The organism is Zoogloea sp. (assembly GCF_023150065.1).
In the GTDB taxonomy this organism is placed as follows: domain Bacteria; phylum Pseudomonadota; class Gammaproteobacteria; order Burkholderiales; family Rhodocyclaceae; genus Zoogloea.
Window position 1 is genome coordinate 243 of sequence record NZ_JAKLLN010000031.1, and the last position, 41,893, is coordinate 42,135.

42 protein-coding genes, 1 tRNA gene and 1 pseudogene are annotated in these 41,893 nt (G+C 65.4%); 19 read left to right on the forward strand and 25 right to left on the reverse strand.

The features are described from left to right. From L6Q67_RS21785 to L6Q67_RS21800, 4 genes and pseudogenes are all read right to left on the reverse strand, one after another. Positions 1-118: pseudogene (locus tag L6Q67_RS21785) on the reverse strand (F0F1 ATP synthase subunit B); the annotation flags it as partial. 35 nt (positions 119-153) lie between these two features. After that, entirely contained in the window at positions 154-399 is a 246-nt protein-coding gene (atpE, locus tag L6Q67_RS21790; RefSeq protein WP_079434620.1) for a F0F1 ATP synthase subunit C, read from the reverse strand. Between the two features lie 64 nt (positions 400-463). Continuing rightward, the gene (gene atpB, locus L6Q67_RS21795; protein ID WP_296574901.1) at positions 464-1,306 is read right to left on the reverse strand and encodes a F0F1 ATP synthase subunit A; all 843 of its coding nucleotides are present in this window, start codon (positions 1,304-1,306) and stop codon (positions 464-466) included. Between the two features lie 2 nt (positions 1,307-1,308). After that, positions 1,309-1,743: an ATP synthase subunit I gene (locus tag L6Q67_RS21800; protein ID WP_367171663.1), complete on the reverse strand. Its 435-nt coding sequence runs from the start codon at positions 1,741-1,743 to the stop codon at positions 1,309-1,311. Between the two features lie 94 nt (positions 1,744-1,837). Between L6Q67_RS21800 and L6Q67_RS21805 the strand changes: the two genes are divergently transcribed. The 6 genes from L6Q67_RS21805 to L6Q67_RS21830 are packed head-to-tail and all read left to right on the forward strand — an operon-like array spanning position 1,838 to position 8,833. Beyond that, positions 1,838-2,149: a helix-turn-helix transcriptional regulator gene (locus L6Q67_RS21805; protein WP_296574904.1), complete on the forward strand. Its 312-nt coding sequence runs from the start codon at positions 1,838-1,840 to the stop codon at positions 2,147-2,149. A 13-nt stretch (positions 2,150-2,162) separates the two neighbouring features. Next, a complete protein-coding gene (gene aas / locus L6Q67_RS21810; RefSeq protein ID WP_296574906.1) occupies positions 2,163-4,301 on the forward strand; it encodes a bifunctional acyl-ACP--phospholipid O-acyltransferase/long-chain-fatty-acid--ACP ligase in 2,139 nt (712 codons plus the stop codon). 21 nt (positions 4,302-4,322) lie between these two features. Continuing rightward, entirely contained in the window at positions 4,323-5,153 is an 831-nt protein-coding gene (gene rhlP / locus L6Q67_RS21815) for a rhombotarget lipoprotein (RefSeq protein WP_296574909.1), read from the forward strand. Next, positions 5,143-5,691, forward strand: a complete 549-nt coding sequence (rrtA, locus tag L6Q67_RS21820; protein ID WP_296574912.1) for a rhombosortase — start codon at positions 5,143-5,145, stop codon at positions 5,689-5,691. Before rhlP ends, rrtA begins: the two co-directional genes overlap by 11 nt. After that, entirely contained in the window at positions 5,688-6,923 is a 1,236-nt protein-coding gene (locus L6Q67_RS21825; protein ID WP_296574914.1) for an amidohydrolase family protein, read from the forward strand. Before rrtA ends, L6Q67_RS21825 begins: the two co-directional genes overlap by 4 nt. Further along, entirely contained in the window at positions 6,920-8,833 is a 1,914-nt protein-coding gene (locus tag L6Q67_RS21830) for an MFS transporter (protein ID WP_296574916.1), read from the forward strand. The genes L6Q67_RS21825 and L6Q67_RS21830 overlap by 4 nt, the downstream gene beginning before the upstream one ends. A 15-nt stretch (positions 8,834-8,848) precedes the next feature. Here the strand turns inward: L6Q67_RS21830 and L6Q67_RS21835 are convergent, their stop codons facing one another. The 5 genes from L6Q67_RS21835 to earP all read right to left on the reverse strand — a co-directional run bounded on the left by L6Q67_RS21835 (position 8,849) and on the right by earP (position 12,718). Beyond that, complete coding sequence (locus L6Q67_RS21835; protein ID WP_296574919.1) at positions 8,849-9,565, reverse strand: superoxide dismutase; 717 nt, start codon at positions 9,563-9,565, stop codon at positions 8,849-8,851. Between the two features lie 108 nt (positions 9,566-9,673). Further along, positions 9,674-10,219 carry a YaeQ family protein gene (locus L6Q67_RS21840; protein ID WP_296574922.1) on the reverse strand — a complete coding sequence of 182 codons (546 nt, stop codon included), beginning with the start codon at positions 10,217-10,219 and terminating at the stop codon, positions 9,674-9,676. A 69-nt stretch (positions 10,220-10,288) separates the two neighbouring features. Continuing rightward, a complete protein-coding gene (locus tag L6Q67_RS21845) occupies positions 10,289-10,681 on the reverse strand; it encodes a hypothetical protein (protein ID WP_296574925.1) in 393 nt (130 codons plus the stop codon). A 165-nt stretch (positions 10,682-10,846) separates the two neighbouring features. Next, positions 10,847-11,407 carry an elongation factor P gene (efp, locus tag L6Q67_RS21850; protein ID WP_296574929.1) on the reverse strand — a complete coding sequence of 187 codons (561 nt, stop codon included), beginning with the start codon at positions 11,405-11,407 and terminating at the stop codon, positions 10,847-10,849. Between the two features lie 57 nt (positions 11,408-11,464). Continuing rightward, positions 11,465-12,718: an elongation factor P maturation arginine rhamnosyltransferase EarP gene (earP, locus tag L6Q67_RS21855; protein ID WP_296574932.1), complete on the reverse strand. Its 1,254-nt coding sequence runs from the start codon at positions 12,716-12,718 to the stop codon at positions 11,465-11,467. A 632-nt stretch (positions 12,719-13,350) separates the two neighbouring features. On the opposite strand from earP, the gene L6Q67_RS21860 reads away from it, so the two are divergent. From L6Q67_RS21860 to L6Q67_RS21870, 3 genes are read left to right on the forward strand one after another with little or no spacing between them, the layout of a single operon-like run. After that, positions 13,351-14,256, forward strand: coding sequence for a DMT family transporter (locus tag L6Q67_RS21860; RefSeq protein ID WP_296574935.1), 906 nt, complete (start codon positions 13,351-13,353; stop codon positions 14,254-14,256). A 28-nt stretch (positions 14,257-14,284) separates the two neighbouring features. Then, positions 14,285-14,758 (forward strand): SRPBCC family protein, encoded by a 474-nt coding sequence (locus L6Q67_RS21865; protein ID WP_296574938.1) that lies wholly within the window; start codon positions 14,285-14,287, stop codon positions 14,756-14,758. Positions 14,759-14,801: 43 nt separating this feature from the next. Then, a complete protein-coding gene (locus L6Q67_RS21870) occupies positions 14,802-15,935 on the forward strand; it encodes an alanine--glyoxylate aminotransferase family protein (RefSeq protein ID WP_296574940.1) in 1,134 nt (377 codons plus the stop codon). Positions 15,936-16,041: 106 nt separating this feature from the next. On the opposite strand, the gene L6Q67_RS21875 is transcribed toward L6Q67_RS21870, so the two are convergent. Further along, positions 16,042-16,311 carry a helix-hairpin-helix domain-containing protein gene (locus L6Q67_RS21875; protein ID WP_296574943.1) on the reverse strand — a complete coding sequence of 90 codons (270 nt, stop codon included), beginning with the start codon at positions 16,309-16,311 and terminating at the stop codon, positions 16,042-16,044. Positions 16,312-16,468: 157 nt separating this feature from the next. On the opposite strand from L6Q67_RS21875, the gene L6Q67_RS21880 reads away from it, so the two are divergent. The 4 genes from L6Q67_RS21880 (at position 16,469) to L6Q67_RS21895 (ending at position 21,223) form a co-directional block, all read left to right on the forward strand. Continuing rightward, the gene (locus L6Q67_RS21880) at positions 16,469-16,651 is read left to right on the forward strand and encodes a hypothetical protein (RefSeq protein WP_296574946.1); all 183 of its coding nucleotides are present in this window, start codon (positions 16,469-16,471) and stop codon (positions 16,649-16,651) included. A gap of 123 nt (positions 16,652-16,774) precedes the next feature. Continuing rightward, complete coding sequence (locus L6Q67_RS21885) at positions 16,775-18,571, forward strand: GspE/PulE family protein (protein ID WP_296574948.1); 1,797 nt, start codon at positions 16,775-16,777, stop codon at positions 18,569-18,571. Between the two features lie 91 nt (positions 18,572-18,662). Then, positions 18,663-20,189 carry an NYN domain-containing protein gene (locus L6Q67_RS21890; protein WP_296574951.1) on the forward strand — a complete coding sequence of 509 codons (1,527 nt, stop codon included), beginning with the start codon at positions 18,663-18,665 and terminating at the stop codon, positions 20,187-20,189. Positions 20,190-20,311: 122 nt separating this feature from the next. After that, on the forward strand, positions 20,312-21,223 hold the full coding sequence (locus L6Q67_RS21895; RefSeq protein WP_296574954.1) for an EamA family transporter: 912 nt from the start codon (positions 20,312-20,314) through the stop codon (positions 21,221-21,223). Here the strand turns inward: L6Q67_RS21895 and mobA are convergent. The 10 genes from mobA to fdnG form a co-directional block, all read right to left on the reverse strand. Continuing rightward, complete coding sequence (mobA, locus tag L6Q67_RS21900; protein ID WP_296574957.1) at positions 21,220-21,813, reverse strand: molybdenum cofactor guanylyltransferase MobA; 594 nt, start codon at positions 21,811-21,813, stop codon at positions 21,220-21,222. The genes L6Q67_RS21895 and mobA overlap by 4 nt on opposite strands. 17 nt (positions 21,814-21,830) lie before the next feature. After that, positions 21,831-22,223 (reverse strand): DsrE family protein, encoded by a 393-nt coding sequence (locus L6Q67_RS21905; RefSeq protein WP_296574960.1) that lies wholly within the window; start codon positions 22,221-22,223, stop codon positions 21,831-21,833. Continuing rightward, positions 22,213-22,689 carry a glycine cleavage system protein H gene (locus L6Q67_RS21910; protein WP_296574963.1) on the reverse strand — a complete coding sequence of 159 codons (477 nt, stop codon included), beginning with the start codon at positions 22,687-22,689 and terminating at the stop codon, positions 22,213-22,215. Before L6Q67_RS21910 ends, L6Q67_RS21905 begins: the two co-directional genes overlap by 11 nt. Before the next feature lie 25 nt (positions 22,690-22,714). Beyond that, positions 22,715-22,811: transfer RNA gene (locus L6Q67_RS21915), tRNA-Sec, on the reverse strand. A gap of 43 nt (positions 22,812-22,854) precedes the next feature. Next, entirely contained in the window at positions 22,855-24,783 is a 1,929-nt protein-coding gene (selB, locus tag L6Q67_RS21920; RefSeq protein WP_296574966.1) for a selenocysteine-specific translation elongation factor, read from the reverse strand. Further along, positions 24,777-26,204 carry an L-seryl-tRNA(Sec) selenium transferase gene (gene selA / locus L6Q67_RS21925; protein WP_296574970.1) on the reverse strand — a complete coding sequence of 476 codons (1,428 nt, stop codon included), beginning with the start codon at positions 26,202-26,204 and terminating at the stop codon, positions 24,777-24,779. The genes selB and selA overlap by 7 nt, the downstream gene beginning before the upstream one ends. A gap of 13 nt (positions 26,205-26,217) precedes the next feature. Continuing rightward, positions 26,218-27,150 carry a formate dehydrogenase accessory protein FdhE gene (gene fdhE / locus L6Q67_RS21930; protein WP_296574973.1) on the reverse strand — a complete coding sequence of 311 codons (933 nt, stop codon included), beginning with the start codon at positions 27,148-27,150 and terminating at the stop codon, positions 26,218-26,220. Between the two features lie 109 nt (positions 27,151-27,259). Beyond that, positions 27,260-27,886 carry a formate dehydrogenase subunit gamma gene (locus L6Q67_RS21935; RefSeq protein ID WP_296574976.1) on the reverse strand — a complete coding sequence of 209 codons (627 nt, stop codon included), beginning with the start codon at positions 27,884-27,886 and terminating at the stop codon, positions 27,260-27,262. Then, positions 27,883-28,779, reverse strand: a complete 897-nt coding sequence (fdxH, locus tag L6Q67_RS21940) for a formate dehydrogenase subunit beta (RefSeq protein WP_296574981.1) — start codon at positions 28,777-28,779, stop codon at positions 27,883-27,885. Before fdxH ends, L6Q67_RS21935 begins: the two co-directional genes overlap by 4 nt. 10 nt (positions 28,780-28,789) lie before the next feature. Then, entirely contained in the window at positions 28,790-31,861 is a 3,072-nt protein-coding gene (fdnG, locus tag L6Q67_RS21945; RefSeq protein ID WP_296574983.1) for a formate dehydrogenase-N subunit alpha, read from the reverse strand. A gap of 144 nt (positions 31,862-32,005) precedes the next feature. Between fdnG and L6Q67_RS21950 the strand changes: the two genes are divergently transcribed. Next, a complete protein-coding gene (locus tag L6Q67_RS21950) occupies positions 32,006-32,311 on the forward strand; it encodes a PhnD/SsuA/transferrin family substrate-binding protein (protein WP_296574986.1) in 306 nt (101 codons plus the stop codon). On the opposite strand, the gene L6Q67_RS21955 is transcribed toward L6Q67_RS21950, so the two are convergent. The 3 genes from L6Q67_RS21955 to L6Q67_RS21965 form a co-directional block, all read right to left on the reverse strand. Beyond that, entirely contained in the window at positions 32,280-34,397 is a 2,118-nt protein-coding gene (locus L6Q67_RS21955; RefSeq protein WP_367171664.1) for a cache domain-containing protein, read from the reverse strand. The genes L6Q67_RS21950 and L6Q67_RS21955 overlap by 32 nt on opposite strands. A gap of 22 nt (positions 34,398-34,419) precedes the next feature. Next, positions 34,420-35,796, reverse strand: a complete 1,377-nt coding sequence (locus L6Q67_RS21960; protein ID WP_296574989.1) for a sigma-54 dependent transcriptional regulator — start codon at positions 35,794-35,796, stop codon at positions 34,420-34,422. A gap of 75 nt (positions 35,797-35,871) precedes the next feature. Then, the gene (locus L6Q67_RS21965) at positions 35,872-36,414 is read right to left on the reverse strand and encodes a DUF2058 domain-containing protein (protein WP_296574998.1); all 543 of its coding nucleotides are present in this window, start codon (positions 36,412-36,414) and stop codon (positions 35,872-35,874) included. A 168-nt stretch (positions 36,415-36,582) separates the two neighbouring features. Between L6Q67_RS21965 and L6Q67_RS21970 the strand changes: the two genes are divergently transcribed. The 5 genes from L6Q67_RS21970 to L6Q67_RS21990 all read left to right on the forward strand — a co-directional run bounded on the left by L6Q67_RS21970 (position 36,583) and on the right by L6Q67_RS21990 (position 40,469). Further along, entirely contained in the window at positions 36,583-37,653 is a 1,071-nt protein-coding gene (locus tag L6Q67_RS21970) for a DUF1176 domain-containing protein (protein ID WP_296575006.1), read from the forward strand. Between the two features lie 200 nt (positions 37,654-37,853). Beyond that, a complete protein-coding gene (locus L6Q67_RS21975; RefSeq protein ID WP_296575010.1) occupies positions 37,854-38,138 on the forward strand; it encodes a helix-turn-helix domain-containing protein in 285 nt (94 codons plus the stop codon). Beyond that, entirely contained in the window at positions 38,131-39,414 is a 1,284-nt protein-coding gene (locus L6Q67_RS21980) for a HipA domain-containing protein (RefSeq protein WP_296575013.1), read from the forward strand. The genes L6Q67_RS21975 and L6Q67_RS21980 overlap by 8 nt, the downstream gene beginning before the upstream one ends. 37 nt (positions 39,415-39,451) lie before the next feature. Further along, positions 39,452-39,820: a helix-turn-helix transcriptional regulator gene (locus L6Q67_RS21985; protein ID WP_296575015.1), complete on the forward strand. Its 369-nt coding sequence runs from the start codon at positions 39,452-39,454 to the stop codon at positions 39,818-39,820. Continuing rightward, the gene (locus tag L6Q67_RS21990) at positions 39,714-40,469 is read left to right on the forward strand and encodes a type II toxin-antitoxin system HipA family toxin (protein ID WP_296575019.1); all 756 of its coding nucleotides are present in this window, start codon (positions 39,714-39,716) and stop codon (positions 40,467-40,469) included. The genes L6Q67_RS21985 and L6Q67_RS21990 overlap by 107 nt, the downstream gene beginning before the upstream one ends. A 35-nt stretch (positions 40,470-40,504) precedes the next feature. Here L6Q67_RS21990 and L6Q67_RS21995 read toward each other — a convergent pair whose 3' ends face one another. Next, complete coding sequence (locus L6Q67_RS21995; protein WP_296575021.1) at positions 40,505-41,086, reverse strand: PIN domain-containing protein; 582 nt, start codon at positions 41,084-41,086, stop codon at positions 40,505-40,507. 1 nt (position 41,087) lies between these two features. Continuing rightward, positions 41,088-41,555 (reverse strand): helix-turn-helix domain-containing protein, encoded by a 468-nt coding sequence (locus L6Q67_RS22000; RefSeq protein WP_296575024.1) that lies wholly within the window; start codon positions 41,553-41,555, stop codon positions 41,088-41,090. Between the last annotated feature and the right edge of the window lie 338 nt (positions 41,556-41,893).

Here is a 41,893-nt window from a genome sequence, read left to right on the forward strand (position 1 = left end):
TCTTCTTCGCACGCTCGTCGAGTGCCTTCACAATGGGGGGCCACACGAACTTCATCGTGACCCACGCCAGAATGAAGAACACAACGAGCTGGGCTACCAGGGTTGCGTTCAGATTCACGGTTGTCTTCCTTTAGTCAGGTTGGACCGCGAAACTCAGATCTTGAACGGGTTGGCGAACGCGAACATCATGGCGATACCGACGCCGATCAGGAACGCAGCGTCGATCAGACCGGCCAGCAGGAACATCTTGGTCTGCAGGGCGTTCATGAGTTCGGGCTGACGGGCGGATGCTTCCAGGTACTTGCTACCCATGATGCCGATACCGATACAGGCGCCGATAGCACCCAGACCGATGATCAGACCGGCGGCCAGAGCAACAAAACCGAGAACGTGTTCCATGACTACTCCTTTAGTTGAGATGATTTAAATTGAAACCGAAACGACTGCTTAAACCTGAAACTTCTTAGTGGCTTTCGTGGGCCTGCCCGATGTACACCAGGGTCAACATCATGAAGATGAAGGCCTGCAGGGCGACGATCAGGATGTGGAAGACCGCCCAGATGGAGCCTGCAACGATGTGACCGAGGAAACCGAACACGGTGGCGGTACCGCCCATCAGCGCGATCAGCATGAAGACCAGCTCGCCAGCATACATGTTGCCGAACAGTCGCATGCCGTGGGACACGGTCTTGGCCAGGAACTCGATCATCTGCATGAGGAAGTTGATCGGGTACAGCAGCGGATGAGAGCCGAAGGGAGCGGTGAAGAGTTCGTGAATCCAGCCACCGAAACCCTTGATCTTGATGTTGTAGTAGAGACAGATCAGCAGAACACCGATGGACATGCCGAGGGTGCCGTTGAGGTCGGCGGTGGGCACGACGCGCAGATAGGCATGCTCGTCACCGGAAATCAGCGCCCAGATCTTGGGCAGCAGATCAACCGGGAGGAAGTCCATGGAGTTCATCAGGAAGATCCAGAAGAACACGGTCAGCGCCACCGGCGCCACGAACTTGCGGGATTCGGCGCTATGCACGATACCCTTGGCCTGGTCGGCAACCATCTCGACGAGGATCTCGACGGCGGCCTGGAAACGGCCGGGAACGCCGGAAGTGGCCTTGCTGGCAGCCTTGGTCAGCAGCAGCAGGGTGACAATGCCCAGGGCGATCGAGAAAAAGAGGGTATCGAGGTTCCAGACACTCCAGTCAATGATCGCGGTTTGCGCATGACCGGTGGAGTTCAGGTGGGTAAGGTGGTGGACAATGTATTCGCCCGCGGTCGGGCCGTGTGCTTCGGTGCCAGTGCTCATGGTTAGGTCTTCACCAAAAATGCAAATAAATTCGCCTTCAGCGCCACGACCAACCCGATAAACAACGCCAACCAATGGACGTCTGGATACACGAGCTGAACGGTCGCCAACAATCCTACGGTTGACGCGATCTTGAAGAACTCGCCAACAAAAAACTCAAGCGGGTACGACGCGGCCGGGCGCTTGGAGACCAAGCTGAGGCGCAGGGCGAACAACAAATTGGGAAGAACACAGGCTGCGCCTCCCAACGCCGCCGACAACGCACCGCGCGTCCCTGAAATCAATCCTGCAGCCAATGCCACCAGGATCGTCGCGCCTATCTGCAGGAATACCGCTTTTAACATTGGCTCTCTGCGTGGCACGTCGGGTAATGCGCCGTCCGCCGTACGAAAAACGTGCGGATAGTAGGGGTTAACCGCAGCAAAGTCAATCGCCACCGCACCGCAGCATTATTGGACAGGTCGTCGGCATGGGCCCAATTGCCACGCCTGGCGCTTGACAGATACCGGAAACATATCGATCATTATCGACATGAATAACGACTACTCCCGGGCCATCCCCGAAACCTGGCGTGACATTTCAGCCATCTTCGCAGCCCTCGGCGACGAGCACCGGCAGCGCATTCTGCTGACCTTCGAGGCCGGCGAAAGGCTCAACGTCGGTCAGATCGCCGAGGTCTCCACCCTCGCCCGCTCAACAGTCTCCCATCACCTGAAGGTATTGCGTGAAGCCGGCGTGCTCGTCTCCGAGCGGGAAGGCAAGGAAATCTACTTTCAGGTGAATAAGGCCTTCCTGCAGGAAGCTTTCGCCAAAGTCTCCGCCTATCTCGACGCTTACCTCTGACCGGACCATCCCCATGCGATCAATCATCAAGGCGCTGCTGCGCGCCCTCAGCTCCCTCCTGTTCCGGGTCAGGGTCAAGGGCCGTCCGCCAGCAGACGCCGGACGACTGCTGGTCGTGGCCAATCACGAATCCTTTCTTGACGGCCTTCTGCTCGGTCTCTTCCTGCCTCTCGATCCGGTGTTCGTCGTCCATACGGGAGTCGTCCGCAACCCGGCTTTCCGGCTGCTTCTCGCCCTGGTGGATTACCTGGCGGTCGACCCCACCAGTCCGATGGCCATGAAGAAGGTGATCCGGCTGCTGGAGAGCGGTCGCCCGGTCGTCATCTTTCCCGAGGGCCGCATCACCACCACGGGCAGCCTGATGAAGACCTACGATGGCCCGGCCTTCGTGGCGGCCAAGACCGGTGCGACGATTCTTCCGGTGAGGATCGACGGCGCCGCCCGCACCTATTTTTCCCGTCTCGCCGCCCACGTCCCGCGTCGTCTCTTTCCGCAGATCAGCCTGTCCATCCTGCCCACCACCCATATTCCGATGCCCGAGGCGCCCACAGCCCGTGATCGGCGACGCCGGGCCGGTGAGGCCATGCGGCGCCTGATGCAGGAGATGATCTTCGCCACGCGGCCGGACCAGACGCTCTTCACCACCCTGCTCGACGCCGCCGACATCCAGGGGCATGGCCACGCCCTCGTCGAGGACCTCAAGCAGATCGAGTACACCTATCGTGACCTGATCAAGATGGCCCTGGCCCTCGGACGGCTGGTCGCCCGGGAAAGCCAGCCCGGCGAGCGGGTCGGGCTGTTGCTGCCCAATCTGGCTCCGACGCTGGGGCTCGTCTTCGGCCTGTCGGCACACCGACGCACGGCTGCCATGCTCAATTACACGGCTGGCGTGGAAGGCATGCAGGCAGCGATCACCGCTGCGCAGATCCGCTGCATCGTCACCTCCCGGGCCTTTGTGGAACAGGCCAAACTCGGTGACAAGCTCCCCGCCCTGCAGGGCGTGCGAGTGATCTACCTGGAAGACCTGCGGGCTGCAATGGGCCTGGCCGACAAGCTGTGGCTGCTGCTGTGGGCGCTGCCCTTTCCGAGGCTCGCAGTCCCGGCCGGCTCGCCGGAAGATGCGGCGGTCGTGCTGTTCACGTCGGGTTCCGAAGGCAAGCCGAAGGGCGTCGTGCTGTCTCATCGGGCATTGCTTGCCAACGTGGCGCAGATCCGCGCGGTGGTGGACTTCTCCATCGATGACAAGATTCTCAACGCCTTGCCCCTGTTCCACTCCTTCGGCCTGACAGCCGGCGGACTGCTACCGGTGCTGGCCGGGGCACGGGTCTTTCTCTACCCCTCGCCGCTCCACTACCGGGTGATTCCCGAACTGGCCTACGACCGCAACTGCACAGTGCTGCTCGGCACCAGCACTTTTCTCGGCAATTACGCCAAGTTTGCCCATCCCTATGACTTCTATCGCCTGCGCTATGTGATCGCCGGTGCCGAAAAGCTCGCCACGCCCGTGCGCGATCTGTGGTTCGAGAAGTTCGGGATCCGGATCTTCGAGGGGTACGGCGCCACGGAAACCGCCCCTGTGCTTGCAGTAAATACCCCCATGGCCTTCCGCAGCGGAACGGTCGGCCAGTTTCTCCCGGGCATCCAGTACCAGCTGGTGTCAGTTCCAGGAATTGCGGCTGGTGGCATGTTGCATGTGAAGGGCCCCAACCTGATGTCGGGCTACCTTCGCTTCGAGAACCCCGGCGTTCTCCAACCGCCCGCGTCCCCGGCTGGTGATGGCTGGTACGAGACCGGCGATGTGGTGGAGGTGAGTGAGGAGGGCTTCGTGAAGATCGTCGGGCGGGTCAAGCGCTTTGCCAAGGTGGCAGGGGAAATGGTTTCCCTCGAAGCCGTGGAGAAGCTGGCGGCATCGGCATCCCCGGCCGCGGCGCATGCAGCCTCCACCCAACCCGATCCGGCCCGGGGCGAGACCATCCTGCTGTTTTCCACCGACCCCGCACTGAGCCGCGAGCAGCTCCAGGGCGCAGCCCGCACCGGCGGCTGGCCCGAGATCGCAGTCCCTCGCCGGATCATCACCGTCGACGCCCTGCCCCTGCTGGGTACCGGCAAGATCGACTACGTCACCCTCAAGCAGTGGGCCGAGAAGGCCTGAACCATCCCGGAAAGGACCGCCATGCGCAAAAAAGCCCTCACCGCCATTCTTATCGCATCGTCCCTGCTGGCCGGCTGCGCCATGTGGTCGGAACGGGGCAACCACGCCCAGCGCGGCATGGTGGTTGACTACCTCTACCCGAAGAATCCGCAACCCGAACTCACACCGACCCTGCCGGAACTGAGCCTTCCGCTGCGGGTCGGCATCGCCTTTGTCCCGGGCGACCGCTATGCCGATCTGCCGGAGGCGGAACGTGATCGTCTGCTGCGCCGGGTCAAGGACGCCTTTTCCAACCGGCCCTACATCTCCGCCATCGAGGTCATCCCCACGGCTTACCTGCGTCCAAAGGGCGGCTTCGAGAACCTGGAGCAGGCGGCCCGGATGTTCAACGTGGACGTGGTGACCCTGATTTCCTACGATCAGGTCCAGTTCAGTGACAGCAATCGCTTGTCCCTGCTGTACTGGACCATCGTCGGCGCCTACGTGATCAACGGCAGCCAGTACGACGTGAGCACCCTGGTGGATGCCACCGTCTTCGATGTGAAGAGCCGCAACATGCTCTTCCGCGCCCCTGGAACCAGCCAGATCAAGGGTAGTTCGGCGCTGGTCAAATTGTCCGAGGCCTCCAGGGAGGCGCGCACAGAAGGCTATCGGCAAGCCATCGACGAGATGATTCCACGCCTCGATGCCCAACTCGAAGCCTTCAGGACAAGGGTCAGGGAAGAGAAGAGTGCAAAGATCGTCCATAAGCCCGGATACAGCGGCGGTGGCGGCAGCATGGACTTTGCCGCTGTCGGACTGTTCGGGCTGGCCGCGGTGCTCACCGCAGCCCAGAGGCGCCGTGCCGGCTGAACGACCACTCCTGGCCCTGCTGGTCAGCCTGTTTGCGCTCTCCAATCTGATGCCGGGAGAGAGCATGCAATTGGACCGGGACGCCATCGCAGACGGCGAAATCTGGCGGCTATGGACCGGGCAGTTGTGCCACTGGTCGAGTCTGCATCGGGTCGGCAACCTGGCGGCCATCGCCGCCTTGGCGGTGATGGCCGGAAGGCCGCTGCTGCGCTGGCTCGCGCTGCTGCCCCTCGCCGCCCCGCTGTTGTCGCTGGCCCTGCTGGGCCTGCTGCCCGAGCTGCAGACTTACCGCGGGCTTTCCGGACTTGTCGCCATGCTGGTAGTTGGCGTAGCGGTGGATGGTGGCACGATCGGCCGTGTCGCCGCATTGGCCTGGGGAGCAAAACTGGCATTCGACGCCATTTCCGGAACGCCATCACCGCTCCTGCCCGCAGGCATCGCCACCACCTGGCAGGCCCACCTCGCCGGGTTTGTTCTCGGACTGGCTGCCGCCATGGGCTTTCTCCACCTTGACCGGAAGACTGCCTCGCCATCATGAATCGCCGCCCTTTCATCCTCGGTGCCGCTGCAGCGGCAATGCTGCTCGGTGCCGGCGGTACCGCCCTTGCCCGACGCACCCTGTGGAACCCCTGCCGGGCCAGCCTGCCGCCAGACATCACCGGTCACGAGATTGTCCGTGCAGCCTGGGAAGGCCTGGACCCCGCCCAGGTGTGGGACTGCCACGCCCACCTGGCCGGTATCGGCGACGGGGGCAGCGGCGTCAACATCACCCCGCGCATGCTCAGCCCGTTGCACCCCACCGAGTATTTCCAGCGGCTCTTCTACCTGAACGCCGGCTGCGCCCACGAGGCCCCGGGACGGGTGGATCAGAGCTATGTGGAACGTCTGCACAACCTGATCGACGGCATGGCCACGGGCTTCAAGCTGATGCTGCTGGCCTTCGAGCGAACCCACGATGCGCAGGGGCAGGCACGCCCCGAGCTCACCGCCTTCCACATACCCAATGCGTACGCCCGGGATGTGGCGCGAGCCCACCCGACCTACTTTGAGTGGGCCTGCTCCATCCATCCCTACCGGCCGGATTGCGTCGAAGCTCTGGAGGCCGCGGCCCGTGATGGCGCGCGTGCTGTCAAGTGGCTGCCGCCCGCGATGGGGATTGACCCGGCCTCCCCGGCCTGTGACCGCTTCTACGCCGCCCTGGCCCGGCTCGACCTGCCGCTGATCACCCATGCCGGCGAAGAGAAGGCCGTGCATGGCGCCGGCCAGCCAGCCTGGGGCAATCCCCTGCGCCTGCGCCGGGCCCTCGATCACGGCGTGCGCGTGGTGATTGCCCACTGCGCCAGCCTCGGCGAAGACCAGGACGAAGACCGGGGCCGCAATGCGCCCCGGGTCTCCAGCTTCAGCCTGTTCTCGCGCCTGATGGGCGAGCAGCGCTATGCCACGCTGCTGTTCGGCGACATTTCGGCCATCAACCTGCGCAATCGCGACCTGGCCGTCATCCGCCAGCTGCTGGAGCGGGAGGACTGGCATCCACGCCTGCTGTTCGGCACCGACTATCCCCTGCCAGGCATTCTTCCCCTGGTGTCGGCGCGCCAGCTGGCCCGCGAAAAGCTCCTCGACCCGGCAGCGGTGCCGGTGCTGGAAACCCTGCGCGAGCACAATCCCCTGCTCTTCGACTTCGTACTCAAGCGCCACCTGCGCGCGGGACACCGGCGCTTCGCCACCGGCGTCTTCGAAACACGTCACTTCTTTGATCGGAAACCTGCATGAGTGCCCGACCGGATCACCCCAAGGACGCCCCTCCCTCCCAGTTTCACCTGCTCGGAGAGAAGCGCTTCCGCCCCTTCTTCCTGACCCAGTTTCTCGGCGCCTTCAACGACAACCTGTTCAAAAACGCGCTGGTGGTGCTGCTCACCTTCCAGGCCGCCAGCTGGACGACGATTGCCCCGGAACTGCTGGCCAACCTGGCTGCCGGCATCTTCATCCTGCCCTTCTTCCTGTTCTCGGCCACAGCCGGCCAGCTTGCCGACAAGTACGACAAGGCCCGCCTGACCCGCCTGGTCAAGGTGCTGGAGATCGGCATCATGGTTGTCGCCCTGACCGGCTTCCTTCTTCATAGCCTGGTGGTGCTGTTCGGCGCACTGTTTCTGCTGGGTTGCCATTCGACCCTGTTCGGCCCGGTCAAATACGCCCTGCTACCCCAGCATCTGCGCGAGGACGAGCTGGTGGGTGGCAATGCGCTGGTGGAAGCCGGAACCTTCGTGGCGATCCTGCTCGGAACCCTGTGCGGCGGCCTGCTCGCCGGAGCCCCGAATGGTGATCTGTGGATTGCCGGCGGCGGCATCCTGGTGGCATCCGCCGGCTACCTCACCAGCCGGGGCGTACCGCCAGCCCCGGCGCCGGAGCCCGGTCTGTGCATCAACCCCAATCCCTTCACCGAGACCTGGCGCAACATCGGCTTTGCCCGGGAGAACCGGCCGGTGTTCCTGGCCATCCTCGGGATTTCCTGGTTCTGGCTCTATGGCGCCCTGTTCCTGGCCCAGTTTCCGGCCTATGCCAAAGGTGTGCTGGGGGGCGGCGAAGGCACGGTGACCCTGCTGCTGGCCACCTTCACGATGGGTATCGGGCTTGGCTCGCTGCTGTGTGAAAAACTCTCCGGTGGCCACGTGGAGATCGGCCTGGTGCCCTTCGGTTCCATCGGCCTGACCCTCTTCGGGCTGGATATCGCCTTCGCCTCCCCGGGTGTCCTTCCCGCCGGAGCACCCCTGGCCATCGGCGAAATCCTCAGCCAGCCCGGCATCTACCGGGTGCTTTTGGCGTTGCTGATGCTGGGCATGTTCGGCGGCTTCTTCATCGTGCCCCTCTACGCCATGATGCAGAGCCGCTCGGCACCCGGGCACCGGGCACGGGTGATCGCCGCCAACAACATCCTCAACGCCCTGTTCATGGTGGTCGGGGCCCTGGGTGCCGGCGCACTGCTGGGCGCCGGGCTGTCCATGCCCATGCTTTTCGGCGTGGCCGCCATCATGAACGCGGCGGTCGCCTTCTACATCTACCGGCTGGTGCCGGAGTTCCTGCTGCGTTTCATCGTCTGGCTGCTGGTTCACACGGTGTATCGCCTGCGCACCGAAGGGCTGGAGCACATTCCGGCGGAGGGACCGGCGATCCTCATCTGCAATCACGTGAGCTTTGTCGATGCACTGGTGATCGCCGCGGCCTCACGCCGGCCGATCCGCTTCGTGATGGACCACCGCATCTTCCGCTGGCCGGTGCTGTCCTTCGTCTTCCGTCACAGCCGGGCCATTCCCATTGCCTCCGCCAAGGAAGACCCGGCGATGATGGAGGCAGCCTTTGCCGAGGTCTCCGCGGCGCTGGCTGCCGGCGAACTGATCGGTCTGTTTCCGGAAGGGAAGATCACCGCCGACGGCGAACTGTGCCCCTTCCGCCCCGGAATTGCCCGCATCCTCGAAGCCAGGCAGGTGCCCGTCGTCCCCATGGCCCTGCGCGGGCTGTGGGGCAGCATGTTCTCCCGCAAGGATGGCCCAGCCCTAAGCCGGCCCTTGCGCCGCGGCCTGTTCAACCGCATCGAGCTGGTGGTGGGGCCTGCCCTTCCGCCGGAAACCGTCAGCCTGCCGGGCCTGCAGGTGCAGGTGGCGAGCTTGCGGGGTGACTGGAAGTAGCAGGCTTTCGGGGCTTTATCCCAGGTTCTGCTGGGCGAATTCCCAGTTGAGGAGCTTGTCGATCAGCGCATTGACGTAGTCGGCACGACGGTTCTGGTAATCCAGATAGTAGGCGTGCTCCCACACATCGATGGTCAGCAGCGGCTTGAGGCCGACCGTCTGGGGCAGATCGGCATTGGCGGTCCTGATCACCTTGAGTTTGGCACCATCGGCCACCAGCCAGGCCCAGCCGCTGCCGAACTGGGACGTGGCAGCGGTTGCCAGCTCCTTCTTCAGGGCATCCACACTCCCGAACGAGGCTTCGATCTGCTTCTTGAGCGCTGCCGGCGGTTCGCCCCCCCCATTCGGGCGCAGGCTGTTCCAGTAGAACGTGTGGTTCCAGATCTGTGCCGCATTGTTGAAGATGGCGGTCTTGTCAGCCTTGCCAGCCGTAGCGGCAACAATCTTTTCCAGGGACAGATCAGCGAGATCCGATCCGGCCACCAGCCGGTTCAGGTTATCCACATAACCCTTGTGGTGCTTGCCGTAGTGAAAGCCGATGGTGTTGGCCGAGATCACCGGCGCCAGGGCGGAGTCCGCCCAGGGCAGGGCGGGGAGCAGGATGGGGCTGGCAGCCTGGACCGGGCGGGCCAGCCCACCCAGCGCTGTGGCGCTCAGGATACCCAGGGATGTACCGATGAACTGACGACGGCTGACACCCGTCGGGGACTCGGAATGGAGCAGCGATGACATGGGGACTCTCCTCTGTGGGATCAATGGGTCCGGCAAGGGAAGGTCTCGCCGGAGACGGCATTATTCGCCACTCTGCAAGCCTCATGTCATGAATCGGTGCCGATCCTTTCAGGATGCGGGATGAACCTGCTGAAGCTGCAGGCTGAGGGTCGTCTCGCCGCCCGAGAACCAGATCTGCCCATCCTGGATCGTGCAGCTGAGGTTCATGGAACGCTCGGCCAGGGCAGCCAGGGCCCGGGAATCCTCCTGGGTTACGGCCAGCACCCGCAGGTTGCTCAGCTTGCCCAGGGTGGCAGCGTCCTTTTGCCACCAGATATCCACAACCCGCCCACCGTAGGCCAGCACGATCACTTCGTCCGCCCGCCCGGCAGCCCGCCGCAGCAGGCGTTCATCGGGCAGGCCCACCTCGATCCACTGCAGGATGCGCCCGGTGTCGTCCTTGTTCCACAGGGCCGGCTCGTCATCGCTGGAGATCCCACGGCCAAACTCCAGACGCTCCGCCGCATGCAGCGCAAAGGCCAGCACCCGCACCATCATGCGCTCGTCCGTCTCGGACGGATGGCGGGCGATGGTCAGGCTGTGCTCGGCAAAATACCCCCGATCCAGATCGGAGACGGCGAGGGTGGCACGGAAGATGGTGGATTTGAGAGCCATGGCAGGAACCCGGAGGGTCAACGAAAAACCGGGCACAGGGCCCGGTTCGGGAAGGACAACTGGCGGAAATTACTTGCCGACAGCAGCCTTGGCCTTGTCAGCCGCATCCTTGGCCGCATCGGCGGTGGCAGCAACGGCTTCCTTGCCGGCTTCCTTGGCAGCGCCAGCAGCTTCCTTGGCGGCGGAAACAGCATCCTTGGCCGCATCCTTGGTAGCTTCGACCGCTTCCTTACCCGCTTCCTTGGTTGCCTCAACGGCTTCCTTGCCTGCTTCCTTCGCGGCACCGGCAGCGTCCTTGGTGGCTTCGGCGGCCTGCTTGGCGGCCTCTTCAGCCTTCACGGCAGCTTCCTTGGCCGCATCGACGACGGGCGCGGGCGCCGGAACGGGGGCTTCTTCCTTTTTGGAACAGGCAGCCAGGCCAAGGGCGATGAGGGCGGCGAGGGCGAGGGAACGGGTATTCATGAATGACTCTCCAGCTGGGTGGTTATCAAAAGGGTTGAACCTTGGGTGAAACTCCGTCCGCCTTGGCAGACATGCTGCATACAACGCCGCGGGCCACAAAAGGATGACGACCGCAACAAAAGGCAACAAGGCCCCGGAGGACCTCGCTTGTCTTCCGGGAACGGCTTACTTGACGCGGTTGCGGTACTCGTCGGTGCGGGTGTCGATTTCGATCTTGTCGCCGATTTCAACGAAGGCCGGGACGGACAGCTCGAAGCCGCTCGGCGCAATGCGGGCCGGCTTCAGCACCTTGCCGGAGGTGTCGCCCTTGACGGCGGGCTCGGTGTATTCGACTTCGCGGACCACGGTGGTGGGCAGATCCACGGAGATGGCCTTGCCGTTGTAGAACACCACTTCACAGGGCATGCCGTCGATCAGGTACTTGAGGGCGTCGGTCATGTTCTCGGCTTCGACCTCGTACTGCTCGTACTCGGCGTCCATGAACACGTACATCGGGTCAGCAAAGTAGGAGTAGGTCACTTCCTTGCGATCGAGCACCACGATCTCGAACTTGTCGTCAGCCTTGTAAACCGACTCGGACGGGGCGCCGGTGAGCAGGTTCTTGAGCTTCATCTTGACGACAGCGGCGTTACGGCCGGACTTGTTGTACTCGGCTTTCTGAACCACCAGGGGGTCGGCACCCACCATGATCACGTTGCCGGAGCGGAGTTCCATTGCGGTTTTCATGCTGTTTCCTGCTTGCTGAAGTTGGCGCGGCACGTGCCACGGTAAATAGGTAACTTATTATTCTATCTCAACTTTACAGAATCGCACCAGATTCCCGGCGAGGTCACCAGCGCCCTGCAACTGTAGCGACCACGTCGGAGCGTGACCCGCCAGGGCCGGCAGGGCGGCTTCGAAGGCCGGCCAGCAGGCACCCACGCCTTCGCCCCCATTCCAGGCACGCCAGAATTCCTCCACCGCCTGGGCCGTCGACGGGCTCAACCCCGCCAGATAGCGCGTCATGAAGGCGTTCAGCTTTTCCAGATGCGCGTCTTCCTGCTGCGCATAGATGTGCCACACAAAGGGCACTTCGGCCCACTGCGCACGCACGAAGGAATCCTCACCGCGCACGAAATTCAGATCGCAGGCCCACAGAAGCTCGTCGTAGCGGGACTGCTCGACGAAGGGCAGCACCGTGACGCTGAGATTGCCCTTCCGGAGCCGGTCGCCGGGCTGCAGGCCGCTCACCCCAAACCAGGCAGCGAGCCCGGGAAGAACCCGCCCCTCCGGCACCAGGCACAGCACCTGCCGTTTGCCCTTGGACCAGCTCGCCAGCAACTCCCCCAGGCCCGGATTCTCATAGGCAAACAGGGACACCAGACATTGCCCGGGTTCCCGCGGAGAAAGACCGAAGAAGCGGCGAAACGCATCTTCCGAAAACTGGCTGCGCCGGACCGTCAGATCGGCCTCGCGCAGCAGTCCGCCGGTGCCGTCATCCAGGCCGGGGAAGAAGAAATGCTGGACCAGGGGCAAGGCCGGGTGTGGCGAAGGCAGGCCGTGACAACCGGCAACCCAGGATTCGGCGCTCAGGTATTCGAGGTTGATCCAGCGGGGGCGCGGTACACAGCGGGCCATCGTGGCCAGGAAGATGTCCGGCAGGCTTCCAGCAAAGGCGGCAATCACCACTTCGCCCGGAAGCACCTCGCCCAGGGGTTCAACCCAGTGGCGAATCTCCACGCCATCCACCTGTTGGCAGGCTGCCTGCGGATCCAGGGCCGGGATCAGACGGCGCGCGCTCTTCAGGTCGTCGACCCACAAACGGACGGCGAGCCCGTGCTCCGCAACCAGCTGACGGGCCAGACGCCAGCAGACGCCGATGTCTCCGAAATTGTCCACAACCGGGCAGAAGATGTCCCAGCAGGGTGCCGGAGCGGTGGGAAGACCGGATGGCTGCAGTTCGCTGGTCAAGATTGGGGATAAACCGGGGTAAAAAGCTCGGGCAAATTGTGCACAAAGCCGTTCGCCGAATCGAGGGCAAATTTGCTCAACAATCACCACACAGCCTGACCAGACCTTCACCGACAGCTTTATGAACTGGCTATCTCCATGAAAAACATCAGAATAAAGTGGTTATCCACAGAAAAGTGACGAGCTATATAGTTAACAGTATTTATATGTAAACAAAAACAGTAAACAAAACAGGGATACACCAAAACTGCCCACTGAAGCCCCCTTTGAAGGCGAAACCCCAGCAGAGGAAAAAAGTGGAACCGCCTCTGAAGACATCCGACAACTTCAACCTGACTCCTGCCCGATCCGTGAATTTCCCTCCGGGAGATCCGGGGTCTGTGCACAAGTACCCGGGGGAAGCTCCGGAAAAAATGTGGACAACCCTCCATCCAGCCCGGAGCTCAGGAATCGTCCCCAAACCGTCCCACTCTTTCCCGTCCCCTTTTCCAGAGCTTTCTACAGAAAGCAAGGCACTGTTTTAAAATTAAAATATGTACTTATCCACAGAAAATAGTCGTACACAGTAAACATGTACTTATATATATAAAGAAAAATACAAGAACAAACCCTGAACAACTTTCTGCCCTACCGCAGGGGGCCCATACGGGTTGATCCCAAGCGCAGGCTTGCAGGACCTCCCCCATAATCCGGGGCCCTCCTGCCCAAGGCAGTCCTCCATGTCCGCGCATCGTTTGCCCCGAGCTCTCTTCCATCCCTACCTGCTGTTGACGCTGACCGTCCTGTTCTGGTCGGGCAACATGGTGGTGGGGCGCGGATTGCGGGAGGCTGTTCCACCCATGAGCCTGGCCTTTGCGCGCTGGAGTCTGGCGCTGCTGCTGACCCTTCCCTTCGCCTGGCCCCATCTGAAGGCCCTGCGGGGCATGACACGGAAGCAGTGGGGCGTTCTGGCCGTGCTGGGGGTGCTGGGCGTCGGTGCCTACAACACCCTGGCCTACGTGGCGCTGGTGCACACCACGGCAACCAATGCGGCGCTGCTCAATTCCTTCATCCCGATCGCCATCATTGCCATCTCCTGGTTCATGGGGCACCGGGCCACCCTGGTGGAGTCCGTTGGGGTGGGGGTGTCCTTTGTCGGGGTGATGACCATCGTCAGTCGGGGGGATCTGGCCGTGCTGGCAGGCCTGAGCCTTAACGTCGGCGATCTGTGGATGCTGGCGGCCGTCCTCTCCTGGGCGCTGTACACCCTCGGGTTGCGCTGGCGGCCAGCCGGTCTGCACCCCATGGCCCTGCTGGCAACCCTGACAGTGATCGGGCTGATGGTGCTGGCACCGCTAGCATGGTGGGAGCTGGCATCCGGTGCGCAGTTGCAGCTGACGCCCTCCGCCCTCGCCGGAGTGGCCTATACCGGGATCTTTCCGGCTTTTCTCGGCTATGTTTTCTACAACCGGGCGGTGGGCGAGGTGGGGGCTTCCCGGGCCGGCCTGTTCATCCATCTGATGCCGGCCTTCAGCACCATCCTGGCCACGCTCTTCCTCGGGGAAGTGCCTAGGGCGTACCATTTTTTCGGAATTGCGTTAATTCTGACCGGCATCTGGCTGACGACCGGTTTCAAGAAAGGCTAGACTGCAGGGCTCACTTTGGGAGCCGCCCTTGCATTTCGAACACCTCATCGAGATCAACAACCCCCTCAATCCGCTCATCGAGCCCTTGAGCGTGGAACAGGTCTGGCACGGCCTGATGTACCGGGTGGAAGAGCCCACCGTGTTCCTGCCCGGGCTCGAGCGCTGCACGATCCTGTCGCGTCAGGCCGAGCGGGTGGAGCGCGAGCTGCATTTCGGTCCGGCCAGCGTGCGCGACACGGTCACCTTCCGGCATCTCGAATGGGTCTGTTTCGAGTCTGCCGCGACGGCTGAACATGCCGGCGGGCGCCTGACCATCCGTTTCGATCAGCCCGCCCCCGACCATCTTTACCTGCGCTTCACCTACGAAACCACCTTGCCCGACGGCCTCGGGGCTGCCGAAGGCGTGCAGGTATCCGAGTATGTGAAGGCCGCCTACCGGGAGTCCGACCTGGACACCGTCCGCATCATCCGTCTGATCGCGGCCAACGGCCGGCCCCAGTGAGGGCTCCGGAGCCCGACACACTAGAATGACATCAGGAGACACCATGAAAATCGATTCGCCCCGCATCGCTTCCTTCCAGCCTCCCGTGCGTACCCTGATGGGCCCCGGGCCGTCCGATGTGCCGCCGCGGGTGCTGGCAGCCATGGCCCGCCCCACCATCGGCCACCTGGATCCGGCCTTCGTGGGCATGATGGACGAGCTCAAGAGCCTGCTCCGCTATGCCTTCCAGACCGACAACGAGCTGACTTTCCCGGTTTCGGCACCGGGTTCGGTGGGGATGGAGACCTGTTTCGTCAACCTGGTGAGCCCGGGCGACAAGGTGGTGGTGTGCATCAACGGGGTGTTTGGCCAGCGCATGGCCGAGAACGTGCGCCGTTGTGGTGGCGTGCCGGTGATCGTCGAAGACCCGTGGGGTGCGCCGGTTGACCCGGCCAAGGTGGAAGAGGCCTTCGCTGCCAATCCGGATGCGGCCCTGTTTGCCTTCGTGCATGCCGAAACCTCCACGGGGGCGCTCTCCGATGCTGCCACGCTGGCGGCGATCGCCCGGCGTTACGGGGCGCTGACGATCATGGATTGCGTCACCTCCCTCGGTGGGGTGCCGGTGCTGCTGGACCAGTGGGGCATCGACGCGGCCTATTCCGGCAGCCAGAAGTGCCTGTCGAGCACGCCCGGCCTGTCGCCGGTGAGTTTTTCGCCGGCAGCCGTCGAACGCATCCGCGCCCGCAAGTCCCCTTGCCCGAGCTGGTTCCAGGATCTGGGCCTGGTGCTGGGCTACTGGAGCGGCGCCAAGCGCACCTACCATCACACGGCGCCGGTCAATCCGCTCTATGGCCTGCATGAGTCTCTGGTGATGCTCGCCGAGGAAGGCCTGGAAAACGCCTGGCAACGCCACCACAACAATCACCTGCGCCTGCGCGCCGGGCTGGAGGCCCTGGGCCTCAAGTTCGTGGTCCGCGAGGATGCGCGCCTGCCCCAGCTGAATACCGTGTGGGTGCCGGAAGGGGTTGATGAAGCCCAGGTCCGCAGCCGCCTGCTCAACGAATTCAGCATCGAGATCGGTGCCGGTCTGGGGGCGCTGGCCGGCCGTGTCTGGCGTATCGGCCTGATGGGGCACTCCAGCCGCCCGGCCAACATCGTCCTGGTGCTGGCCGCGCTGGAAACCGTGATCCGCGGCTGATCAGGACATGGCCCGGATGACCGGCCTTCAGGGCGGGTGATCCGGGCCATTTTTCAACAGGCCCGGCGTCCTGCCGGGGCCTGTCTTCAAGGCAGCTCTGCCGCTTTTACTTCTTCGCTTCACCCCCCGTCACCGTCAGTTCGCCTTTCAGCTTGGCCAGATTCTTGTCGCCAAAGCCCTTGATGTTCTTCAGGTCGTCCACGCTCTTGAAGGGGCCGTTCTTGCTGCGGTAGTCGACGATCGCCTGGGCCTTGGCGGGCCCGATGCCCTTGACGCCGTCCAGCTCTGCGGGCGTGGCGGTGTTGATGTTGACGGCTGCAAAGGCCAGGTTGATGCCGGCCAGGCTCAGGGCGATGAGGGACAGGATGCGCTTCATGGTGGTCTCCGGGTTAATGACAATTACATTTTAATGTCAATCCATATGTCATTGGCAAGGCGCCATGTTCCGCCCCTGCAACATCCGGAGACGATTGCCCTGCAACCCGCGGCGGGATGCGGCGTTGAAGGGGGGCAACCTTTATTGGAGTGAAGTCATGAAGCGCCTTATCTGCATCGTCCTGGCCGCCGCCTCCCTGAGCGCCTGTGTCGTCCTTCCGGTTGGTCATGAGCGTGGGTATGGCTATGGACACGGGCATCGCCACTATTCGCCGCCGCCGGTCATGGTGGTGCCGCCGGCTCCGGGGCCGGGCTATAGCCGGGGTTATCGTGGCTGGTGAGGGTAAAGGCCGGAAAAAATCCGGCCGGTGCGGGTGGATTGCGCTTATGCTCGACGCCTGCGACCAACCCGCCCCCGGTGGGGCGACATGCGCCCCCGCCGGCCCTGTCCGATGCCGTCCTCGTTGCGAACTGCCACTGTCCATGAACACCGGCTGAGCCTGGCCGAAGTGCTCGATCTGCTCACCGCCGACCGGATGGTGGCGCAGGCCGATGCCGACAACCTGCGTCTTGCCCAGGGCATCCGGCCCTCCGATGCCCATCCTCTGATCATCATTGCCAGCCAGAAGTGGGCCTCCAGGCTGCCACCCCACCGGGTGCTGGGCCTGGAGGAGCTCACCGAGTGGCTGGCGGGCAAGGTGGAGCTGGACTACTACCGCATCGACCCCCTGAAGATCGACTTTGCCGCCGTGACAGCGGTGATGTCGTCGGCCTACGCTACCCGTTTCGGGGTGTTGCCGGTGCAGGTGGGCTTGCGCGAGGTGGTGGTGGCTACCACCCAGCCCTATCTGCGGGAATGGGAAAAGGAGGTGGCTGGCTACCTCAAGAAGGACATCCGCCGGGTGGTGGCCAACCCGGCGGACGTGGCGCGCTACCTGGTGGAGTTCTACAACCTCGCCCGTTCGGTCAAGAATGCAGCCCGCAGCAGCGGCCACACGGGGGCCAGCCTGTCGTCCTTCGAGCAGCTGGTGGAGCTGGGCCAGGGCAACCGGCAGTTCGACGCCAACGACAGTCACATCGTCAACATCGTGGACTGGCTGTGGCAGTACGCCTTCGAGCAGCGCGCCAGCGACATCCACATCGAGCCCCGCCGGGACATGGGCCTGGTGCGCTTCCGCATCGACGGGGTGCTGCACCAGGTGTACCAGATGCCGATGCCGGTGCTCACCGCCATGACCAGCCGCATCAAGATCCTCGGCCGCATGGACGTGGTGGAGAAACGCCGCCCCCAGGACGGCCGTATCAAGACCCGGGTGAGCAGCGGCAAGGAGGTGGAGTTGCGCCTGTCCACCCTGCCCACGGCCTTTGGCGAAAAGCTGGTGATGCGCATCTTCGATCCCGAAGTGCTGGTGCGCAACATGGCCGAGCTGGGCTTTTCGGAGCAGGACGAAGCGCGCTGGCATTCCATCTCCGAGAAGCCCCACGGCATTGTCCTGGTCACCGGGCCGACCGGCTCGGGCAAGACCACCACCCTCTACTCGACCCTCAAGCAGCTCGCCACCCCCGAGGTGAATGTGTGCACCATCGAGGATCCGATCGAGATGGTGGAGCCCGCCTTCAACCAGATGCAGGTGCACCAGGCCATCGAACTGGGCTTTGCCGACGGGGTGCGGGCCCTGATGCGGCAGGACCCGGACATCATCATGGTGGGCGAGATCCGCGACCTGGAAACCGCCGAGATGGCCATCCAGGCCGCCCTCACCGGCCACCTGGTGCTGTCCACCCTGCACACCAACGATGCGCCGTCGGCCGTCACCCGCATGCTCGACCTGGGGGTGCCGGCCTACCTGCTCAACGCCACCCTGCTCGGCATCATGGCCCAGCGCCTGGTGCGCATCCTGTGCCCCCACTGCAAGCAGCCCCACCCCCTGACCCCCGATGAAGAGGCCATCTGGGATCACCTGGTGACGCCCTGGAAGGCGCCCCGGCCGAGCCGCATCCACAAGGCCGTCGGCTGTCTGGAATGCCGCATGACCGGCTACATGGGGCGCATCGGGCTGTACGAGATCCTGCTCATGTCGCCGGAGGTGAAAAAGGCGGTCAATGGGGAGATGGACATCGCCCGAGTGCGTGACATCGCCATCCGTGAGGGCATGAAGCCCCTGCGCCTGTCGGGGGCCCTCAAGGTGGCGGCCGGCATCACGACCCTGGAAGAGGTGGTGAAGATCGCGCCGCCCGCCGAGAGCAGCGAAAGCGCCTGACCGGGCGCCCTGCCGGAGGTGACTTCCGGCCCACTTCCGGCCCTTTTGGGCGTACCCTGCGCAGCACTCTTGCTTACTCCTGGAGCCCTACATGGCCTCATCCCCCGAAAACGTCAGCATGGCCCTGTTCTGTGACTTCGAGAACGTGGCCCTGGGCGTGCGCGATGCGAACTACGAAAAGTTCGATATCAAGCTGGTTCTTGAGCGCCTGCTCCTCAAGGGCAGCATCGTCGTCAAGAAGGCCTACTGCGACTGGGAGCGCTACAAGGGCTTCAAGGCGACCATGCACGAGGCCAACTTCGAACTGATCGAGATTCCCCACGTGCGCCAGTCCGGCAAGAACTCCGCCGACATCCGCCTCGTCGTGGACGCCCTCGACCTGTGCTACACCAAGAGCCACGTCAATACCTTCGTCATCATCAGCGGGGATTCCGATTTTTCACCGCTGGTGTCCAAGCTGCGCGAGAACGCCAAGCAGGTGATCGGCGTGGGGGTCAAGCAATCCACCTCCGACCTGCTCATCGCCAACTGCGACGAGTTCATCTTCTACGACGACCTGGTCCGCGAGACGCGCCAGGTGGCGGCCCGCCGCGAACCCCGGGAAGCTCAGCAGTCCAGCCGGCGCAGCCCCGAAGAGGAAAAGCGCCGCAAGGAAGAGCTCGACGCCCGCCGTACCCGCGCTGTCGAGATCGCCGCCGAAACCTTCGAAGCCCTGCTCGCCGAGCGGGGTGATACCGGCAAGATCTGGGCCTCGGTGCTCAAGGAGGCCATCAAGCGCCGCAAGCCCGATTTCAGCGAAACCCGCTACGGCTTCCGGGCCTTCGGCAACCTCCTCGAGGAGGCCCAGTCCCGCGGGCTGCTGGAGTTCGGCCGGGACGAGAAATCCGGCACCTACGTGTATCGCTCCGGCGCAGCCGCCGCCCGCACCGAGCAACCTGCGGCCGAACCCGCGGTGATGGCCGAAGGGCAGACCAGCAACGCCGTGGCGGAGCAGGCGGAATCCCGTCGATCATCCCGTCGCGGCGGCCGTGGCGGCAACAAGCCCAGGGCGGATGACCTGGAAACTGCCCGCAGTGAGCTGGAGGCCGCCTATGCCGAGCATGTGGCCCAGTCAGAATTCGCGCCCCAGGCCGAGCCCGCCGAAACCCGTCGCCCCCGTCACCGTGGGCGCAGGGACGGTGGCAAGCCCGCCGACGCGCCTGCAGCGGTCGCCGCCGAAGCGCTTGAAGTTGCAGCAGTGCCGGAAGCCCCGGAAGTCCTCCTGACCCCTGAGCCCGTTGTACCCGCGGCAGCCCCGGAAACGCCGCCGGTGGCCAAGGAAAGTCGCCGGCGTGGCCGCAGCGCCCCCAAGGTTGTGGAGCCGGCTGTCGAGCCGGTGGCTCCGCCCGCTCCTGTTGCCGAGGCTGCGGCCGAAGCCGCCCCCCGCCCCGATACCCGTCGCAAGGGGCGTGGCACCCGTAAGGCCACCGAAGCCGCGGTCGATGCGGGGGGAGATGCGGGCGCCGAGGCATCCTCCGCCGAGCCGGCTGCGCCGGTGCAGGCCACCGAGGCCGCAGAAAAGCCGGCACGCAAGGCTCCCGCCCGCAGCCGGCGCCCCCGCAAGCAGGAAGAAGCCTGATCACAGCCCGGTGCAGCAGCTTGCGTCGCTGCCGCACCGGGCCGGGCAATGAACTTTCCTCCCCCTCGTCTGCCTGACCCACTTCTCCGATCCGTTCGCCCGGCACCACGCCGGCGTTGTGCATGCCTGCCTTTCCCCCCTTCCTCGCCCGCTATCTGCCCGCGCTGGCGCTGATCGTCCTGTCGTGCACCTGGGGCTACACCTGGGTGTTGCTCAAGCAGGGGCTCATGTACGCCTCGCCCTTTGCCCTGGCGGCCCAGCGCTGCGTGGGCGGCGCGGTGGCCCTGGTGGTGGCAGTGAAACTGATGGGCAAGTCCATGCGCCTGGTGGCCCCGCGGGAGACCGCCGTGCTCGGCCTGGTGCAGATCACCGGCTTCGTGGCCCTGCAGACCTGGGCGCTCGTGGAAGGCGGGCCCGGCAAGACGGCGGTGCTGATCTTCACCATGCCGATCTGGACCCTGCTGCTGGCCTGGCCGCTGCTGGGCGAGCGGGTGCGCGGCAAGCAGTGGCTGGCTGCTGCGTCCACGCTGGGTGGGCTGCTGCTGATCATCGAGCCCTGGAACATGCACTCCAGCCTGTTCAGCAAGATGCTGGGCATCGGCGCCGCGGTGTGCTGGGCGGTCAGCACCGTGCTCCTGAAGCGCCTGCGCCGCCGTGAGCCGGTGGACCTGCTGGTGCTGACCACCTGGCAGATGATCATCGGCTCGGTGCCCCTGCTGCTGTTGGCCGAGCTGGCGCCCGGCCGGGCCACCGACTGGAGTAGCCACTACATCGCCATCATGGCCTTCCTGTCGGTTGCCAGTGTGGCCCTGTGCTGGTGGCTGTGGGTGTGGATTCTCGACCGGGTACCGGCCTGGGAGGCCAGCCTGTCGGTGCTGGGCACGCCGGTGGTGGCCATCCTGTCTTCGCGGCTGGCCCTGGGCGAAGCCTTCAAGACCAGCGAGATCGCCGGCATCCTGCTGATCGGCGGCGGGCTCGCCCTGCTCTCCCTGTTCGGCTGGATGTCCAGCCGGCGGGCCGCACAGGCCGGCTAGCCGGATTGCCCCTGGCGGGCGAGTTCTTCTGGGGTGTTGATGTTGGAGAAGGCTCCGGGGCAGTCGGAGAAATCCACCACGACATGGCGTGCCTCCCCCACCCAGCGCCGGATCTTCCGGCCGCCACCTTCGAGAAAGGCCGCCAGGCCAGGCGCGAGGCGCCGGTGGGCGAGCAGGAAGGCCGGCTCGGGCTGGCCGTTGGCGCTGGCCATGGCCACGTCGGCCTGTGCCGCCCGGGCCGCCGCGAGCAGGCGGGGTGCCAGATCCAGGGGCAGGAAGGGGGAGTCGCAGGGGCAGGTCAGCACCCACTCACCCTCCAGCACCGGCGCATGCAGCGCGGCATCCAGGCCGGCCAGGGGGCCGACGAAGCCCGTCAGCCGGTCGGGCAGCACCCACCGGCTGAACTGTGCGTAGGCTGCGGCGTTGCGGTTGGCGTTGATCATCAGCTGCTGCACCTGGGGCGCCAGACGATCCAGCACGTGTTTCACCATGGGCTGGCCGGCCAGTTCGACGAGGCCCTTGTCCTGCCCGCCCATGCGGCTGCCGAGGCCGCCGGCGAGGATGAGTCCGGTGATGGTGTCGTGATTCATGGTGCCGGGGCGTGTGTTCAGAAACTCAGGGTACGCCAGGCCGGGTCGAGGCTGCGACCCAGGAAGGCGGCCGCACCGGCTTGCCCGGTCAGGGTGGGGATCAGTGCGCTGTCCGGCACGCCATGGCTGGCCAGGGCGGTGGGGCAGGCAAACAGCCGGACCCCGAAGGCCAGGGCCTCGCGCCGGAAATCCGCCACTGACTTGCCGCTGCCGGCGGCGGCCTCGAGTTTTTCGGCGACGCCCAGACGGAGCAGTTCCACCGAGCGGGCGGTGAAGTACATCTCCACTTCCACATCCATGGCGGCGGCCGCTGCGGCGAAGTAGAAGGGGGTGGCGCAGAGCTCCGGCCGGCCGGGGTCGGCGGCCCATACGAGGATGGCGAGTTTCTGCAGCGGGGCTTCAGAAGTCACGGTCGTCCTCGTGGAACAGCGGGGTGGAGAAGTCGGACAGGTCGCGGAAGGCGTAGCGGTCCATGATGCGGGTGATCTCCGGCCTGGCTTCGGGCCAGGCCAGCAGGGCCCCGGCGGGCAGCGCATCCACCGCCTTCAGTTCGACCATCCAGGCCTCGAAGGGGGCCCGGTTGATGGCCCGGGCGGAGGGGTCGAGGGCCTCGTTGGCGCGGAGCAGTTTTGCGTTGAAAGGCGATTTGACGGGGAACACCGTCTTGCCTGCTTCGAGCAGGCCAAAGCCGCGCCCCGCGTCCACGGTGGCGCCAGTGGGTTTGGGGGTGAATAGCAGGATCTCGCCGGACAGGGCGATGCCGAACTGGCTCACCCCCACCCGGTAACGCCCTTCCCCCAGGGGTGCGAACCACAGGTGGCTTTCCGGGTGGTAGAGCAGCGTATCCGGAAAGTCGCAGCCGCGCAGCTGGGGCATGGTGGGGCTCGCTGAAGTGTGAGGGTGGCGGAAGAGAATGGGAGTCGAACCCACCAGGAACCGCTTGACGGCCCCTCCTGGTTTTGAAGACCAGTCGCCCCACCGGGGGACGCATCCCTTCCGTTCAGAAAAGCGTTAATTGAACGTAGTTTATCGCATTTAAGCTCAATTTACCGGAAGATCGCCACGAATTCGGTGCTGCTCGTCGTGCCCCCGGCCGACCTTGCGGGTGAAGCCCACGCGGTCGAAGTATTCGAGGATCTGGATGGCCCGCTTGCGCCCCAGGCCGCTGTGGTCGCGAAAGGCAGCGGCCCGGATGCAGCCGTCTCCGTCCATCAGCTGGCTGGCGATGTGGCCCAGGCTGCGTACGGCGGAGGGGGCATAAAACAGGTCGCGAACCACCTGGCAGATTTCGCCGCGGGCGGCGAGGCGTTTGAGGAGTTCGCGGGTCAGGGCTTCCGGTTCGCCGAGGCGGGTGGCGATGTCACGGACCCAGGGCGGCTCGAAGGGTTTTTCCAGCAGCCAGGGCAGGAGTTTTTCGGCACGCAGGCGATCGCGCTCATCCAGCTCGACCCGGTGCTCGGGCAGGTGCCAGGCGCCGCCGCTGCGGGCCAGACGGCCGGCGGCAAGCCAGGCGTCCAGCCACTCGGCAAAGGCGATGGCGGGGACGGCGGGGGCGACCATGCGGCGCAGGCGGTCGCGCTCGACACCCCGTTCGTCACCGTGTTGTTCGTGGTGCTGGGCGAGGCGGGCGGCGACCCGCCTGGCGAGGGCCTCCAGGGGCTGGCTGCCGATCAGCCAGCCGGCCCTTTCGCTATGGCAGGCGGTGGGCAGCAGGGCGACCAGGGTGTCGGGACGGCAGTTTTCGGCGGCGGCCAGCTGGCCGGCATCGAGACCCAGGGGTGCCCTGTTGAGCACGGCCTGCAGGCGTTCTGCCGGATCGGCGATGAGCTGGCTGGCCAGCACGGCGAGGCGCTCCGGTGCGCGCCGGTGACGTGCCGGGCCGAAGGGGTCGAGGATGCGTCCGCCGCCCAGGGTGTGCTGGCCGTGGCCGTCACGCAGCACCACCAGATCGCCCCGGCAGGCGTGCAGGGGGGCGTCGGCAAGCACTTGCGCGGGGCAGTTTCCGCCGGGGGGCAGGCCGGTCTTCTCGAGGGCCGCATCGAGCAGGGCGACCCGGCCGAGGAGGTGGCGGGTGCCGTGGTGGATCTGTACCACGGCGCCGTGGGCCAGGGCCCGGGGCGTATCGCTGGCGAGGTGCAGGTGGATGTCGAGGCGGGTGGCGGGTTGCAGCGTGGCCGCGCCCACCAGCCAGTCGCCACGCTTCACGTCGTCCACCGCCAGGCCGGCGAGGTTGAGGGCGCAGCGCTGGCCGGCATGGCCCTGACTGGCCTTGCGGTTCTGCACGTGCAGGCTGCGCACCCGGGCGGTCTTGCCGGCGGGGGCCAGGGTGACGGTGTCGCCCACGTTGATTTGCCCGGCGTGCACCGTGCCGGCCACGATGGTGCCGGCGCCGGAGAGGGTGAATACCCGGTCCACGGCGAGGCGGAATTCGCCCCCGACGCTGCGGGCGGGCATGGTTCGGGCCGCCTCGAGGAGATGGCTGCGCAGTGCGGCCACGCCGCTGCCGGTGATGGCCGACACCGGAAAGACCGGCGCTCCGGCCAGGGCGGTGGGGGCGAGCAGGGCCTGGATCTGGCCGGTGACTTCGGCGATGCGCTCGGGGCTGGCCCGGTCGGCCTTGGTGAGGGCCACCGCGCCATGGTCGAGACCGAGCAGCTCGAGGATCTGCAGGTGTTCGCGGGTCTGGGGCATGGGGCCGTCGTCGGCGGCTACCACCAGCAGGGCGAAATCCACCCCGCTGGCGCCGGCCAGCATGGTGGGGACGAATTTCTCGTGGCCGGGGACATCCACGAAGCCGAGCACCTGCTCCGGGTTGCCGTCGTCGGCGGCCAGGGGCAGGTAGGCGTAGCCGAGCTCTATGGTGATGCCGCGGCGCTTTTCCTCGGGCAGGCGGTCGGTGTCCACGCCGGTGAGGGCGTGGACCAGGGTGGTCTTGCCGTGGTCGATGTGGCCTGCGGTGCCGATCAGCATGGGGCGAAACCGGCCTGGAACTGGGTGAGGAAGGCGGCCTCGTCGCCGGGGGGGAGGCAGCGCAGGTCCAGGTGCAGGGCCTTGTCGGCGATGCGCCCGATGACCGGCACCGGCAGGCCGCGCAGGGCCGCTTCGAGCTTGTTGAGCACACCACCCTTGCGGCCCTGGGGGCGGAACACCAGCCCGGCGGAGGGCAGGCGATCCACCGGCAGGCTGCCGGAGCCGATCTGGGACAGCATGGGTTCGATGCTGACGCTGAGGGGCCAGCCGGCCAGGGCGGTGGCCACGGGAGCATGCAGACGTTCAGCCTGGGTGAGCATGGCGTCCCGCGGGCGGGTGAGCAGGTGCAGGGTGCTCAGGCGTTCGGCCAGGGTGTCCGGGTCGCGGTACAGGCGCAGCACGGCTTCGAGGCCGGCGAGGGTGATCTTGCCGACCCGCAGGGCGCGCTTGAGGGGGTTCTTCTTGATCCTGGTGATGAGGTCCTTGCGGCCGACCAGGATGCCGGCCTGGGGGCCGCCCAGCAGCTTGTCGCCGGAGAAGCTGACCAGATCGGCGCCGTTGGCGATGGCCTCCCGGGGGGTGGGCTCGTGGGGCAGGCCCCAGCGTTCCAGGTCGGTGAGGGTGCCGCTGCCCAGGTCTTCGACAAAGGGCAGGCCGCGGGCGTGGGCGATGCGGGCCATGTCGGCCTGGCCGACGCTGGCGGTGAAGCCCTCGACGGCGTAGTTGCTGGTGTGGATCTTCATCAGCAGGCCGGTACGGGGGCCGATGGCTTCCTCGAAATCCCGGGGGTGGGTGCGATTGGTGCAGCCCACCTCCACCAGCCGGGCGCCGGCGCGCTTCATGATGTCGGGCACCCGGAAGGCGCCGCCGATCTCCACCAGCTCGCCCCGGGAGACGATGACCTCCTTGCGTTGGGCCAGGGTGTTGAGGAGCAGGAAGACGGCGGCGGCGTTGTTGTTGACCACGGTGGCGGCTTCGGCGCCGGTGAGTTCGCGCAGCAGGTCGTTGACCACGTCGTCCCGGTCGCCGCGGCCGCCTGTGTCCACTTCGTATTCCAGGGCGCAGGGGGAGCGGGCGGCCTCCACCATGGCGGCGATGGCCTCCTCGGGCAGCACGGCGCGGCCGAGGTTGGTGTGGAGCACGGTGCCGGTGAGGTTGAAGACGCGCTTCAGCCGGGGGGTGGCGCGGGCCGTGAGGCGGGCTTCGGCGCCCCGGAGCAGGCCGCCGGGGTCAGGGGCGGCATGTCCTTCGCCAATCTGCTGGCGGGCGGTCGCGAGGACTGCCCGCAGCACCTGGGTGGTTTCGCTGCGGCCATGGGCCTCGATGAGGCCGGGGGCGGCGGCGAGAAGTCGGTCGAGACTGGGCAGGGCGCGGTAGGCGGTGCTGTCGTCGGACGTGGTGCCATGGACCATGGACGCCATCGTGGGGAGTCTCCTAGGGGGTGAACAGGAACAGGTTGCGGCCGGCCCGGTGGAAGCCGGCTTCATCCACCAGCATGTCGAGGGCCAGGGTGGCGAGGTCATCGGCGAAGGCATCCACCAGCGGGTCCTTTTCCATGGACACGATCTTCAGGCTGGCGTGGCATTCGGGGCAGGTTTCGGCCTTGACGCCGGGGTGCACGGCACCCTGCCGGCCTTCGAGGCTCTGGTAGCTGATGCCCTTGGTGTTGTGGCAGGGCACGCACTTGATGCGGGTGACGTGCCATTCGCAGGCGCACAGGCTGCAGGTGGCGTAGCGCACGCCGTGGCCGGCGTCGCCGATGCGCACGATGGAGGCCACCGGGTGGGCACCGCAGGCCGGGCACAGGCTGTCTTCGAAGCCGGCGGGGATGTCGCTTTCGGCGATGGTCAGGGCGCGGGCTGTCCACGTGACCTGCAGGGCGGCGCCGACGAGGGGGGCGAGGGCCAGTTCGATGACGGTGTCGGGTGCTTCCTCGCAGCGCAGGATGCTGCGGGCCAGTTCGTCCATGGCGCTGCGCTCCAGCCCGGGCAGGCTCAGCAGGGCCGATTGCAGCACCGGCGGGGCGTAGGCGTCGAGGGCGGTGGCGAGGTGCTGGAGCACGCCGAACCAGGCCTCCGGCAGCTCGCCGCCCTGGGCGTCGAGGGGCGGCATGCCGTGCTCGCGGCAGCGCTTGAGCAGGGCGGCGTCGGGGCGGGCGGTGAGGGGGCGCAGGCGCTCCAGTTCCTGCTGCTGGAGGTCGGCGATGCGCGCGCAGAAGAGCAGGAAGTCCGCCATGGCGTGGTCGCCGGCCAGGGCTCGCAGGCGCTCGGCGCGGTTGGCAAAGACCCAGGTGGAGGGGAGCCGGTTGGGGCTGTCTTCACCGACGGTCTGGGTGGCGATTTCTTCGGGACTGAGCAATGTCTGCATGGCGTTCCAGAAAGGGCTTCGGGGCCCGGGCGCAGGCATTGCCTGACGGGCTCCGGGCGCCGGGAATTCGGGTGGCGGGGGCACCAGATCGGGCCCCCGCCGGGTTGTGCTACTTGCCGGTCACCTGGCGATACCAGGCCCGGTGATGCTGCTTGGCCCAGGCGCGGGTCACGGTGCCGTAGAGCATGGCCCGGATGGTGCCCCGGACCCAGATGGCGGCATACACGTGGACGATGATCGCAATGATCATCACCGTGGCAAAGACCGCATGCAGCACGGCGCCGGTGCGGATCACGCCGATGGGGAAGTAGTGGGAGAAGTACGCCCGCCAGATGATGATGCCGGATACGAAGAGCACCAGCATGGCCAGGCCGAGGAACCAGAACAGCAGCTTCTGCCCCCCGTTGTACTTGCCCATCTCCGGCATGTTGTGGTCGTCGCCATCCACCATCTCCTTCGCCCGCTTGACCCACTCCCAGTCGGTGTCGGTCATGTGGTTGAGGCGCTTGAAGCGGAAGAACATCACCACGAAGAACAGCATCATCACCACCCCGATGAAGGGATGGAGGATGCGGGTCCACACCCCGCCACCAAACAGGCTGGTGAGGGGGAACAGGGCCGGGTGGAACAGAGCCATGCCGGAGAGCGCGAGCAGGATGAAGCAGATGCCCGTGACCCAGTGGTTGGCCCTCTCGGACGCGTTGTAGCGTTGCAGGTCGGACGGATCACGGATCATTTTTCGGCCTCCAGTTCCTTTTCGACTTCGGCTTCGATCTCCTTGGAGACTTCGTTCGGGCCCTTCATCACGTAGTGGAAGAGGCCGCCCAGGGCCGCGGCGGCGATGCCGGCCATGGCCAGGGGCTTGGCGAAGCCCTTCCACAGGGAGACGGTGGGCGCGATCGTCGGGTCGGCGGGCAGACCGCTGTACAGGCCCGGCTTGTCGGCGTGGTTGAGCACATACATGACGTGGGTGCCGCCCACACCGGCCGGGTCGTACAGGCCGGCGTTCTTGAAACCCCGCTCCTTGAGCTCGGTGATGCGCTCGTCGGCCAGCTCCTTCATGTCCTCCTTCGAGCCGAAGCTGATGGAGCCCGTCGGGCAGACCTTGACGCAGGCCGGCTCCAGGCCGACCGCAACGCGGTCGGAGCACAGGGTGCACTTGTAGGCCTTGCTGTCCTTCTGGGAGATGCGCGGGACGTTGAAGGGACAGCCGGTCACGCAGTAGCCGCAGCCGATGCAGTTTTCCTGGTGGAAATCCACGATGCCGTTGGCGTACTTGATGATGGCGCCGGGGGATGGGCAGGCCTTGAGGCAACCCGGGTCCTCGCAGTGCATGCAGCCGTCCTTGCGGATCAGCCACTCGAGGCCCCGTTCCTCCGATTCCACTTCGGCGTAGCGCATGACCGTCCAGGAGTTGGCGGTCATGTCCGTGGGGTTGTCATAGGTGCCGCCGCAGCTCCCGACCTCCTCGTGGAGGTCGTTCCACTGGATGCACGCCACCTGGCAGGCCTTGCAGCCGATGCACTTGGAGACGTCGATGAGCTTGGCGACCTCTAGGGTCTTGCGTGCCTGGGGCGATTCGGTCGTGGTGGCCGAGCGCTTGGCGATGTCAAGTGATTGCAGTGCCATGGCGATCTCCTCAGGCTTTCTCGACGTTGACCAGGAAGGACTTGAACTCCGGCGTCTGGGTGTTCCCGTCTCCCACGAAAGGCGTCAGGGTGTTGGTGATGAAGCCGTTCTTGGCCACACCCTTGAAGCCCCAGTGGAGCGGGATCCCGACGTGGTGGACTGTCTTTCCGTCGACCTTGAGGGGTTTGATGCGCTTGGTCACCACCGCCACGGCCTTGATATAGCCCCGGTTGGAGCTCACCTTGACCTTGTCGCCGGCCCGGATGCCCTTCTCCGCGGCCAGTGCCTCGCCGATCTCGACGAACTGTTCCGGCTGGATCACGGCATTGGAATGCACGTGCTTGGTCCAGTAGTGGAAGTGCTCGGTGAGCCGGTAGGTGGTGGCGGCGTAGGGGAAATCCTTGGCCGTGCCGAAGGCCTCCATGTCGCCCTTGAACACCCGCGCGGCCGGGTTGGACGTGGCCTTGGGGTTGTTGCGGTGCATGGGGTTCACACCGATGGGCGTCTCGAAGGGCTCGTAGTGCTCGGGGAAGGGGCCTTCGTTCATCATGCCGCGGGCAAAGAAGCGGGCGATGCCCTCGGGGTTCATGATGAAGGGGCCCATGCCGTCTTCGGGGGCGGAGTCCACCTTGAAGTCGGGCACGTCGGAGCCCACCCACTTGCTCTGGGCAGCATCCCACCACACCTGCTTGCGCTTGGCATCCCAGGGCTTGCCGGCCGGATCGGCCGCCGCGCGGTTGTAAAGGATGCGCCGGTTGGCCGGCCAGGCGAAGGACCAGTTGAGGGTCTGGCCGTTGTGGTAGGGGTCGGCGTTGTCACGCCGGGCCATCATGTTGCCCTTCTCGGTCCAGGCGCCGGAGAAGATCCAGCAGCCACAGGCCGTGGAGCCGTCGTCACGCAGCTGGGCGAAGCCGTCGAGCAGTTCGCCGCCCTTCTTGATGAGCTTGGTCGGGTCCTTCGGGTCGGCCAGATCGGTCAGGGCCTTGCCGTTGTATTCCTTGGCCAGCTCTTCGGGTGAGGGCTCGTAGGGCACCTTGTAGGGCCACGACAGGTTGAGGATGGGGTCCGGGAAGGCGCCGCCGTCCTTCTTGTACATGTCGCGCAGGCGCAGGAACAGGCCCGCCATGATCTCGGGGTCGGTCTTGGCGTCACCGGGGGGCTCGGCGCCCTTCCAGTGCCACTGCAGCCAGCGCCCGGAGTTGACGATGGCGCCGTCTTCCTCGGCAAAGCAGGTCGTGGGCAGGCGGAACACCGTGGTCTGGATCTTGGCCGGGTCCACGTCGTTGAATTCGCCGTAGTTCTGCCAGAACTCGGAGGTCTCGGTGGCCAGCGGGTCCATGATGACCAGGTACTTGAGCTTGGCCAGGGCTGCGCTCACCTTCGCCTTATTGGGGAAGGAGTTGAGGGGGTTGAAGCCCTGGGCGATGTAGCCGTTCATCTTGCCCTGGTGCATCAGCTCGAAGACCTGCAGCACGTCGTAGGTCTTGTCCAGCTTGGGCAGGTAGTCGAAGGCCCAGTTGTTCTCCTTGGTCGCCGCTGCGCCATACCAGGCCTTCATCAGGCTGACGTGGAACTTGCCGTAGTTCTGCCAGTAGGAGAGCTGCCCCGGGCGCATGGGCTTGGGCGCGCGCTTGGCGATGTAGGCGTCGTAGTCGGTCTCCTTCTCGCCCGGCAGGGTCATGTAGCCCGGCAGCAGGTTGGAGAGCAGGCCCAGGTCGGTGAGGCCCTGGATGTTGGAGTGACCACGCAGGGCGTTCACGCCGCCCCCGGCCCGGCCGATGTTGCCGAGCAGCAGCTGCACCATGGCGGCGGTGCGGATGATCTGCGAACCCGTGGAGTGCTGGGTCCAGCCCAGGGCGTACAGGATGGTCATCACCCGGTCCGGGGTGTGGCTGGAGGCGAGCAGCTCGGCCACCTGCAGGAACTTGTCCTTGGGTGTACCGCAGATGTTCTCCACCACTTCCGGGGTGTAGCGGCTGAAGTGGGCCTTCATCAGGTTCCACACGCAGCGCGGGTTTTCCAGGCTGGGGTCGGTCTTGACGAAGCCGTCCTCGCCCATCTGGTAGTCCCAGGTGGACTTGTCGTACTTGCGCTTTTCCGGGTCGTAGCCCGAGAAGAAGCCGTCCGCAAAGGCGAACTCCTCCTTCACCAGGAAGCTCATGTCGGTGTAGGACTTGATGTAGTCCATGTGCACCTTGTTGTTGGTGATCAGGTAGTGGATCACCCCGCCCAGGAAGGCGATGTCGGTGCCGGTGCGGATGGGCGCATAGAGGTCGGCCATCGCGGCGGAGCGCGTGAAACGCGGATCTACGACCACGAGGCGGGCCTTGTTCTTGGCCTTCGCTTCGGTCACCCATTTGAAGCCGCAGGGGTGGGCTTCGGCGGCGTTTCCGCCCATGATCAGGATCACGTCCGCATTCTTGATGTCGGTCCAGTGATTGGTCATGGCACCGCGGCCATACGTCGGGGCAAGACTTGCCACCGTCGGGCCGTGTCAGACACGCGCTTGGTTATCGAATGCGAGCATTCCCAGGTTGCGCACCACCTTGTGGGTGATGTAGCCGGCCTCGTTGCTGGAGGCGGAGGCGGCGAGGAAACCGGTGGTGAGCCAGCGGTTAACCGTCACGCCATCGGCGTTCTTGGCGACGAAATTGGCGTCGCGGTCTTCCTTCATCAGCTTGGCGATACGGGTGAAGGCCTCGTCCCAGCCGATGCGCTTCCATTCCTTGGTGCCGGGCTCGCGCACTTCCGGGTACTTGAGCCGGTTCTTGCTGTGCACGAAGTCGAGCAGGCCGGCGCCCTTGGGGCACAGGGTGCCGCGATTGACCGGGTGATCCGGATCGCCCTCGATGTGGATGATCTCGGAGTGGGCGTTCTTGGCCCTGTCGCCGAGGCTGTACAGGATGATGCCGCAACCGACCGAACAGTACGGACAGGTGTTGCGCGTTTCCGTGGTGCGCGCGAGCTTGAAGGTGCGAACTTCGGCGAGGGCCGCGGTGGGCGAAAAGCCCATCGCGACCAGACTCGAACCGGTCAAGCCCCCGGCGGCCACCTTGAAGAACTGGCGCCGTGAGAGTTGCATGGTGATTCTTCCCCCTTGTGGTGTTGTTGAAGAACGGTCTGAATGATCTGCAAGCTCCGAGCCAAGAGGCGTGGGCATAGGAATCAATGGCTTGAATGAGCGCATTGGGAAATATCGGGACATTTTGTCCATGGGCTGGACAAAATGTCCCATCCTTCCGGGGGCGGCCCCGGCGGCGCAGCGCTGCTGCGCGCCGAGGACGCCAAGTTCACCTCCCGCTTCATCACCGCCAGCGACAACATCAAGAGCTTTGCCGACCTGAAGGGCAAGACCTTCGCCTTCGGTGCGCCCTCCTCCACCTCGGGCCACCTGATGCCGCGCTACTTCCTGCCCCCGGAGACCTCGCCGGAGTTTCTGCTGCTGCTGGGCAGGGCCACCGTGGAGAACCTGGCCATGCTGCTGATGGTCGTGGATGGGGTCAGTGCGTGGCTGCGCCGGGCGAGCGTTTAGGCTCGGGCGGCGTGCCGGTTTCGATCCAGCGGGCGGTGAAGCCGGGGGCGGTGGGGGTGTCGGCGTAGCGGGCCTCGCTGCGCAGATGCACGGTGAAGCAGGCGCCCTGCCCGGGCTGGCTGGCCACCGAGATGCGGCCGCCGTAGCGCTCGACGATGGTGTAGCTGATGGACAGCCCCAGCCCGGTGCCGGAGCCCTTCTTGGTGGTGAAGAAGGGGTCGAAGATGCGTGACAGGTCTTCGGCGGCGATGCCCTGGCCGGTGTCGCAGACTTCCATGGTGGCGCCCACCGGCTGGCCGTCTTCTTCCCAGTCGCGGATGTGCAGGCGCAGGCTGCCGCCGTCGGGCATGGCCTGGATGGCGTTGACGATGAGGTTGATGAGCACCTGCTGCAGCTCACTGGCATTCACCTCGACCTTGCAGGTGGCCGCGGCGCTCACGTGGACCTCGATGTTGCGCCGCTCCAGGTTGTGGCGGGTGAGCACCAGGCAGTCGGCGATCAGGGCGTTCGGGTCCACCCCTTCCACGTAGCCGGCAAACTCGCCCGGGCGGGCAAACTGCAGCAGCTTGGTGACGATCAGCCAGATGCGGTGGGTCTGCTCGTGGATGAGGCGGATCTCCTCGCGCACCGGGTCGGCGGCGGGGCCGAGGATCTCCTTGAGCACGTCGAGGTTGCCCTGGATCACCGCCACCGGGTTGTTGATCTCGTGGGCCACGCCGGCGGTGAGCTCGCCGATGGCGGCGAGCTTTTCGGTCATGGCCAGGTGGCGGCGGGCCTGCTCCAGGGTGGCGTTGGCCTCCTGCAGCTCGAGGGTGCGCTCGGCCACCTTGCGGTCGAGCTCGTCGGCCCAGCGCTGCAGCTCGGCCCGGCGCGCCGCAAGGGTGTCGAGGAGGCCGTCGAAGGCGGCGGCCAGCTGGCCGATCTCGTCCCGGCTGGCCACCGGCCCGACCCGGGCCTCGGCGTCGCCCTGGCCGACGCGCTGGATGGTGGCGCCGACCTGCTCGACCGGCTTGAAGATGCTTCGCGCCCAGCGCAGGGACAGTACGCAGCCGGCCACGCTGACCGACACGAAGACCGCGAACAGGGTGAACAGGGCGCCCTGCATGGCGGCGCTGAAGGGCGCCTCCAGGAAGCCCACGTAGAGCATGCCGACGCGCTTGCCGAAGCTGTCGATGACCGGCTCGTAGCCCGACACGTAGTAGTCATTCACCACGAAGGCGGTGTCCAGCCACACCTTGCCGTCGTTCAGCACGTGGTCGCGCACGGCCTGGGAGGCGCGGGTGCCGAGGGCGCGTTCGCCCTCGAAGAGGCGCACGTTGGTGGCGATGCGGGCGTCACCGAGGAACAGGGTGGCGGTGCCCCGGCTGCCCAGGGGCAGGGTGCCCTCCCGATAGATGATGGCGTTGATGCGGTCCACCATGTCGCTGTTGCCGTTGAGCAGCACGCCGCCTTCGAGCACGGCCACCAGGGTGCCGGCTTCGTTGCGCACCGGGATGGCGGCGTGGATGAGCAGGCCGCGGGTTTCCTCCAGGCGCGGGTCGGGGGCGGCGTTGGGAGTGGGTACCAGGCTCAGGCGGGCGCGCTGGCGCAGGGCGGGGTTGATGGCGGCCAGGTGGTCGGCATCGAACACGTCGATGGCGGTGGCGGGCTCACCGGCCAGGGCCTTGCGCACCACCGGCCAGTCGCCGCGCCGGGCGCTGGGGTGGTGGCGGGGCAGGTCGGTGCCGAGCAGTTCGCCACGGGCATCGAGGAGGTAGAGGAAGTCCAGCCCGGCTTGGCGCCGAGCCTCGTCCAGATAGCTGTCGAGGGCCGCCCCGGCGGGCGTCGCCATGGCCCGGGACAGGCGCTGGGAGCCTGCCAGGGCGCCGATGTCCACGGCGACATTCTGGTGCATGTGGGCAAAGTACTCGTGGGCGGTGATCAGGTCGGAGCTGACCTTGTAGCTGACCAGTTGCTGGTAGCCCTGGGTGCCCCACATCCACACCAGCCCGAGCAGGATGGGCACGCCGAGAAGCAGTGGCGCCAGCACCATGGCCAGCAGCTTGCTGCGGACCGAGCGGCTGAGGCGGTCGCGGAAGTCGATCAAGGGCGGCCTGCCGTGCGGGGGCTCATGCCATGCCCCACTCCACCGCCTTGCGGTCGAGGGTCTTGCGGGAGACACCCAGCAGCGTGGCGGCGTGGGTCTTGTTGCCGCCGCACTGGTCGAGCACCGCCAGGATATGACGCTTCTCCACCTCGGCCAGGCTCAGGGGCAGGGGGTCGGCCATGCCCTGGACCTGGTTGTGCACCGGCAGGCTGCCGAGGATCAGCGAGCGTTCGATGAGGTTGCGCAGCTCGCGCACGTTGCCGGGCCAGGGATAGGTGGCCAGGCGCACCAGGTCGGCGGGGGTGACGGTGAGGGGCGGCAGGCCCAGACGCGAGGACAGCTGGGCGTTGAAGTGCTGCACCAGCTCGGCCACATCGTCGGGGCGCTCGCGCAGGGGCGGGATCGACAGGGTGAGCACTTCAAGGCGGTAGAACAGGTCACGCCGGAAGCGCCCCGCCGCTACTTCGGCGTGCAGGTCGCGGTTGGTGGCGGCCACCACGCGTACATCCACCGGCACCTCGGCCTCGCTGCCCACCGGGCGGATGCGCCTTTCTTCCAGCACGCGCAGCAGCTTGGTCTGCATGGCCAGGGGCAGCTCGCCCACTTCGTCGAGGAACAGGGTGCCGCCGTTGGCATAGTGGAACAGGCCGCGGCGGGCCTCGCGGGCACCGGTGAAGGCGCCGCGCACATGGCCGAAGAGTTCGCTCTCGATCAGCTCGGCCGACACCGCGGCGCAGTTGAGGGGCACGAAGGAACGCTCGGCCCGGGGGCTCATCTGGTGCAGGGCCCGGGCGGTGACTTCCTTGCCGACCCCGGATTCACCGAGGATGAGCACCGTGGCGGGGGTGGGCGCAACCCGCCGGATCATGTCGCACAGGGCCCGCATGGCGTTCGAATGGCCGATCAGCCCGGCCACTTCGCCGCCCAGGCCGGCCACCTGGCGCTGGAGCACGAAGTTCTCCCGGTCGAGGCGGGCGCGCTCGAAGCAGCGTTGCAGGGAGTTGATGATCTGATCGACCCGGAAGGGCTTGAGCACGAAGTCGGAGGCACCGGCGCGCAGGGCGTCGATGGCAGTTTCGATGTCGGCAAAGGCGGTGATGAGGATCACGTCGCCGGCAAAGCCGTCGTTCTTCAGGGTGCGCAGCCACTCCATGCCAGAGCGGCCCGGCAGGGCGATGTCGAGCACGATGGCGTCGAAGTGATGTTCGCGCAGGCGCTCGGCGCCTTCTTCCGACGACCCGGCCACTTCCACCCGACAGCCCCGCGCACGCAGGGCACGTTCGAGGAAGTTGCGCACCCCGGCTTCGTCGTCCACCACCAGCACGGCGTATTCGGACCAGGCGGCCTCCCGGTGGGCAGGGTTGGAGGGGGCGTCGGTGTTGGCAAGGCGTGGGTTCATGCGCACGATTTAACCACGGTCACCGGGGGTCCGGGGCCTGACACGTCGCCACGCTACGCAGCGTGGCACGCAGCATCACCACATCAGGTCGTCGGGCACCTTGAAGTCGGCGTAGGGATCGTCCTCGGCCGGTGCTTCGGCCTGCTTCACGTACACCACCCGGGCCGGGTCGCGCTCGGCGATCTTGTTGCCGATGGCCCGGGGCAGCAGCTCGGCCGATTCGCCCTGGCAGACGATCACCAGATGCCCGGCGGCGATGTGATCGCGCACCTGGGCCGACACGAACATGCGCTTGATCTTGTTGTCGTGGGTGTAGTTGTAGGCCACCTCGGCCGCGCCCCGGGTGAGCTTGGCCTGCTTGTGCTGCTGGATCATCTGCACGATCTGCGCCTCGATGGCCTTCTGGCGCGCGGCCGCGTCGCGCTGGGCGTTGAGCTCCCGCGCCCGCTCGGCCTGCTGGCGCTGGATCTCCTGGGCGGCCAGCTTGGCCTCGTCCACCGTCTGTACCCCGGCCTTGCGGTCGAGCTTCTGCTGGCGTGACTTGTCCTGGTTGAGCTGCTTGGCCTTGCCCTTGCTGACCAGGCCGGCCTTCATGAACTGATCCTGCAACGACGCCATGGGCGTATCTCCGTGATGGTTGGGTGCGGGCTGCTGCCGCGGCCGGGAAGCGGAGGATAGCAAGCGGCAAATCACTGCGCACGCATTGATGACCACCCGCGGCAGCCCCTAGACTGCCGGCATCACCCCACACGCTGCCCGGCGCCAGGCCCGGGCAAGGAAAGCTCCATGCGCATCCCCTGCCCCACCCTTTACGTCGCCCTGCTGCTGGCGGCCCCCACCCTGGCCGCTGCCGACCTGCCCGGCACGCGCTTCTTTCATGGCGACTGGGAGCTGGCCTGCGACAACACCCGCACTTGCCGTGCCGCCGGCTACAGCCCGGACGGCGTCGAGCTGCCCATCTCGGTGCTCTTCACCCGCCTCGCTGGCCCGCGGCAAGCGGTGACGGCCAAGGTGATGGTCGGCCGCTATGGCGAAAACCCCGTCGTCGACAAACTGCCCCGGCGTTTCCAGCTCACACTCCGCATCAACGGCTCCGCCCAGGGTGCGGTGGGTTTTGACAGCGACAGCCTGCGGGGCGAACTCAACCCGGCCCAGACCCAGGCCCTGCTCGCCGCCCTCACCCGCAAGAGCAGCATCGAGTTTGTGCGCGGCGGCACCACCTGGGCGCTCTCCGACACCGGCGCCGCCGCCGTGCTGCTCAAGATGGACGAATTCCAGGGCCGCCTGGGCACCCCCGGCGCCCTCATCCGCCGCGGCACCGAACCCGAAAGCAAGGCCCTCCCCCTGCTGCTGGGCCTCGTCATCAAGCCGGGCGCCATCACCCCCGCCCGGCCGGGCGACAAGACCTGGGTGAAGCAGCAGGGCCCCGCCCTGCTCAAGGCCCTGCGCGCCACCCTGAAGAGTGAAGAAACCGACTACTGCCCGGATCTCACCGAGCCCGACCCCTCCAACGAAGCACCCACCACCGTTACCCGCCTCACCGACACCCGCCTGCTGCTCTCCACCCGCTGCTGGAGCGGCGCCTACAACGTCGGCCACGGCTACTGGATCGTCAATCAAGCCCCGCCCTACCAGCCCGTGCTGGTCACCACCCAGGGCTCGGAATACGAAGCCGGCACCATCACCGCCACCCAGAAAGGCCGCGGCCTGGGGGATTGCTGGTCGATGGAGGAATGGACGTGGGACGGCAAGGGCTTTGAGCTGGCCCACGCCACCTCCACGGGCATGTGCAGGCTGATCGCGCCGGGCGGCGCGTGGGATCTGCCGACGCGGGTGGGGCTGGGCGGGGGGGAGTGAGGGGGAGGCCTGATGGGGTGTTGGAAATATTCCTGAGATCGCAGGAATTCATCGGCTATCGGTGGATTCGGATCGAGATTTCCTGCGATCGTAGGAAATCATGGCGATCGCCGCAGCCCTTGACTATTATTCCTGCGATTGCAGGAATAATAGTCGGACGAATCCTTCGTGAGACGACTGAGCGCTGAGGAAAGATCTCCATGAAAAAAACGGTGGATTCCGTCTCGGATATCGGCACGGTGCTCCGTGCTGTCCGCAAAAGCTCCGGCATCCGGATCGACGACCTGGCGGGCATGGTGGGTGTCAGCAAGCAGTTCACGTCCGACGTGGAGAACGGCAAGGACACCGTGCAGATGGGGCGGGTGTTTCGCCTGCTCCGGGAGCTCGGAGTGCGCGTGTCCGTCGAGTTCCACGACTCCGCTGCAGCGGAGCTTGCCCGCCTGGAGCTGCGTGCGGCACAAAAGCGGGATGCCGGCGGTGAGTGAAGCGCGTGTTCTGGAGATCCATTTCGAGCGCCAGCGCGTTGGCCATCTGCTCGAAGAGCAGGACATCTGGACGCTGAAATACGAGGCGTCGTGGTCAAGCTCTGCCCAGGCTTTTGACCTGTCACCGGCTCTGCCACGACATCAGCTCGAGCATCGCGACGGGAGCACGGTCAGAACCGTACAGTGGTTCTTCGACAACCTCCTGCCAGAAGAGCATCTGCGCGAAGCGGTCTGCCGGGAAGCCCATGTCCGAGATGCCTTCGACGTCTTGCGGTATCTGGGGAGGGAGTCGGCCGGCGCCCTGACCTTGCTGCCGCCCGGAGAGGCACTTCCGACCGACAGCGCCATTGTGCCGCTGCCCGATGAGGCGCTTGTCCGCCGCATCCGCAATCTGCCGCAGCAGACCCTGATCCACGATGCACCAAAGAAGATGTCGGCCGCGGGTGCGCAGCACAAACTGCTGCTCGTCGTGAAAGACTGCCAGCTGTTTGAGCCGGCTGGCGCCACACCTTCCACGCACATCCTGAAGCCCGACCATCCCGACGTGGAGCGCTATCCGGCATCGGCCTACAACGAATTTCTAACCATGCGGCTGGCCAGGGCGGCAGGGCTGCTTGTCCCGGACGTCACTCTGCGCCGCCTGCCCGGCGAGGTGGCGGCCGTACCGGTCTACATCATCGAACGCTTCGACAGGCTGGGCAGCTTTCCCGATACGCAGCGCAGACACATCATCGACGCTTGCCAGCTGCTCAACATCTCCCGCACGCTGAAGTACACCCGGGCATCCCTGGAGACCCTGTACGAGATCAGCACCCTCTCGGCGAATCCTGCGGCGACGCGCTTTCGACTCTTTCGATGGCTGGTCTTCAACGTCTTTCTGGCAAATGACGATTGCCACCTGAAGAATCTGTCATTTGTCATGACCGCCCTGGGGCCCGAGCTGGCGCCCCATTACGATCTGCTGAGCACATCCGCCTATCACACCAGAGCATTGGGCACCCAGGACGGACCGTGGCCCGCCGTGCGCATGGCCATTGAATTGCCAGGCGCCGTGAGATTCAACGAGGTGAAACTCGACAGTCTCATCGAAGCAGGCAGGGCGTTGCGCCTTCCAGCGGAGGCGGCAGCGCGCATCGTGAACGACGTGGTAAAGGGGATCCGCAAGGCCCTCGCCAGCCCGGAGCTGGCGCCCGCTACGCCGATTGAGCTGCGGGTGTTCAAGGTTGTGGATCACATGATTGTTGGGGAGATGCTGGGGCGTTTTGACATAACATAAAATTTACTTTTATTAAGTTTTTGTCTATTTTTATGTTATGTCAAAACCTCCTCTAGCCCTAAGTTCATTGCCGCCGGAAGTCCTGGTCTCTTTGCAGACCCTTGGAGAGAGGCTGGCCGTGGCACGGCTTCGGCGTAAGGAGTCCCAGCGGCAGTGGGCCAGCCGTCTTGGGGTTTCTGTACCTACCCTGATTCGCCTGGAGAAAGGGGACCCGTCTGTGAGCATGGGGGTGTATGCCTCCGCCTTGTGGCTGCTCGGTTTGGCGGACGGGCTTGGGGACTTGGCTGAACCGGGCAAGGATGTTCGGGCACTCGAATCCGACGTGCGCGAGGCCAGTCGTTTGCGCGCCCGCAGGACGCGTACAGCTGCTGCGGCGAGCGCTAACAAGGCAGGCGACGAAGCATGAGCACGCCTCCTTGACACTTGCCGCAAAGGCAGGGGTTGCGGTGGCGGAAACGCGGCCCATACCGTTTGCGCGGGGCGTTGCGCTGGCTATCAAGCGCTTCGACCGCTCGGAAGGCCGACGATGGCACGCGCTGTCGGCCAACGTGGCCTTGCGGGCCGCGGGTGTCGAGCTGTCGTACCCGAATCTGGCTCAACTCCTGCGCCGCCGGGGCGACGTCGCGACCCATCGCGCCCAGATGCATGAGCTGTTCCGGCGCCTGGTGTTCAACATCCTCATCGACAACACGGACGACCACGAGAAGAACCACGTTCTCCTGGTCAACCAGGCGCAGCAGTACGCGCTCGCACCGGCTTTCGATGTGCTACCGATGGGGCAGTCATTGGGCTATCAGGCGATGGCGGTGGGGACGCAGGGTGCCGAGTCCAGCATCGAGAACGCGCTCTCTGCCGCCGGGCAGTACTGGCTGACGCCTCAAGCTGCGAAGGCCGAAGTTCATCGGGTCGTGGACGTGGTGAATACATGGCGCGAACACTTCCTGGCCGCTGGGGTGCCGGCAGCCTCAATCGAAGAACTCGCTCAACACATTGACCGTCCGTTCCTGCTGCGCCAACGCTTGGGGCAGTATCAGGCGAGCTATTTCAGCGTGTAGCGCTGTCAGCGACAGCTTGATCTGCAGACATGGCCTCAGATCAGCTCACTGACCTCACGCAGTCTGGCCGCGCTCAGCGGTAGCTGAAGTCTTTCAAGCATCGTCACCAGTTCTGCTGCTTCAATGGGCGGTCTGCGCAGTCTGGCGCGCATGGCCTTGATCGCCTTGAGTGCCGGAAATGGCGCCAGATCGAGTTGATTAAGCAGGAAATCGTCTGGGTGTTGAATCTCAACCTGCACCGTATCCATGACTTCAGCCGGGAAGTCCTTGAGATTGAAAGTCACGATTGCGTCGGCATGGCCGCGAAGTGCGGCTGCAACGACATGACGATCATCCGGGTCCGGAAGTCCCGTAATGACCTGCTCTATGGGTTCCCACCCCGTCACGAAGCAATCCGGAATGGCACTGCTCATCAATGCGCAGGTGCGCCGCAGATCCTCCAGCTTCAGATCCGTCCGTTGCAGCAAGAGATTGCGAACCCATTCATCCTGAATCCGCTCAGACCAGCGAGCATGAAACAGACCCACACTGGCAAGGCTCAAGAGCACGTCGCGCAGAGGCGCGGGGTACAGCACGCAAGCGTCCAGAATCACTGTGTAGCGTGCTGAACCTGCCATATCAGTACCCCAGACCCAGCTCTTGAGCCTGGTCGGCCAAGGCCTGCAGTGCGGCATCCGATTCAGAGCGAGATTTCTGCTGATAAGCAATCATGTCCTCGAACAGGACACGCCGATGGCGACCAACCTTACGGCAAGGCAGGTGTCCTGCCTCGATCTCCTTGACCACGTACGGACGCGACACATTCAGCATGTTTGCCACTTCCTGAGTGGAGAGTTCAAGTTTCTGTGGCAGTACGGCTACAGGCTGACGCTGTGCCATAACCCCGAGCAGATCGGCCATGAAGCGCAGCACCTTCGGGGGAAGCTCGACGACCGCCTGAGCTTGGTCTTCACCCTGTGCAATCAGGCGTATGGTTTCCGCCCGTGAATGATCCAACGCTGCCATCAAGCAACGTTGAGCGGCTTGCGCCAGTGCTGCATCGTGCTCATCAAGCACGGTGTCGATGACTGCTTGCGCGTTTGCCATGATGCTTTCCTCCGGTTTGTTTCTCTGCGGGTGTGACCAGCAGTAGCACCTCGATATCCGTAATATACGAAACAAACGAAATAAACGAAACGTTTGTCGGCTTTTTTATCCTCCGGCCTTGGTTGGCCGCGTGCAGATTCCAGGGTGCGGAAGAAGGCCCCGACCTGGGCTTTGGCACAGTGTTTGGAGCCACCTGCAGGTGTTCTGCACAAGGCTCGAGTTGCCGAGGTGACTGGCCCTGTGGGTGGGTCGAGTGACGCAGTGTATTGACCCAGTGAAATCCTGCTCAGGTGTTAACCTTGAAAGGAATGACACATGAGCACGGCCATGGAAGACGA

Coding starts and splice junctions, on each gene's coding strand:
- L6Q67_RS21835 (WP_296574919.1), bottom strand. CDS start 9,565: ATGTCATCGCTGCTCCATTCCGAGTCCCCGACGGGTGTCAGCCGTCGT.
- rhlP (WP_296574909.1), top strand. CDS start 4,323: ATGCGCAAAAAAGCCCTCACCGCCATTCTTATCGCATCGTCCCTGCTG.
- L6Q67_RS21935 (WP_296574976.1), bottom strand. CDS start 27,886: ATGATCCGTGATCCGTCCGACCTGCAACGCTACAACGCGTCCGAGAGG.
- L6Q67_RS21960 (WP_296574989.1), bottom strand. CDS start 35,796: ATGAACCCACGCCTTGCCAACACCGACGCCCCCTCCAACCCTGCCCAC.
- selA (WP_296574970.1), bottom strand. CDS start 26,204: ATGGCGTCCATGGTCCATGGCACCACGTCCGACGACAGCACCGCCTAC.
- aas (WP_296574906.1), top strand. CDS start 2,163: ATGCGATCAATCATCAAGGCGCTGCTGCGCGCCCTCAGCTCCCTCCTG.
- L6Q67_RS21970 (WP_296575006.1), top strand. CDS start 36,583: ATGCGCATCCCCTGCCCCACCCTTTACGTCGCCCTGCTGCTGGCGGCC.
- L6Q67_RS21875 (WP_296574943.1), bottom strand. CDS start 16,311: ATGAAGCGCATCCTGTCCCTCATCGCCCTGAGCCTGGCCGGCATCAAC.
- L6Q67_RS21890 (WP_296574951.1), top strand. CDS start 18,663: ATGGCCTCATCCCCCGAAAACGTCAGCATGGCCCTGTTCTGTGACTTC.
- L6Q67_RS21805 (WP_296574904.1), top strand. CDS start 1,838: ATGAATAACGACTACTCCCGGGCCATCCCCGAAACCTGGCGTGACATT.
- L6Q67_RS21990 (WP_296575019.1), top strand. CDS start 39,714: ATGTTCGGGCACTCGAATCCGACGTGCGCGAGGCCAGTCGTTTGCGCG.
- fdhE (WP_296574973.1), bottom strand. CDS start 27,150: ATGCAGACATTGCTCAGTCCCGAAGAAATCGCCACCCAGACCGTCGGT.
- L6Q67_RS21910 (WP_296574963.1), bottom strand. CDS start 22,689: ATGCCCCAGCTGCGCGGCTGCGACTTTCCGGATACGCTGCTCTACCAC.
- L6Q67_RS21965 (WP_296574998.1), bottom strand. CDS start 36,414: ATGGCGTCGTTGCAGGATCAGTTCATGAAGGCCGGCCTGGTCAGCAAG.
- L6Q67_RS21995 (WP_296575021.1), bottom strand. CDS start 41,086: ATGGCAGGTTCAGCACGCTACACAGTGATTCTGGACGCTTGCGTGCTG.
- L6Q67_RS21860 (WP_296574935.1), top strand. CDS start 13,351: ATGTCCGCGCATCGTTTGCCCCGAGCTCTCTTCCATCCCTACCTGCTG.
- L6Q67_RS21840 (WP_296574922.1), bottom strand. CDS start 10,219: ATGGCTCTCAAATCCACCATCTTCCGTGCCACCCTCGCCGTCTCCGAT.
- L6Q67_RS21950 (WP_296574986.1), top strand. CDS start 32,006: ATGTCCCATCCTTCCGGGGGCGGCCCCGGCGGCGCAGCGCTGCTGCGC.
- L6Q67_RS21895 (WP_296574954.1), top strand. CDS start 20,312: ATGCCTGCCTTTCCCCCCTTCCTCGCCCGCTATCTGCCCGCGCTGGCG.
- L6Q67_RS21880 (WP_296574946.1), top strand. CDS start 16,469: ATGAAGCGCCTTATCTGCATCGTCCTGGCCGCCGCCTCCCTGAGCGCC.
- fdxH (WP_296574981.1), bottom strand. CDS start 28,779: ATGGCACTGCAATCACTTGACATCGCCAAGCGCTCGGCCACCACGACC.
- L6Q67_RS21985 (WP_296575015.1), top strand. CDS start 39,452: ATGTCAAAACCTCCTCTAGCCCTAAGTTCATTGCCGCCGGAAGTCCTG.
- mobA (WP_296574957.1), bottom strand. CDS start 21,813: ATGAATCACGACACCATCACCGGACTCATCCTCGCCGGCGGCCTCGGC.
- L6Q67_RS21845 (WP_296574925.1), bottom strand. CDS start 10,681: ATGAATACCCGTTCCCTCGCCCTCGCCGCCCTCATCGCCCTTGGCCTG.
- L6Q67_RS21825 (WP_296574914.1), top strand. CDS start 5,688: ATGAATCGCCGCCCTTTCATCCTCGGTGCCGCTGCAGCGGCAATGCTG.
- atpB (WP_296574901.1), bottom strand. CDS start 1,306: ATGAGCACTGGCACCGAAGCACACGGCCCGACCGCGGGCGAATACATT.
- efp (WP_296574929.1), bottom strand. CDS start 11,407: ATGAAAACCGCAATGGAACTCCGCTCCGGCAACGTGATCATGGTGGGT.
- selB (WP_296574966.1), bottom strand. CDS start 24,783: ATGCTGATCGGCACCGCAGGCCACATCGACCACGGCAAGACCACCCTG.
- L6Q67_RS21975 (WP_296575010.1), top strand. CDS start 37,854: ATGAAAAAAACGGTGGATTCCGTCTCGGATATCGGCACGGTGCTCCGT.
- L6Q67_RS21870 (WP_296574940.1), top strand. CDS start 14,802: ATGAAAATCGATTCGCCCCGCATCGCTTCCTTCCAGCCTCCCGTGCGT.
- atpE (WP_079434620.1), bottom strand. CDS start 399: ATGGAACACGTTCTCGGTTTTGTTGCTCTGGCCGCCGGTCTGATCATC.
- L6Q67_RS22000 (WP_296575024.1), bottom strand. CDS start 41,555: ATGGCAAACGCGCAAGCAGTCATCGACACCGTGCTTGATGAGCACGAT.
- L6Q67_RS21830 (WP_296574916.1), top strand. CDS start 6,920: ATGAGTGCCCGACCGGATCACCCCAAGGACGCCCCTCCCTCCCAGTTT.